Origin of the sequence: Sphingobacterium paludis, from assembly GCF_004364125.1 — a bacterium.
GTDB classification, from domain to species: domain Bacteria; phylum Bacteroidota; class Bacteroidia; order Sphingobacteriales; family Sphingobacteriaceae; genus Sphingobacterium; species Sphingobacterium paludis.
Map to the genome: position 1 here is coordinate 57,672 of NZ_SNZV01000001.1, position 57,671 is coordinate 115,342.

Annotated in this window: 57 protein-coding genes (1 of these 57 only partly in view); 35 read left to right on the plus strand and 22 right to left on the minus strand. The window is 43.7% G+C overall.

Going from position 1 to position 57,671, the window contains the following annotated elements; translation table 11 throughout:
* Positions 1 to 302: 302 nt before the first annotated feature.
* Positions 303 to 1,724, minus strand: coding sequence for a glycoside hydrolase family 125 protein (locus B0I21_RS00235; RefSeq protein WP_133638345.1), 1,422 nt, complete (start codon positions 1,722 to 1,724; stop codon positions 303 to 305).
* A gap of 202 nt (positions 1,725 to 1,926) precedes the next feature.
* Here B0I21_RS00235 and B0I21_RS00240 point away from each other — a divergent pair, with 202 nt between their 5' ends.
* Both B0I21_RS00240 and aroQ read left to right on the plus strand, forming a co-directional pair.
* Positions 1,927 to 3,555 carry a gliding motility protein RemB gene (locus B0I21_RS00240; protein ID WP_133638346.1) on the plus strand — a complete coding sequence of 543 codons (1,629 nt, stop codon included), beginning with the start codon at positions 1,927 to 1,929 and terminating at the stop codon, positions 3,553 to 3,555.
* An 85-nt stretch (positions 3,556 to 3,640) separates the two neighbouring features.
* Positions 3,641 to 4,057 (plus strand): type II 3-dehydroquinate dehydratase, encoded by a 417-nt coding sequence (aroQ, locus tag B0I21_RS00245; RefSeq protein WP_133638347.1) that lies wholly within the window; start codon positions 3,641 to 3,643, stop codon positions 4,055 to 4,057.
* A 38-nt stretch (positions 4,058 to 4,095) separates the two neighbouring features.
* Here the strand turns inward: aroQ and B0I21_RS00250 are convergent, their stop codons facing one another.
* Together B0I21_RS00250 and lgt are read right to left on the minus strand one after the other, a co-directional pair.
* A complete protein-coding gene (locus tag B0I21_RS00250) occupies positions 4,096 to 5,301 on the minus strand; it encodes a multidrug effflux MFS transporter (RefSeq protein ID WP_133638348.1) in 1,206 nt (401 codons plus the stop codon).
* 49 nt (positions 5,302 to 5,350) lie between these two features.
* The gene (gene lgt / locus B0I21_RS00255) at positions 5,351 to 6,175 is read right to left on the minus strand and encodes a prolipoprotein diacylglyceryl transferase (protein ID WP_133638349.1); all 825 of its coding nucleotides are present in this window, start codon (positions 6,173 to 6,175) and stop codon (positions 5,351 to 5,353) included.
* A 141-nt stretch (positions 6,176 to 6,316) separates the two neighbouring features.
* Here lgt and B0I21_RS00260 point away from each other — a divergent pair, with 141 nt between their 5' ends.
* The 4 genes from B0I21_RS00260 (at position 6,317) to B0I21_RS00275 (ending at position 10,039) form a co-directional block, all read left to right on the plus strand.
* The gene (locus B0I21_RS00260; protein ID WP_133638350.1) at positions 6,317 to 7,435 is read left to right on the plus strand and encodes a M42 family metallopeptidase; all 1,119 of its coding nucleotides are present in this window, start codon (positions 6,317 to 6,319) and stop codon (positions 7,433 to 7,435) included.
* Between the two features lie 79 nt (positions 7,436 to 7,514).
* Positions 7,515 to 7,841, plus strand: a complete 327-nt coding sequence (locus B0I21_RS00265; RefSeq protein WP_133638351.1) for a DUF3467 domain-containing protein — start codon at positions 7,515 to 7,517, stop codon at positions 7,839 to 7,841.
* Between the two features lie 166 nt (positions 7,842 to 8,007).
* Positions 8,008 to 9,519 (plus strand): bifunctional GNAT family N-acetyltransferase/carbon-nitrogen hydrolase family protein, encoded by a 1,512-nt coding sequence (locus tag B0I21_RS00270; protein ID WP_133638352.1) that lies wholly within the window; start codon positions 8,008 to 8,010, stop codon positions 9,517 to 9,519.
* Positions 9,520 to 9,529: 10 nt separating this feature from the next.
* Positions 9,530 to 10,039 carry a DUF421 domain-containing protein gene (locus tag B0I21_RS00275; RefSeq protein ID WP_133638353.1) on the plus strand — a complete coding sequence of 170 codons (510 nt, stop codon included), beginning with the start codon at positions 9,530 to 9,532 and terminating at the stop codon, positions 10,037 to 10,039.
* Between the two features lie 54 nt (positions 10,040 to 10,093).
* Here the strand turns inward: B0I21_RS00275 and B0I21_RS00280 are convergent, their stop codons facing one another.
* Together B0I21_RS00280 and B0I21_RS00285 are read right to left on the minus strand one after the other, a co-directional pair.
* Positions 10,094 to 10,540 carry an acyl-CoA thioesterase gene (locus tag B0I21_RS00280; RefSeq protein ID WP_133638354.1) on the minus strand — a complete coding sequence of 149 codons (447 nt, stop codon included), beginning with the start codon at positions 10,538 to 10,540 and terminating at the stop codon, positions 10,094 to 10,096.
* Between the two features lie 28 nt (positions 10,541 to 10,568).
* A complete protein-coding gene (locus B0I21_RS00285) occupies positions 10,569 to 11,834 on the minus strand; it encodes a DUF819 family protein (RefSeq protein WP_133638355.1) in 1,266 nt (421 codons plus the stop codon).
* Positions 11,835 to 11,953: 119 nt separating this feature from the next.
* On the opposite strand from B0I21_RS00285, the gene B0I21_RS00290 reads away from it, so the two are divergent.
* Together B0I21_RS00290 and B0I21_RS00295 are read left to right on the plus strand one after the other, a co-directional pair.
* Positions 11,954 to 13,222: a Gfo/Idh/MocA family protein gene (locus B0I21_RS00290; protein ID WP_133638356.1), complete on the plus strand. Its 1,269-nt coding sequence runs from the start codon at positions 11,954 to 11,956 to the stop codon at positions 13,220 to 13,222.
* A 2-nt stretch (positions 13,223 to 13,224) separates the two neighbouring features.
* Complete coding sequence (locus B0I21_RS00295; RefSeq protein WP_133638357.1) at positions 13,225 to 14,310, plus strand: Gfo/Idh/MocA family protein; 1,086 nt, start codon at positions 13,225 to 13,227, stop codon at positions 14,308 to 14,310.
* 13 nt (positions 14,311 to 14,323) lie between these two features.
* Here B0I21_RS00295 and B0I21_RS00300 read toward each other — a convergent pair whose 3' ends face one another.
* Entirely contained in the window at positions 14,324 to 14,947 is a 624-nt protein-coding gene (locus B0I21_RS00300) for a 7-carboxy-7-deazaguanine synthase QueE (protein WP_133638358.1), read from the minus strand.
* A 640-nt stretch (positions 14,948 to 15,587) separates the two neighbouring features.
* Between B0I21_RS00300 and B0I21_RS00305 the strand changes: the two genes are divergently transcribed.
* The 7 genes from B0I21_RS00305 (at position 15,588) to B0I21_RS00335 (ending at position 20,927) form a co-directional block, all read left to right on the plus strand.
* Positions 15,588 to 16,160 carry a DUF5025 domain-containing protein gene (locus B0I21_RS00305; protein ID WP_133638359.1) on the plus strand — a complete coding sequence of 191 codons (573 nt, stop codon included), beginning with the start codon at positions 15,588 to 15,590 and terminating at the stop codon, positions 16,158 to 16,160.
* A gap of 282 nt (positions 16,161 to 16,442) precedes the next feature.
* Positions 16,443 to 18,368 (plus strand): threonine--tRNA ligase, encoded by a 1,926-nt coding sequence (gene thrS, locus B0I21_RS00310; protein WP_133638360.1) that lies wholly within the window; start codon positions 16,443 to 16,445, stop codon positions 18,366 to 18,368.
* Positions 18,369 to 18,414: 46 nt separating this feature from the next.
* Positions 18,415 to 18,939: a translation initiation factor IF-3 gene (infC, locus tag B0I21_RS00315; protein WP_037494776.1), complete on the plus strand. Its 525-nt coding sequence runs from the start codon at positions 18,415 to 18,417 to the stop codon at positions 18,937 to 18,939.
* A gap of 36 nt (positions 18,940 to 18,975) precedes the next feature.
* Positions 18,976 to 19,176, plus strand: a complete 201-nt coding sequence (rpmI, locus tag B0I21_RS00320) for a 50S ribosomal protein L35 (protein WP_133638361.1) — start codon at positions 18,976 to 18,978, stop codon at positions 19,174 to 19,176.
* 98 nt (positions 19,177 to 19,274) lie between these two features.
* Complete coding sequence (gene rplT / locus B0I21_RS00325) at positions 19,275 to 19,619, plus strand: 50S ribosomal protein L20 (RefSeq protein WP_037494773.1); 345 nt, start codon at positions 19,275 to 19,277, stop codon at positions 19,617 to 19,619.
* Positions 19,620 to 19,975: 356 nt separating this feature from the next.
* Entirely contained in the window at positions 19,976 to 20,281 is a 306-nt protein-coding gene (locus B0I21_RS00330; protein WP_208292231.1) for a DUF3060 domain-containing protein, read from the plus strand.
* A gap of 58 nt (positions 20,282 to 20,339) precedes the next feature.
* A complete protein-coding gene (locus B0I21_RS00335; RefSeq protein WP_133638363.1) occupies positions 20,340 to 20,927 on the plus strand; it encodes a 2'-5' RNA ligase family protein in 588 nt (195 codons plus the stop codon).
* On the opposite strand, the gene B0I21_RS00340 is transcribed toward B0I21_RS00335, so the two are convergent.
* Positions 20,911 to 22,395 (minus strand): aminotransferase-like domain-containing protein, encoded by a 1,485-nt coding sequence (locus B0I21_RS00340; protein WP_133638364.1) that lies wholly within the window; start codon positions 22,393 to 22,395, stop codon positions 20,911 to 20,913. The two genes, B0I21_RS00335 and B0I21_RS00340, sit on opposite strands and share 17 nt — an antisense overlap.
* A gap of 64 nt (positions 22,396 to 22,459) precedes the next feature.
* Here B0I21_RS00340 and B0I21_RS00345 point away from each other — a divergent pair, with 64 nt between their 5' ends.
* From B0I21_RS00345 to bioA, 5 genes are read left to right on the plus strand one after another with little or no spacing between them, the layout of a single operon-like run.
* Positions 22,460 to 23,071 (plus strand): hypothetical protein, encoded by a 612-nt coding sequence (locus B0I21_RS00345; RefSeq protein ID WP_133638365.1) that lies wholly within the window; start codon positions 22,460 to 22,462, stop codon positions 23,069 to 23,071.
* The gene (locus B0I21_RS00350) at positions 23,064 to 24,176 is read left to right on the plus strand and encodes an aminotransferase class I/II-fold pyridoxal phosphate-dependent enzyme (protein WP_133638366.1); all 1,113 of its coding nucleotides are present in this window, start codon (positions 23,064 to 23,066) and stop codon (positions 24,174 to 24,176) included. The genes B0I21_RS00345 and B0I21_RS00350 overlap by 8 nt, the downstream gene beginning before the upstream one ends.
* Positions 24,164 to 24,790 carry a dethiobiotin synthase gene (gene bioD / locus B0I21_RS00355; RefSeq protein ID WP_133638367.1) on the plus strand — a complete coding sequence of 209 codons (627 nt, stop codon included), beginning with the start codon at positions 24,164 to 24,166 and terminating at the stop codon, positions 24,788 to 24,790. The genes B0I21_RS00350 and bioD overlap by 13 nt, the downstream gene beginning before the upstream one ends.
* A gap of 23 nt (positions 24,791 to 24,813) precedes the next feature.
* The gene (bioB, locus tag B0I21_RS00360) at positions 24,814 to 25,791 is read left to right on the plus strand and encodes a biotin synthase BioB (protein ID WP_133638368.1); all 978 of its coding nucleotides are present in this window, start codon (positions 24,814 to 24,816) and stop codon (positions 25,789 to 25,791) included.
* Positions 25,785 to 27,071 carry an adenosylmethionine--8-amino-7-oxononanoate transaminase gene (gene bioA, locus B0I21_RS00365; RefSeq protein WP_133638369.1) on the plus strand — a complete coding sequence of 429 codons (1,287 nt, stop codon included), beginning with the start codon at positions 25,785 to 25,787 and terminating at the stop codon, positions 27,069 to 27,071. The genes bioB and bioA overlap by 7 nt, the downstream gene beginning before the upstream one ends.
* Positions 27,072 to 27,220: 149 nt before the next feature.
* On the opposite strand, the gene B0I21_RS00370 is transcribed toward bioA, so the two are convergent.
* Entirely contained in the window at positions 27,221 to 27,493 is a 273-nt protein-coding gene (locus B0I21_RS00370) for a sensor histidine kinase (RefSeq protein WP_133638370.1), read from the minus strand.
* Positions 27,494 to 27,694: 201 nt separating this feature from the next.
* Between B0I21_RS00370 and B0I21_RS00375 the strand changes: the two genes are divergently transcribed.
* Positions 27,695 to 28,474: a DUF3050 domain-containing protein gene (locus tag B0I21_RS00375; RefSeq protein WP_133638371.1), complete on the plus strand. Its 780-nt coding sequence runs from the start codon at positions 27,695 to 27,697 to the stop codon at positions 28,472 to 28,474.
* A 97-nt stretch (positions 28,475 to 28,571) separates the two neighbouring features.
* On the opposite strand, the gene B0I21_RS00380 is transcribed toward B0I21_RS00375, so the two are convergent.
* The 7 genes from B0I21_RS00380 to B0I21_RS00410 all read right to left on the minus strand — a co-directional run bounded on the left by B0I21_RS00380 (position 28,572) and on the right by B0I21_RS00410 (position 35,733).
* A complete protein-coding gene (locus B0I21_RS00380) occupies positions 28,572 to 29,147 on the minus strand; it encodes an OmpH family outer membrane protein (RefSeq protein ID WP_133638372.1) in 576 nt (191 codons plus the stop codon).
* 105 nt (positions 29,148 to 29,252) lie between these two features.
* Positions 29,253 to 29,786, minus strand: coding sequence for an OmpH family outer membrane protein (locus B0I21_RS00385; protein ID WP_133638373.1), 534 nt, complete (start codon positions 29,784 to 29,786; stop codon positions 29,253 to 29,255).
* Between the two features lie 426 nt (positions 29,787 to 30,212).
* Positions 30,213 to 32,789 carry an outer membrane protein assembly factor BamA gene (gene bamA / locus B0I21_RS00390; RefSeq protein WP_133638374.1) on the minus strand — a complete coding sequence of 859 codons (2,577 nt, stop codon included), beginning with the start codon at positions 32,787 to 32,789 and terminating at the stop codon, positions 30,213 to 30,215.
* A 121-nt stretch (positions 32,790 to 32,910) separates the two neighbouring features.
* Positions 32,911 to 33,648: an isoprenyl transferase gene (locus B0I21_RS00395; protein ID WP_133638375.1), complete on the minus strand. Its 738-nt coding sequence runs from the start codon at positions 33,646 to 33,648 to the stop codon at positions 32,911 to 32,913.
* Between the two features lie 10 nt (positions 33,649 to 33,658).
* The gene (locus B0I21_RS00400) at positions 33,659 to 34,045 is read right to left on the minus strand and encodes a hypothetical protein (protein WP_133638376.1); all 387 of its coding nucleotides are present in this window, start codon (positions 34,043 to 34,045) and stop codon (positions 33,659 to 33,661) included.
* Between the two features lie 78 nt (positions 34,046 to 34,123).
* Positions 34,124 to 35,017 carry an NAD kinase gene (locus tag B0I21_RS00405; RefSeq protein ID WP_133638377.1) on the minus strand — a complete coding sequence of 298 codons (894 nt, stop codon included), beginning with the start codon at positions 35,015 to 35,017 and terminating at the stop codon, positions 34,124 to 34,126.
* Positions 35,018 to 35,070: 53 nt separating this feature from the next.
* Positions 35,071 to 35,733 carry a CBS domain-containing protein gene (locus tag B0I21_RS00410; RefSeq protein WP_133638378.1) on the minus strand — a complete coding sequence of 221 codons (663 nt, stop codon included), beginning with the start codon at positions 35,731 to 35,733 and terminating at the stop codon, positions 35,071 to 35,073.
* A gap of 199 nt (positions 35,734 to 35,932) precedes the next feature.
* Between B0I21_RS00410 and B0I21_RS00415 the strand changes: the two genes are divergently transcribed.
* Positions 35,933 to 36,766 (plus strand): 1-acyl-sn-glycerol-3-phosphate acyltransferase, encoded by an 834-nt coding sequence (locus tag B0I21_RS00415; RefSeq protein WP_166637742.1) that lies wholly within the window; start codon positions 35,933 to 35,935, stop codon positions 36,764 to 36,766.
* 3 nt (positions 36,767 to 36,769) lie between these two features.
* On the plus strand, positions 36,770 to 37,729 hold the full coding sequence (locus tag B0I21_RS00420; protein WP_133638379.1) for a GNAT family N-acetyltransferase: 960 nt from the start codon (positions 36,770 to 36,772) through the stop codon (positions 37,727 to 37,729).
* A 159-nt stretch (positions 37,730 to 37,888) separates the two neighbouring features.
* On the opposite strand, the gene B0I21_RS00425 is transcribed toward B0I21_RS00420, so the two are convergent.
* The 4 genes from B0I21_RS00425 to ubiE form a co-directional block, all read right to left on the minus strand.
* The gene (locus B0I21_RS00425) at positions 37,889 to 38,365 is read right to left on the minus strand and encodes a GNAT family N-acetyltransferase (protein ID WP_133638380.1); all 477 of its coding nucleotides are present in this window, start codon (positions 38,363 to 38,365) and stop codon (positions 37,889 to 37,891) included.
* Positions 38,366 to 38,372: 7 nt separating this feature from the next.
* Positions 38,373 to 38,822, minus strand: a complete 450-nt coding sequence (locus B0I21_RS00430; protein ID WP_133638381.1) for a GatB/YqeY domain-containing protein — start codon at positions 38,820 to 38,822, stop codon at positions 38,373 to 38,375.
* Positions 38,823 to 38,976: 154 nt separating this feature from the next.
* Positions 38,977 to 39,741: an SDR family NAD(P)-dependent oxidoreductase gene (locus B0I21_RS00435; protein ID WP_133638382.1), complete on the minus strand. Its 765-nt coding sequence runs from the start codon at positions 39,739 to 39,741 to the stop codon at positions 38,977 to 38,979.
* A 93-nt stretch (positions 39,742 to 39,834) separates the two neighbouring features.
* Positions 39,835 to 40,575, minus strand: a complete 741-nt coding sequence (gene ubiE / locus B0I21_RS00440; RefSeq protein ID WP_133638383.1) for a bifunctional demethylmenaquinone methyltransferase/2-methoxy-6-polyprenyl-1,4-benzoquinol methylase UbiE — start codon at positions 40,573 to 40,575, stop codon at positions 39,835 to 39,837.
* 418 nt (positions 40,576 to 40,993) lie between these two features.
* Here ubiE and dnaB point away from each other — a divergent pair, with 418 nt between their 5' ends.
* From dnaB to murA, 4 genes are all read left to right on the plus strand, one after another.
* Entirely contained in the window at positions 40,994 to 42,589 is a 1,596-nt protein-coding gene (gene dnaB, locus B0I21_RS00445; RefSeq protein WP_133638384.1) for a replicative DNA helicase, read from the plus strand.
* A gap of 140 nt (positions 42,590 to 42,729) precedes the next feature.
* The gene (locus B0I21_RS00450) at positions 42,730 to 45,003 is read left to right on the plus strand and encodes an ATP-dependent helicase (protein WP_133638385.1); all 2,274 of its coding nucleotides are present in this window, start codon (positions 42,730 to 42,732) and stop codon (positions 45,001 to 45,003) included.
* 68 nt (positions 45,004 to 45,071) lie between these two features.
* A complete protein-coding gene (locus B0I21_RS00455) occupies positions 45,072 to 45,821 on the plus strand; it encodes a DUF4290 domain-containing protein (protein WP_133638386.1) in 750 nt (249 codons plus the stop codon).
* Between the two features lie 101 nt (positions 45,822 to 45,922).
* A complete protein-coding gene (gene murA, locus B0I21_RS00460) occupies positions 45,923 to 47,245 on the plus strand; it encodes a UDP-N-acetylglucosamine 1-carboxyvinyltransferase (protein ID WP_133638387.1) in 1,323 nt (440 codons plus the stop codon).
* Positions 47,246 to 47,336: 91 nt separating this feature from the next.
* Here the strand turns inward: murA and B0I21_RS00465 are convergent, their stop codons facing one another.
* Positions 47,337 to 48,314 carry a 2-hydroxyacid dehydrogenase gene (locus B0I21_RS00465; protein ID WP_133638388.1) on the minus strand — a complete coding sequence of 326 codons (978 nt, stop codon included), beginning with the start codon at positions 48,312 to 48,314 and terminating at the stop codon, positions 47,337 to 47,339.
* A 201-nt stretch (positions 48,315 to 48,515) separates the two neighbouring features.
* Here B0I21_RS00465 and B0I21_RS00470 point away from each other — a divergent pair, with 201 nt between their 5' ends.
* The 7 genes from B0I21_RS00470 to B0I21_RS00500 all read left to right on the plus strand — a co-directional run bounded on the left by B0I21_RS00470 (position 48,516) and on the right by B0I21_RS00500 (position 54,847).
* Positions 48,516 to 49,835: an ammonium transporter gene (locus B0I21_RS00470; RefSeq protein ID WP_133638389.1), complete on the plus strand. Its 1,320-nt coding sequence runs from the start codon at positions 48,516 to 48,518 to the stop codon at positions 49,833 to 49,835.
* Between the two features lie 140 nt (positions 49,836 to 49,975).
* A complete protein-coding gene (gene lepA / locus B0I21_RS00475) occupies positions 49,976 to 51,766 on the plus strand; it encodes a translation elongation factor 4 (protein ID WP_037494709.1) in 1,791 nt (596 codons plus the stop codon).
* Between the two features lie 41 nt (positions 51,767 to 51,807).
* Positions 51,808 to 52,692 (plus strand): bifunctional 5,10-methylenetetrahydrofolate dehydrogenase/5,10-methenyltetrahydrofolate cyclohydrolase, encoded by an 885-nt coding sequence (locus B0I21_RS00480; RefSeq protein ID WP_133638390.1) that lies wholly within the window; start codon positions 51,808 to 51,810, stop codon positions 52,690 to 52,692.
* 81 nt (positions 52,693 to 52,773) lie between these two features.
* Entirely contained in the window at positions 52,774 to 53,280 is a 507-nt protein-coding gene (locus tag B0I21_RS00485; protein WP_133638391.1) for a hypothetical protein, read from the plus strand.
* Positions 53,281 to 53,380: 100 nt separating this feature from the next.
* Entirely contained in the window at positions 53,381 to 53,827 is a 447-nt protein-coding gene (locus tag B0I21_RS00490; RefSeq protein WP_133638392.1) for a hypothetical protein, read from the plus strand.
* A 93-nt stretch (positions 53,828 to 53,920) separates the two neighbouring features.
* Entirely contained in the window at positions 53,921 to 54,412 is a 492-nt protein-coding gene (locus tag B0I21_RS00495) for a BON domain-containing protein (RefSeq protein WP_133638393.1), read from the plus strand.
* A gap of 9 nt (positions 54,413 to 54,421) precedes the next feature.
* Positions 54,422 to 54,847, plus strand: coding sequence for an SH3 domain-containing protein (locus B0I21_RS00500; RefSeq protein WP_133638394.1), 426 nt, complete (start codon positions 54,422 to 54,424; stop codon positions 54,845 to 54,847).
* A 27-nt stretch (positions 54,848 to 54,874) separates the two neighbouring features.
* Here the strand turns inward: B0I21_RS00500 and B0I21_RS00505 are convergent, their stop codons facing one another.
* Positions 54,875 to 55,711, minus strand: a complete 837-nt coding sequence (locus B0I21_RS00505; RefSeq protein WP_133638395.1) for an MBL fold metallo-hydrolase — start codon at positions 55,709 to 55,711, stop codon at positions 54,875 to 54,877.
* A gap of 384 nt (positions 55,712 to 56,095) precedes the next feature.
* On the opposite strand from B0I21_RS00505, the gene B0I21_RS00510 reads away from it, so the two are divergent.
* Positions 56,096 to 56,803, plus strand: coding sequence for a class I SAM-dependent methyltransferase (locus B0I21_RS00510; protein WP_133638396.1), 708 nt, complete (start codon positions 56,096 to 56,098; stop codon positions 56,801 to 56,803).
* A 92-nt stretch (positions 56,804 to 56,895) separates the two neighbouring features.
* Here B0I21_RS00510 and B0I21_RS00515 read toward each other — a convergent pair whose 3' ends face one another.
* Positions 56,896 to 57,671: the end of an efflux RND transporter permease subunit gene (locus tag B0I21_RS00515; protein ID WP_133638397.1), read on the minus strand. The gene runs 2,395 nt beyond the window's last position; 776 of the gene's 3,171 nt are visible here — the last part of the coding sequence; the start codon falls outside the window, past its right edge; it ends in the stop codon at positions 56,896 to 56,898.

Below are 57,671 nucleotides of genomic sequence, written 5' to 3' on the forward strand. Positions count from 1 at the left end.
TCTGGTTTTTTCTGTCGCTGTCATCTCCGTAAAACTTCAGGTTCGAGCATCTGACTGTTAATCAGCGAGTCGCTTGTTGGAGCCCAGCTTCAGGAACCCCTCAAAAAAGCTGTTTTTCGATAGAAAAGCAGCTTTTTGGTTTGTATAAGAAAAATGAAAACCGGTGCTCGATTGTTTGTACATAGTCGGATCGGTTTATAAAAAAAGGGCGTTTTTTCAAAAGCCGCCCAATCATCCATAAGACAATAAAAAATGCGAAGAACCATCTTCGCATTTTTTATCTATCGTGGTTTTACCGCAATTTATACGGCCAAAAGCTGAGGCTTTTCTTTGTATGTCTTCCAAAGCAATTCGCCGAACAACGTGTTGGTCCAAGCAAACCAGTGACGTGTATATTTTTTCGGATCGTCTTTATGGAAGGACTCATGCATAAAACCGGTGTCGCCATGCGTTTTTCGAAGGGTCTCAATACAGTTTCTGATTTCTTGATCATCCGTAGACGTAAACGCACGCATGATAATCGCCATAGGCCAGATCATGTCGCGGCCAATATGCGGTCCGCCGATGCCTTCAGCCGCTGTTCCTTTAAAGAAGAACGGATTTTTTTCGGACAACACAAAGTTACGTGTGCGTTGGTAGACTTCATCGTTGACGTCGACTGCTCCTAGGTATGGCAGCGCTAATAGTGACGGTACGTTTGCATCGTCCATCATCAGGTAGCTACCATAACCATCCACTTCAAAAGCGTATATACGTCCGTGCTCCGGATGATCAACTATTCCGTAGCGGTTGACTGCCGTTTCTACTTCCTGTGCTAATGCCTCCATCTTTCCAGCTAGCTCCGTGTTATTTTTTACTTTGCGCAAGATTTCTGCCGATTGGCGCAAGCTTGTCACCGCAAAAAGATTGGAAGGGATCAGGAACATAAATATCGAGCTATCGTCAGATGGTCTGAACGCTGAGCAGATTAACCCTACTGGATTAACAGGGTATCCCAGCCCATCAACCTGCAAGGTGTCCGACCCCCGCGACGTGGTACGACCAAAGACGTAAGGGCCAGTGCTCTCTTTGCGCTGTTGCTCGACAAACGTTTTGTAAGTATTTTCTTGCGCCTTCACCCATTCTGCGTCAAAAGGCGTAGCATCATTTGTTTCTTTCCAATAGTGGTATGCAAGCCGTATAGGGTAGCATAGGGAATCGATCTCCCATTTGCGCTCATGTATGCCCGGCTTCATATCCGTGTGGTCACTAAACCATTCTCCCTTTTTCGTCGGATCGTTATAAAAAGCATTCGCATAAGGATCGATATTGATACATTGTGCCTGTTTGTTGATCAATCCCAAAATAAGGTCTTGCAGTTTACGGTCTTTCTTCATGAATTGAAGATAAGGCCAAACCTGAGCGCTGCTATCGCGTAGCCACATCGCGTCAATATCACCCGTGATGACGTACGTCAATTTTTTGCTTGCTGTCGATTCGTCGTACACCGTGGTATCTAACGTATTGGGAAAGCAGTTATTAAACAGCCATCCGAGTTCAGGATTTTTCACTTTCTTTTGGAATTCCGTGATCGTGGCTTCTACAATTTTGCTCGAGAAGTGTCTCTTCTCGGCAGCTACGCGCACGGTTGGAAAAGTATTATAGGGAGCTGCAAACGAAAATTTGCTAGCCATCACACCGGCCCCTAAGGCTCCTGCTGTTTTCAGAAAGGTTCTACGTTTCATGTTATAGCGATTCTTTGTTTTTTGGTTATTCTTGCCCAAGATAGCAAATTAAATGGAAAGACGATATAAACTAAACGTTTTAGCAAGCTTGTGCTCCGTTTCAGGTGGCCGGCATTAATCGCAAAATATCGCTACTTTTGCCTGCGGTTAATTTTAGGAATAATAATTGTTATATACAATCCGCAATTTACGTACGACTTATATGAATCAAATTTACGTTTTACTCCTTTCAATCGGGCTAGGTCTTTTTGCTTTCCAACCGTTGAAAGGACAGGTCAAGAACCAGACCTATTCGTATCAACACTATCAAAAATATAACGAATTACTTTACTCGCCCAATACTCGGTTGCATACGGCATCCAAGCCATTACTTTTTAAAGATGAACTGCTACTTAAATTTGATTCCTTGCAGTCGCTTTATCCTGTACAATCGGACAACCCTTTCTTACGTAAAATTTTCAACGAACATCTGGTTGACCTAGATAATGGCGATAGCCAGTTTTTTATGGACGTTTTGCCAGATTTTGTCATTGGGAAAGATTTAATTGCTGAGGATAGGCGTACGACATCCTTAAGCACGCTGGGACTGCAATTAGGCTGGCATCATAAGGACAAACTGACATTGTTTGCTAATATTTTTGCCAATCGTGCAGTATTTCCGAACTATTTATCGGAATACACGGAAGTCAACCAAGTTGTTCCGGGGCAAGGCACGGTACAACACCGAGTGGGCAATCGTAAAGAATGGCTTTACGGAACCGTTAATCTGACCTATGCTTTTAACGATTATTTCGAAGCGACAGTGGCGTACGATAAAAACCATATCGGTGACGGGTATCGTTCGTTGCTTTTATCGGATTTTTCGTCCAACTATGCACAGGTGAGGTTTACTGGTAAGATCGGGAACGTGCAATATACGTCCATATGGGCTTACATGAACGATCCCCGCAACCCACGACTAGATTCGCTGAATGTTGGGAGCGACTTTGGCGATGGAAAAAAGTGGGGTGCATTTCAATACTTAGATTATAATGCGACGAACCGCCTTTCGGTCGGATTTTTCCAAGCCGTGGTGTGGGCAAATAGAAATCAAGCAGGCTATCGCGGTTTCGATTTTAACTACATTAACCCTATTATGTTTATCCGACCTATCGAATCCAATAATAGCTCGTCTCCGGATAAAATGTTTTTGGGCTTGAATGCCAAGTATAAAGTCTTTAATACGCTCACTGCGTATGGCCAGTTTTTACTAGGCGAATTTACGGCAAGGGAATTTTTCGGGGGTAGAGGGTATGCGCACAATAAATGGGGCACCCAGATCGGTATTCGTGGTTTTGATGCCTTCAAAGTAAAAAATTTGAATTACCTCTTGGAGTATAATGTGGTTAGACCCTATACCTACCAACACTTTACGTCTATATCAAACTACAGCAACCACGGCGAACCACTGGCGCATCCGCGAGGTGCGAACTTCAAGGAAATAGTGGGTATCGCAAATTATTCTTGGAATCGGTTCGATTTTTCGTTGCAAGGCGTTTATAGTCGTTTCGGCACTGACCCGGAAAGCGGGATAAATATGGGTGGGGATATTTTTCAGTCTTACAATAATTTACCGAACTTATATGGGAATGCTATCGGGCAAGGTGTGCGCAATAATCTTTATTTCGTCGATGCCAAGGCCGCATACGTACTGAATCCAAAATACAATCTTCGTTTTGAATTGGGCTATACGCAGCGGTACAATTATGTCAAAGATGCCGATACGCAGAAATCTGGGGTGATCAGCGTGGGGCTCCGTTCATCTTTCCGCAATTTTTATGGCGATATATAGCGGATATTGCTAACTTTAAGCATTTAATCCATCTGATCGCTTAAAAAGCCTCGGTACTTATTATTAGCGTATAGAATTCACGAAAATGAAAAGAATCATAATCATAAATGGGCCAAACTTGAATTTGCTTGGCGTGCGGGAAACGAGTATTTATGGTAACCAAGACTTTCTTTCCTATTTCGAGGAGCTCAAAGTGCGCTTCGCCGAGGTTGAACTTTTCTATTACCAAAGTAACCATGAAGGCGACATCATCGATAAACTCCATGAAGTAGGCTTTTCGTATGAAGGTGTGGTTTTAAATGCGGGCGCGTTTACCCATACTTCCGTTGCGATAGGCGACGCCATTGCTGGGATAAAAACGCCAGTTATCGAAGTACATATCTCCAACGTACATCAACGAGAAGCTTTCAGACACCATTCTTATTTAGCTAAAAATTGTCTAGGCATTATCTGCGGCTTTGGTTTAAATAGCTACAAGCTAGCCGTGCAAAGTTTTCTGTAGCAAAAGCGATCGTGCGGACGCTAGACCTGCCACCTATATCAAAATGCCGTGTGATCCGAGGATTTGCCTGAGAAAAAGTGGATAAACAGTGACAGCAGCGCTGCTGCTCCCATCACGATTACCATCGGGTAGATTGTGCCATTGTGAAAAAAGCTTACTAAACCCGACGTTAACGCTCCTATGGCCATTTGCACACAGCCTAACAATGCTGAGGCACTACCTGCAAGAGCTTTGAATGGTGATAAGGCCATTGCTGACGTATTAGGAAAGATAAACCCATGGCCCAACAGATAGCAAAAAATCAACCCTAGTAAAATCGGGAAATTCAAGGTATCGGTCAGTAGTCCTATAAACATCAGTAGCGCGATCAAGGATTGCCAAATATTCGCAATTTTACTGATTTGGGGGCTGCTCCATTTTTTTAAGAGCGCGCGGTTTACCTGGGTGGCAAAAATCATGGCTGAGGCAACGAAGGCAAAAGCCAAGCCATATTCCGTTTGTGATAAGCCATAATGCTGCTGCATCACAAACGACGAACCCGCCAAATAGGCGTACAAACCTGATGATGCGATAGATCCGACCAAGCAGTAAACCAAAAATGTTTTGTTTGTTAAGACTTCCCAAAATTTCCCCACGATTGCCTTTGGACGCAGCGAGAAATCTGCCGAGCCCCGATAGGACTCCGGAAGATAGAAGTATGTTGCCAGGAAGATGATGGCGCCAATCACGAGCAGCGATACAAAGATGTAATGCCAATCCAAGTGGTTTAGCAACAAGGCACCTGCGCTTGGAGCCAAAATAGGCGATATGGCAATGACCAGCATGAGTAGACTAAACACGCGCGCAGCTTCGCGCGGCTCGTAGTAATCCTGGATCATAGCGCGCGAGGCAACCATACCCGCACAGCTCCCTAGTGCCTGTAAAAATCGTAAGGCAATCAGGTGTTCGATATCACGCGTCATAATACAGAGTAATGTCGCGACGATATAAATGAGTAAGCCTACCAGCAGGGGTTTCTTCCTGCCATATTTGTCTAGAAGTGGTCCGTAAATCAGCTGCCCAAAAGCAATCCCGATAAAAAAGCTCGTTAGCGAAAGCTGTACTTGGTCGACCGAAATGTCAAAGTCATTCGCTATCGTTTGGAAAGCGGGAAGATACATATCTATGGAGAACGGGCCCACCGCAGATAGTAAACCTAAAATGAGTAAGATGACCGTTCGGTTGGAGGTTTGTTGACGTGGCATACATTAAAAAAAAGAGCCCATCTTTCTAGATGGGCCATATGAAAAGCTTTTATTGACTGTGGTCTTTGGGTTTTCGGAAGATAAGATAGAGCCCGCCGATCATGAACGGTATACTTAAAAGTTGTCCCATGTTAAACTTCATCCCTTCCTCGAATGCCTCTTGATTTTCTTTGAAGAATTCCAAGAAAAAGCGCGCTCCGAAAAGCAGGACAAGAAAGATCCCAAATAAATAACCGGGTTTCGGCTTCGAATTTTTTTGATACATCGACCACAGTATAATGAAGAGAATGACATATGCTATGGCTTCATACAACTGGGCCGGATGCCGGGGAATAAGATCATTTCGTTCAAAAACCACCGCCCACGGCAAATCAGAAGGCAACCCTACGATTTCCGAGTTGAAGAAATTTCCAATGCGGACAAGGGCGCCAGCAAGCGGTACCACAAGCACTAAACGGTCGGTAACCCATAGGAAGTCTGTTTTTGTTTTTCTGGAAAATAAAATTAACGCCGTCAATATTCCGAGAGCACCTCCATGACTGGCTAAGCCTTGAAAACCGGTGAGTTCAAAATTTCCGTTGTTAAATCGAAATGGGAGGATCATTTCCAGCGGATGCTGCATGTAGTAATCAAATTCGTAAAAAAGACAATGCCCTAATCGTGCGCCAATAAGCGTTCCCAGAAAGATGTAGATGCTTAACTGATCAAGCAATTCCTGCGTTTTGCCCTCGCGTCTGAAAATTTGGAGCATAAGCACGTAAGAAACAAGAAAGGCGGCAAGAAAACATAGCGCATAATAGCGCAGACCAAAGGAGCCTATCTCAAAAATCACCGGATCGATATTCCAATGAATAACATGTAATATTGCGTGCATAAACATAAATTGTTTCGGTAAATATAAGGTTATCCATGATAAAATCCATAGTACAACGAATTTCTTACTAAATGGTGATGGAAATTTTTAAATTTGGCCGAGCGGCAGAATCAAGGATGTTGCAAAATAATAGATAGCATTATGACAGAAAAAAAAGGTAAGGAAGCAGGTTCTCATACAGCGATTGTGAACGAAGCATCATTAAATTTCTTTGAAAAGTATATAAACAATCCATCGCCGACCGGCTTTGAATGGGAAGGACAGCGCATGTGGCTTGACTATCTGAAGCCTTTTGTGGATAAAACATATATTGATAATTACGGTACGGCAATGGGTATAATCAACCCCGATGCCGATTACAAAGTGGTGATAGAAGCACATGCGGATGAGATATCCTGGTTTGTCAACTACATTACGAAAGATGGGCTGATCTATGTCATTCGTAATGGCGGATCTGACCATCAAATTGCTCCTTCCAAGCGAGTAAATATACACACCGATAAAGGTTTGGTAAAAGCGGTATTTGGATGGCCGGCCATACATACACGTTCTGGAGAAAAAGAGGAAACCCCCAATTTAAAAAATATCTTTTTGGATTGCGGTGCCACGTCAAAAGAAGAAGTAGAGGAGATGGGCATCCATGTCGGCTGCGTCGTGACCTACGAAGATGAGTTTATGGTATTAAATGACCGCTACTATGTGGGAAGGGCCTTGGACAATCGGGCAGGTGGTTTTATGATCGCCGAGGTGGCACGCCTACTCAAGGAAAATGCAAAGCAGCTGCCTTTCGGTCTTTATATCGTAAATTCTGTTCAAGAAGAGATTGGTTTGCGTGGGGCCGAGATGATTGCGCATTATATCAAACCCAATGTAGCAATCGTTACGGATGTAACGCATGACACGCAAACACCGATGATCAATAAAATTACACAGGGTGATCTCGCTTGTGGGAAGGGGCCTGTTCTATCCTATGCGCCAGCCGTGCAAATCAACCTAAATCGCTTGTTGATCGATGTGGCAACCGATAAAAATATCCCTTTCCAACGGCAAGCGTCTTCGCGCTGGACCGGTACCGATACGGATGCTTTCGCTTACTCCAACGGAGGCGTGCCGTCCGCATTGATATCGCTGCCCTTGCGGTATATGCACACAACGGTGGAGATGATTCACAAAGAAGATGTCGATAATGTCATCCGTTTGATCTACGAAACTGTTCTCAAAATAGAGGCGGGGCAAGATTTTAGAAGTTTTACAATCTAAAATCGTTCGCAGGTTTAAATTTTAATATATTTAGATGACTAAGAATAATAAATAGACAATTGCAATGGATGTTAATTTTATGGATTTAAAAAATAATACAAAAGAAGAAGCCGATAACAATGAGCTGAGCATTGAGCTGAGTGAGGAGATCGCAGAGGGGATATACAGCAATTTGGCTATCATTACCCATTCCAATTCAGAATTCGTTCTCGATTTTATCCGCATTATGCCGGGCATTCCGAAAGCGAAGGTTAAATCACGTATTGTGCTGACACCTGAACATGCAAAAAGATTGCTAGGCGCTTTGCAAGATAATGTTAACCGTTTTGAAGCGAGCAATGGCACCATCAATACGAACGATGCAACGCTTCCGCTTAATTTTGGTGGGCCAAAAGGAGAAGCGTAGACTTCCCATCTGACATACCCTTCACTAGGGGGATATTCCTAAACGTATTTGGACGCTGCGCTACAGTGCAACGTAGAAAGAGGGCAAAAAACTTGCCCTCTTTTATTGTATCTCGATATTTAAAACCAAATTTCTGCTCAGTTGTTGTTAAATCAAATAAAATTTTATGGATATACAAGTACGAACGCTTACGGAAAGCGATTATAAAGATTTGAAGCGTTCAATGGCCAAGGCATACGGTAGCGATTCAGGCGAGGTATGGACACGCGAGAACATAGAAGATTTGATTAGCTTATTTCCGGAAGGACAAATATGTGTAGAAGTTAACGGGCGGGTGGTCGCGTGTGCCTTATCCTTGATTATCGATTCTAAAAAAACAAATATTTACAAAAAGTATTACGAGATTATAGACGATGGAAAATTTACAACGCACGATTACGAGGGCGACACCCTTTATGGTATAGAGGTTTTTGTTCATCCCGACCATCGGTCGTTAAGGCTAGGCAGACGGCTTTACGATGCGCGGAAAGAGCTTTGCGAACAAATGAACCTGAAAAGTATTGTTGCTGGTGGCCGAATTCCGAATTACCATAACTATTCGGATAAAATGACACCGCGCACCTATATCGAAAAGGTCAAACGCAAAGAAATTTACGATCCTACCTTGACCTTTCAACTATCAAACGATTTTCATGTCAGTAAAATTCTAAAAAACTACTTGCCGGAAGATAAGGAATCGAATGAATTTGCGACACTGCTGGTATGGGATAATATTTACTATGAGCCTGATGCAAAATCAAACTCCGCAACGCGCCAAACTATTCGATTAGGACTCGTACAATGGCAAATGCGCTTATTTAAAGACATAGAGGAATTTTATGATCAAGTCGAGTTCTTTGTGGATACGGTGAGTGATTACGGCACGGATTTCATCATGTTTCCGGAGTTTTTTAATACGCCGCTGATGAGTCCGTACAATGATCTTCCCGAGCGAGCAGCGATGGAAAAGCTAGCCGAGCTGACGGAAGAGATCATAGACAAGATGCAGCAGCTTGCCGTATCGTACAATGTTAATATCATTGCGGGTTCCATGCCGGTCATCGAGTATAAGAAGTTGTACAACGCCTCTTATCTGTGTCATCGAAACGGAAAGCTAGATGTGCATAAAAAAATTCATATTACCCCGAATGAGATGAAGTATTATGGTATGGTGGGCGGTAACGACATTCAGGTGTTTGATACGGATTGTGGTAAGGTTGGGTTGCTGATATGTTATGATGTAGAGTTTCCGGAAGTTAGCCGTATCATGGCAGATCAGGGCATGCAAATGCTGTTTGTGCCGTTTATGACTGATACACAAAACGGGTATATGCGTGTACGGAGTTGCGCGCAAGCCCGCGCAATAGAAAATGAATGTTATGTCGCCATCGCTGGTTGCGTGGGGAACTTACCTCGTGTGAACAATATGGATATCCAGTACTCGCAATCAGCTGTATTTACCCCGTCTGATTTTGCTTTCCCGAATAATGGTATCAAAGCGGAAGCAACACCGAACACAGAAATGGTGTTAATCGCCGACGTCGATCTATACGCCCTACGCGATCTGCACGAATATGGCACCGTAAAAATTCTGAAAGATCGCCGGAAAGATCTGTACCAGGTCAATTTGTTAAAGTAAACGAGGTGTGATGGGCATTCTTGATATTGTATTTCGCTGTTTAGCCGTCTATGTATTTATGATCGTTGCTATACGCTTAACGGGGAAGAAGGAACTTTCGCAACTCAATACCGGCGATGTTGTCTTGATCCTGTTGATTTCAAACGCGGTGCAGAATGCTATGGTTGGTCCGGACACATCCTTGCTGGGCGGACTGGTTGCTGCCGGCGTTCTTTTTTTGCTGAATTTTTTATTGAAGAACTTCTTATTTAAAAACGAGCGCTTTCGGAATCTTATCAATCAGAAGCCAGAGATTTTGATTCATCATGGCAATTTGGATTTCGCGGCGTTAAGCCGGCTTAAAATTACCAACGAAGAGCTTCAAGAGGCTATGCGCGAGCATGGGGTGGAGCGCTATCGCGATGTGCGACTCGCAATGTTGGAGATCGATGGAAATATCAGTATCATTTCCAATGTGGATGGGATGAAACAATCGGTCTACAGGCGAAAACACCCGCATAAACGACTGGACATATCGTAGGCTGTCGCTTCCTTAGCGTGCATATTTGATCTACGACCACGGAGAGATAGCCCTTTAGCCGGCTATTTCTTCGTAATCGTCAGATCGAGGAATGTGCGCGATAATCGGTTCCCATTCTTTTGGTATGCTTGTCAACTTTCGTTCGGTTAGATTAAGCCAAGCGCCATCTACGTTTACTGTCGCCGCTTTCACACCGTTTTCTTTGTAAATTTCATGCCGAAAGGAAAACCGGTAATTTTTTAAATAAAGTTTGTTCATTTCGACCTTTACATAAATTCGTTCATCCAGCCCAATTTCTCTGTGATAGATCAACTCTTCCCTGAATAGTATTGGACCAATGTGGTTTTTGGCAAATTCTTCCAGTGATAGCCCCGCCTTGTTCAGCATATTGCTACGGGCTTGTGCACAAAAATCAGCATATGCTGAGTGTCGAAGATGCCTGTTAGGATCGAGTTGCGCCCATAATACCTGTCCTTCAAAGTAAATGTGTTCGTGCTCCATGGCTTAAATATACGTAAAAACGAACAGATTAAATAGGAGAGACCATTTGCATCAGTATGGCTGTGAACCAACCGGCGTACGTTCCGATGGCATACCCAAAAACGGCTAAAACAACACCCACAGAAATTAATGACGGGTGAAAGGCCGCCGCGGTTACGGTTGCGGAAGCCACACCGCCCACATTCGCCATGCTGCCTACGGCCAAATAGAAGAAGGGGGCTTTGATGATCTTGGCCACTAAAAGGAGTAATAATGCATGGAAGCTAATCCAGATCACGCCCACCACAAATAACCCCGGATTAGATAGTATTGCCGCGATATCCATCTGCATGCCGATAGTTACAATAAGCATGTACAGCAGGGTCGTACCGATTTTAGAAGCACCCGCATGTTCCAATTTACGGGCCGGCGTAAAGGATAAAGCTATACCGATGAATGTGGCAATCAACACAAGCCAAAAGAAACCGTTGGTGAGCGAGAATTTCTCCAATTGCGGGTAGTTTGCCGCCATGTATGTTGCAATGGGCGCCGAAAGCAACGATGCAAGACCTGTTCCGCCTAGTGCTAACGCGAGCATTAAGATAAAGTCTTTGGTCTGTGGATTCCGACTGTTTGTTTGGGCTTCTAGATCCATACGCTTTTTCAACGCTTCTACATCAGAAGCGTCGGCGCGGAAAAATTTGTCTACTATCGTAGTTTTGCTGGCGCCATAGAGCAGCAGCGCCATCCATATATAGGCAACAAAAACATCCACAGCAATAATAGAGGAAAAGAGCTGCGGTGATGGCTCCAAAATTTCGCGTAAGGCAACTTGATTGGCGCTGCCCCCGATCCAGGAGCCGGCCAGAGCACCTAAACCTCGCCATACTTCGTCCGCACCAACGCCCCCAACAACATCGGGCGCAATCAAGGCCGTTAGCCATACGGCGATGGGTCCACCTAAGATGATGCCTACGGTGCCGGCCAGGAACATGAGTCCTGCACGTTTTCGCAAGTTCCATAATTCCCGTAAATCCAGGTTTAATGTAAATAGTATCAGGCATGCCGGCAGAAAGTATCGACTACCAACTCCAGCTAGAGGCGAATTGGCCCCATCGATAATATGTAAAGAGTTTAGAATACCAGGAATAAAATAACACATTAACAACGGAGGGATAACCGCGTAAAACCCCTGTATGTACTTGTTCTTCAGGCTTGCCGTATAGAAAACTAAACCAAGTACCGCCATCAGCAGTCCAAAAACTGCGGCTTGATCAGTAATAATCGGCGTAACTTCTCTGATAGCATTTTGCATATTTTTTAAGATTTACTATTTTGGTGGTGAAATTATAGAATAAATTCGGAACAACAACGGTTTTGTTTATATTCTTGCAAAGAACTGCATTATTTTTTGACAAATATTATTACAAACGCATGCTTAATCGACGAGATTTTATAAAAAATGGGAGTGTATTTGCGGGATCGCTGGCCCTAGTTACAGATGTTGCTGCCCTAGGAGTCGCTAAAACGATAAAAGTTGGCCTTGTCGGCTGCGGAGGGCGCGGCACAGGAGCAATCTTCCAAGCGTTGGATGCAGATCCGGATGTGCAGGTTACTGCATTAGCGGATATTTTTGAAGACAATTTGGCCAATACGCTATCTTCCTTAAAGGAGAAATATGGCAAACGCATAACGGTTTCCGAAAAAACATCGTTTGTAGGGTTTGATAGTTATGAAAAATTAATTAAGTCTGATGTGGATGTTGTGTTATTATGCACGCCACCAAATTTTAGACCCGCGCATCTGACCTTGGCCATTCAGTCAGGGAAACATGTGTTCTGTGAAAAGCCTGTAGCGATTGATATTCCCGGCTTACACCAAGTCGAAGCTGCGGTGAAGCTCGCGAAGGAAAAGCAGCTTTGTCTTGTCAGTGGATTCTGCTTCCGCTACTCGCTACCCAATCGAGAGGTTATTTCGCGCATCCATGCCGGCGATATCGGCGATATCAAATCTATCTCTACATTTCGGCACGGCGGCGAGCTGAGCTATAAAGAAAGGCAACCTGACTGGAGCGATTTTGTCTATCAGCTTCGGAACTGGTATTATTATCAGCGCTATTCCGGGGATATGATCGTGGAACAAACGATTCACAGTCTCGACTATATGTCTTGGATTATGCAGGATAAGCTGCCCAACAAGGTGACAGCCACCGGCGGTAGACAAAGCAGACCTTGGAATAAATTTGGCAATGTATATGATCATTTTACCGTCGAGTACGAATATGAGAATGGCTTGAGAGGGTTCCATTTTGGTCGTCAACAAAATGGAACCACGCCGCGTAATACGGTCGATGCAATGGGCACCAAGGGCTTTGCAAGTGTCGCACTAAACAGTAATTATGAAATCGTCGGCGAGAAAGCTTGGAAAAATAAAGAGCGACTAAACAATATGTACCAGACGCAGCACGACGAGCTATTTAAAGCGATTCGTGCAAAACAAGTTATCAATGATGGTGACTTTATGGTGAAATCTACACTTCTCGCTATCTGGGGCCGCTTGTCAGCTTACTCGGGCAAGTCCATTTCCTATGAAGAGGTCATCCAATCACAAGAGCGCTTGGGGCCTGCAATAGCAGACTATAATTGGGATATGAAGGCAGATGAATTAACCATTGCCAGACCGGGAGCTTACAAATTTGTATAGGAATGAGAAAGATAAGGGTATTGGTGGTCGGTTGTGGCAATATGGGAACTTCTCATGCTATTGCTTACCACCATATGGCACAGTTCGAGATTGTCGGGTTAGTTTCGCGCGGAAGCAGTAAAGATGAACTGAATAAAAGCCTAAATGCGTGTTATCCGACATTTGACGATTATGATGTGGCGCTACAGACTACCTCGCCCGATGCTGTTTGTATCTCTACCTATCCGGACACGCACGAGACGTACAGCTTAAAGGCTTTCGAAGCTGGCGCTGATGTGTTTGTTGAGAAACCAGTTGCGGATAGCTTAGCAGGTGCGGAACGGGTGGTGGCCGCGGCAAAGCAGTATGGAAAGCAGTTGGTCGTGGGGTATATACTTAGACATCATCCTTCTTGGATAAAATTTATTGCCGAAGGAAGAAAATTAGGGACGCCTCTCGTTTTCCGAATGAACTTAAACCAGCAAAGTCAGGGCCACATGTGGGATGTCCATCGAAATTTAATGAAGAGCCTGAGTCCCATTGTCGATTGCGGTGTTCACTATATCGATGTAATGTGTCAAATGACCGATGCGAAACCTATTCAGGTATCTGCTATTGGAGCACGACTAACAGCTGATATTCCAGCGGACAATTACAACTACGGCCAATTACAGATTCGTTTTGATGACGGCTCGGTAGGTTGGTATGAAGCAGGTTGGGGACCAATGATGAGTGAAACAGCCTTCTTTGTAAAAGATGTGATTGGGCCAAAAGGTTCGGTATCTATCGTGGCGGATAAAGCAGCTTCTACAGGCAAATCTGATTCAGTAGCTGCACATACGCAAACAGAATCGTTGCGCATCCATCATGCGACCATCGACGAGCAAAATCGCTTCACCCGTTCCGATGAATGGGTCAATCTAGACGATGAGCCCGACCACCAAGAGCTTTGCAATCGTGAACAGCAATTCTTCTATCGCGCCATAGTCGAGCGGTTGGATCTTTCCAAATCGATGGAAGATGCGTTGAACAGTTTGCGGATCGCTTTCGCTTGTGATGCCTCCGTGCGCTCGGGAGCTGTCGTCAACCTAGAAACCTTCGGTAAATAGTGGTTATCCAGATTTAAGGAATGTTTAAATATTTATGGGTCTGCAGTGATATTTCCCACTGCGGATTCTCTTTTACATAGTCAATGATCAATGGCGTCATTTCAGCCGCTTTAGACCATTCGGGCTGCAAGTAGAGCTTGCAATTTTTACCAACAAACTTGGCGTGTTCCTCAGCCCATTGGAAATCACTTTTATTGAACACGATTACCTTGAGTTCTCCCGCTGCGTTTAGCACGTCTGGGCGCGGACCCTTAAATTTTTTCGGCGATAAACAAATCCAATCCCAAAATCCTGACAGCGGATAGGCTCCCGATGTTTCGATAAACGTTTGGATGCCTGCTGCTTTCAACGCCCGTGTCAAATAATCTAAATTGTAAATCAACGGTTCGCCGCCAGTGATAACTACTGTCTTTGCAGGATGTTTCTTCGCATTTTCCACAATCTGATCTGCTGCGGTCAACGGATGCAGATTGGCATCCCAGCTTTCTTTCACATCACACCAATGGCAGCCTACGTCACAACCGCCCAAGCGAATGAAATAGGCGGCTTTGCCCGTATGATATCCTTCGCCTTGTATGGTGTAAAACTCTTCCATCAAGGGAAGCAACGTACCGTCTTCTGGGACTTGATTCGACATGTCTTAATTTTTAAGAGTACAAAGGTATAAAAAATGTGTGTACAAATTGTTGGTCTTCATCATGCTAGTGTTAGGATTTGTAATGGGGGTAAGCCAATAGCTGCCCATTTTTGATTGTTATCGGTGTTATTGCCGTACTTAACGCCTAACCTCCATGTTTGCAAATATGGCTTTCATACAATCAAAATGCTCTCGCTAAAGCTAAACTGACGGCTCAGCGATTTGCGAACAAAGCCATTCGGTGATCAGCTTAGCGCTTTTCGGATATGTAGCAAAGCGCGTCGTAAACCTATTTCTACACGCGGTTGGTAACATTTACTGCGATAAGTATTACGGATATATTTTAGTATTAAAAAGTCTGCGTAATCGGTCTTAGTTCTTGCAGGGCTTCTTTTAATAGAAATAAAGTGATTATTATTTCAAAAGTACAGGTTATTTGTTGTCTGATTATTGCTACATTTTCTTTAAAAGAATTTAAGTTTTTTTACAAAATATATATCTTGTTCAAATATTAACTTTTTGTATACCAATTTCCGTCGTGTTATTTCTGTCTAAATGGATGTAAACATTTAGCGTATTACAAATAGTTGTGCATGCCATTCGTATCCTAAAAAGAGAAATAGAATCAAACATCAGATATATGAAAGCTATATACATACTTTTATGCACTGTTAGCCTCTGCATATTATGGAGCTGTCGCAAGAACAATGTCGAGATTCAGCCTATAGAATTTGGAAAAATAGATGCACAATTCGGGCGAGATTCGTATTGGTTGCTAAATGATCGCTTTAGAAAGGTCATCCATACAAACCCATATGATGGTAAGGATTATGGATTTTATATCGAGCTAAACAATTTCGGGAATAATGGATTTACAGGCTATCGTGTGTTCCACAGGCTGGATGTGAATTTGGCAGATATTGCAGAAGGCAAGGTTTACCGGTTTGATGCAGTAAGCCCCTCTACCGAGCGGCAGCCGAAAGACAAGATCTCCTATGAGTATATAGAAACAATTGGGGATAAATCAATTCATAAATTTTATCGTCCAGCAATCGGCAAAACTAACGTGTCGCTTACGCTTGAAAGGATAAAGGGAAGTGATTACAGAACGCCCGCGATTGAAGGGCATCTTGAAGGCTATCTTTATAACATCGCGAATGCACGAGATAGTGTATTGATTACCCTGCGATTTCTTACAGAAGCTTCAAGGTAGGTTCAGCGAATTGGTGTATACAAATCGAATGAACGAATCCTGTCCTTCAATGATCGTATTTCAATGAAATGATTAACCCTTTTCAGCGGCTGGATATGGAATGAAACAATGTTTTAATTTACCTATCTAAAAAGGTATCTTTGGAAAATTGTCAATGTGTTATTACAGTTGTTTTTGCAGATAAGGTAGTTTATGCCCCGCAAAAACTTAACAGTGCGCTTGTTTGTACTGGTGTAATTATCACAGTTTTAATCACTTAATTTATATAAATCATATTCGTTCATGATTAACATTACATTACCTGACGGATCTATTCGTCAGTATGAAAAGGGAACCACTGCCATGCAGGTGGCTTTGTCTATTTCTGAAGGTCTAGCTAGAAATGTATTGGCCGCAGAGGTAAACGGAGAAGTTTGGGATGCTTCCCGTGCTATTGAAGCCGATGCACATGTGAAGCTGCTAACATGGAATGACGATAAAGGTAAATCTACCTTTTGGCATTCATCTGCCCATTTGTTGGCAGAAGCGCTTGAAGCGCTCTATCCAGGCGTTAAATTTGGTATTGGTCCATCTATTGAAACAGGATTTTACTACGATGTAGATTTCGGTGATCGGGAATTCTCCTCGGATGAATTTAAGCAGATCGAAGATAAGATGTTGGCTTTGGCCAAGCAAAAAGAAGTATTTGAACGTAAGGCTGTTTCTAAAGCGGATGCATTAGCTTATTTCACAGAAAAAGGGGATGAGTACAAATTGGATCTGATCAAAGATCTGGAAGATGGGAAGATTACCTTCTATTCACAAGGCAACTTCACGGACTTATGCCGTGGGCCACATATACCGCATACCGGTGTAATCAAAGCGATTAAATTAACGAATGTCGCAGGCGCGTATTGGCGTGGTGATGAGAGTCGGAAGCAGCTGACACGTATTTATGGTGTAACGTTTCCAAAGGCATCCGAGCTGGCCGATTATATCAAGCTTATCGAAGAGGCGAAGAAGAGAGATCACCGCAAACTTGGAAAAGAGCTCGAGCTTTTTGCGTTTTCGGAAAAGGTAGGTGCAGGTTTGCCTTTATGGCTACCCAAAGGTGCTGCCTTAAGGCAAAAGTTACAAGATTTTATGCAGCGTGCGCAGCTTAAGGCGGGCTATGAACCCGTCGTAACGCCGCATATCGGGCATAAGCAGCTGTATGTCACATCGGGTCACTATGAAAAATATGGCGCTGATGCATTTCAGCCCATTCATACACCTGTCGAAGGCGAAGAGTTTTTCTTGAAGCCGATGAACTGCCCTCATCATTGCGAGATATACAAAACGAAACCGCGCTCCTACAAAGAGTTGCCTGTGCGTTTTGCAGAATTTGGTACAGTTTACCGGTATGAGCAGTCTGGCGAGTTGCATGGATTAACTCGCGTGCGTGGGTTTACGCAAGATGATGCCCATTTATTCTGCCGCCCAGACCAGGTCAAAGAAGAATTTAAAAAGGTCATTGATTTAGTGCTGTATGTTTTTGGGGCATTAGGTTTTGATAATTATACCGCGCAAGTATCTTTACGTGATCCAGAGAACAGGACGAAATACATTGGCTCTGATGAAAATTGGGCACTGGCAGAAGCAGCTATTGTGGAGGCAGCGGCGGAGAAAAATTTGGCTACTGTTGTGGAATATGGCGAAGCGGCGTTCTATGGCCCCAAGCTAGACTTTATGGTCAAAGATGCGCTTGGCCGCAAATGGCAATTGGGAACGATTCAGGTTGATTACAACTTGCCGGAACGTTTTGAGTTGGAATATACCGGAAGCGATAATCAAAAACATCGCCCCGTTATGATTCACCGCGCGCCATTCGGATCGTTAGAGCGCTTTATCGCGGTACTTATAGAGCACTGCGCGGGTCAGTTTCCGTTATGGCTTGCTCCAGAGCAGTTTATCGTCTTGCCAGTGTCAGAAAAATACGAGGAATATGCAAAAAATCTTTTAGAATCGCTAAATAATTCCGATATTCGCGGACTGATTGACCTTCGTGATGAGAAAGTCGGTCGGAAGATACGTGACGCGGAAGTGAAAAAAATCCCATATATGTTGATTGTAGGGGAAAAAGAGATCGAAAGTGGCACAATTTCTGTTCGTAAACACGGGTCTGTGGATATCGGTTCAATGGATTCGCAAACATTTAAGGAATTATTAATTAAAGAAATAACCGTTTAATTTTAAACATTTGGCATTAACTAGAGGTGGTGGTTCTAGACCACCAATGAGAAAGAAAGAACCAGAACACCGCATTAACGAATTCATCAGGGTGCCAGAGGTACGTCTGGTTGGCGATAATGTAGAACAGGGGATTATTCCCACGCGTAAAGCATTGGAACTTGCTGACGAACTGGAACTTGATTTAGTGGAAATTTCGCCAAATGCTGTTCCCCCCGTTTGTAGAATAATAGACTACAGTAAGTTTATTTACGAACAGAAAAAGAAGCAAAAAGAAATCAAAGCAAATGCGAAGCAAACCGTTATCAAGGAAATTCGTTTCGGTCCAAATACCAGCGATCATGACTTTGATTTCAAGTTGAAGCATGCTATGAAGTTTTTGGAAAGTGGTGAAAAAGTACGTGCATACGTACACTTTAAAGGACGTGCTATTGTTTTCAAGGAGCAAGGTGAAATCCTCCTTCTTCGTTTTGCGCAGGCATTGGAAGACTACGGAAAGGTAGAGCTTTTCCCGAAGCTTGAAGGAAAACGCATGTTTTTGACACTTGCACCGAAAGCTGCAAAAAAATAATGTATTCTAACAGATTGATATAAAATTTTTAAGATTATGCCAAAAGTAAAAACCAATTCCAGCGCTAAGAAACGCTTTAAGTTGACTGGAACAGGTAAAATCGCAAGAAAGAACGCTTACAAAAGCCACATCTTGACCAAAAAAACAACAAAGCAAAAACGTAACTTAACTACAACTAGTTATGTTCACGAAGCTGACATGGGTAACGTAAAACGTATGCTTGCTATCGGTAAGTAAGGTTATCCTTTTTTTAATAAATAATTTTTTGACCGGGTATTAGGTTGTAAGCTTGCTGAGATACGCAACACCTCATACCAAATTTAAATTTACACAATATGCCACGTTCGGTTAACGCAGTAGCTTCGAGAAGAAGAAGAAAAAGAATCTTGAAATTAGCGAAAGGCTATTTCGGATCAAGAAGCAAAGTTTATACTATTGCTAAAAATACAGTAGAAAAAGGTTTACAGTACGCTTACCGCGACCGTAAAACCAAAAAACGTGAGTTCAGAGCTTTATGGATTCAGCGTATTAACGCAGGTGCCCGTCAGCACGGAGTTTCTTACTCACAGTTGATCGGTAAATTAAATGCTAAAAACATCGGTTTGAACCGTAAGGTATTGGCTGATCTAGCTTTAAATAACCCTGATGCTTTTAAAGCAGTTGTTGACGCAGTAAAATAGAGTTTAAACCACAGTCAATTTGTTAGATATTTTGAAAAGGGAGTCGTTATCGACTCCTTTTTTTATTGGCCTTATCCGTCGTTAAGGTGTGCTTGCCCTCATCATCCATTACTCCAAGCATGCGATTGCATAATGAGCGTAACGTGCTGTACAAGCTTTGTTAAATACTGTTAATTATAGGGGTTTTTTCTGTCAAAAGCCCAAAAATTTTTAAATTTGGGTTGCTAATCGGATATATAAGTTGCTACATTATGAGAATCTCCGTTGTTTTTCTTTATATTCTTTTTTGTTTTGCTGTTCTTAATAGTAAAGCAGCCTCGTATCAAGACAATACGTTGAATTCCCCTAAAAATGATTTGATCATAATTTTTAAGGAAGGTAAAATCGTGAAAGTGGAGGGGACGAAAATAGAGAAAAGTATTGCAGTGAGCGGTACAGAAACGCTGCAAATTGAAGGCTCAAATAACATCATATACGCAAAAGGAGGTTTAAGAGCGGTTGTTATCAACGGAGCCAATAATGAAGTCTATGTAGACAAAATTAATAGTGTCAAAATAGATGGCGGCAACAATCTTGTTCAATACCAATTGTCTGCCAATAAGGCCGGCAAGCCCTTGGTTATTTTGAAAGGTACAAATAACGATATATCGAAAGCAAGATAGCCATTTCATATTCGCATCGTATTGCGTATCTTGTAGCAAGGCCTTTTAATACTTTTCTATGCGAGCTATGGTTATTTCTGTTGTTTTTCAGCCCTGTGAAAAGGGTGTCCGCTTTGTTGCCTCCTTGAAGCAGCGCGTTCGCAATTTTTTGGGACGTTGGTATCCCAGTTGTAACTCTATCGCTCATATCTCCGTTTGTCGAATGGAAGTTAGCCAGCCGCAAATCGATCAAATTATTGACCTCTTGCGTAACTCTATGCGGTACGAACATGCACAACATGTTTATTTCGAGCACTTCGCTACATACCCCAGTTCCGGAACTCTTTTTATTGATCCTACTGTACAGTCGAAGCTGTTTTTAAAAAAGAAGATGAATCGTATAGTAGAGGAGATAGAAAAAGTGATCAAAGTTGATAAGATCAGTACGCCACATTTAACCATTAGCCGTGGTTTGGAAAAAGAGCATTTAACCCAGATGCAGACCAATGCCGCATTTAAATCTGTAGACTTCGATTTTCGCTGTGGTTCCGTGTTATTACGCGTATTCGATGCAGAGAAAAAACAATATTTCCCGCTTTTGGAAATCCCTTTTGGTGGTGAAACACCGCCGGATCTGGGAGCCGGGCAACTTAGCTTTGGGTTTTGAGCTGCCTTTCTATCAACATTTTTAATATATCTAAGCTATTTTCCATTTCTACACCGCTCAAGTGCCCAAAGCCAAGTCGTATTGCTGTAAGCTGCTTGTGTTGATATAGGATATTTCTGGGAATGAATAGTTGCTCCTTACCCGCATCTCTGCTCAGTTGCATCAAATTTATCGGTGTTTTAAACGCTAACCAACAAGCTAAGCCACCCTGGGGTTTCGCCATGTTGATGTGTTCTCCAAATTGATGCTGCACGATACGCGTCATTTGATCTCGTCTTTCTCGGTATATTGTTAACGACTTTTTAAGATGCCGATGGATGACTCCTTCTTCAATCATTTCACCCAAGGCTTGCTCGATAAGGACATCTCCCTGCCTATCGATAATTCCCAATAGTTTTCGCATTTCCAACATGATATTTTCGGGTGCTACAATAAATCCGGTACGGAAGCCTGGAACGAGGGATTTGCCGAATGATCCAACGTAAATAACCAAGCCGTGCGTGTCTAATGTCGCTAAAGGTAGCATAGGCTGCCTTTCGTAATGAAAATCATAATCATGGTCGTCTTCCACAATCGCAAAACGCTGTTGTTGCGCGAGCTGTAGCAGCAGCATGCGGCGCTGCGCGCTTAAGGTGACGGTCGTCGGATAATGCTGCTGTGGCGTGATGTATACCATCCTTACCGTATGTCGTTGGCATACTTCCGCTAAAGCACACACATCTATCCCTTCATCATCCACAGGAATAGGGAGTATCCTGGCTCCGTTTTTTTGGAAAATCATGTTTGCAGAGAAGTAGGAGGGGGTGCCCACCACAACGATATCGCCGGGTTGCAGTAAAATCTCTGCAATAATGAACAAGCTCATTTCGACACTACGCGTGATCAACATATTGCTGGCAGAGATTTGCAGACCGCGGGATAATCTCAGGTATCCTTGCAGTTGCTCCTTGAAATATTCGCTACCGTCTTGATGGTAGTAGTCCATTTTGCGTCGATTACTTTTCCTTTTTAACGTAGCGCTGTAGATGCGTGCCAGATCATCAATCTGCGTGAGGCGAACATCTGGAATGCCATCGTTAAAAATATAGTCATAGTGCCCTCTTTCATACGGGCTGTCTAACAGTGATGACTTTCGGAAAGTAAATCCCGTTTCCTTAGGATAGCTGATGTCGAGTAAAGGGCCATCGGTTGTTTGGGGTATCGTTGCCGATATAAAAGCACCCTGGTTTGGTTTGATGACAATCCAGCCTTGCGAGGCGAGCTCATCATAAACTGATACCATCGTATTTCGGTGCGTACCCAATAGCGCAGCCAGTGCTCGTGTTCCTAATAGTTTGGTGTTAGCGGGAAGAATGTTCCGCCGGATGGCACTGATGAAGGCATTGCTTATCTGTAGATATACCGAAGTGTTCGAATGTCGATCAAAGGAAATAAAACTTCGATAAGGAATCTCAACCGGACTAGGCATAATATTAAAACTGGCACTGTTAAACCTGCCGGCAAGATACTACATTTGCCCGAAATCGAAAAACATGCAGACAATCTTAAAACATATCGTAGGAAATAATGTGCTACACGCACAATGGCTAAACAGCTTGTCTTTTATGGAAAATATGGGCGCTCGTAAAATATCCGCATGCGAACATCCGACGATGGTTAATATCATCCAGTTGAAACACGCTGCAGAAGAGCACCGACATGCCTACTATTTAAAAAAGCAATTGGCGAAGTTGAGCGACGGCGTCTGCATGCACTACGAAGATAGGGATCTATTGGCTCCTGTCGCTACCCGGCAGTATCTGCATCGGTTAGACATGTCTTGTAGTCGTTATGTTAAACGGAATTTTGATATGTCCGGGCCGGATCTTCGTTATGCTTGTTATTTATTCGTTACGCATGCCATCGAAGTAAGAGCCGACGCCTTGTACCCGGAATATCAACTGGTGCTGACTGCAGAAAATTCTCGTGTAAACGTTAAATCAATTATTTTGGAAGAGGAGGGACATCTGGAAGAGATGGTTGATCAACTCCAACGGTTTGACAGTAACTGGCAGCTGCATGCTGAAGCAGTAGCCAAGATAGAGCATCGATTATTTCAGGACTGGATGGGCGCGATAGAAAGAGAGCTTAGCCGGTATGCGTAAAATTAGCGAACGCTGGCGCATTCGTTTAGCACAACGAACAGCAGCAGGTACGTTTAGGCAGCAACGGCAAACGGAGGACGGCGTTGATTTTTATTCCAATGATTATTTAGGACTAGCCAAGTCTACAGCATTTCAGGAGAAGCTGCTGCAGGTAGCGCGACAGACACCGTCTGTGTTGACTGGAACTTCTGCCTCACGTGTGCTGTACGGACATGATCAGGCCGTCGCTACGGTAGAAAAATTTATTGCGGCTCACCATGGCGTAGCGCGTAGTTTATTGCTGGATTCCGGATACCATGCCAATCTGGCCTTGCTTTCTGCTATTGCTCAGCGTGGCGATACCATTTTAATTGATGAGCTGGTGCACCGATCCGTGCACGACGCTTGCAGGTTGAGTTTTGCTATTACATGGAAATTCAGACATCAGGATCTCGATCATTTGGAAAGACTGCTTTCTAAAGCTTCGGGAAATACCATTGTGGCTATAGAAAGCTTGTATTCTATGGACGGGGATTTCGCAGCAATTCCGAAGATATGGGCGCTATGCCAACGCTATGGCGCAGAACTCGTCGTTGATGAGGCACACGCTGTCGGTCTTTTTCCGCGTGGACTGGTGCACGAATATGGTCTGGAAGAAAAAGTATTGGCCACAATAGTGACCTATGGCAAAGCTTTCGGACTCAACGGGGCGGCTATTTTAGGAAGCACGCTGCTATGCGACTATCTGGTCAACTATTCATCTCCTCTGTTATATACTACCGGTATCAGTCCGTTCAAAGCCTTGAGCATCCACGAAGCCTATTTGTATATGGAGGAACATCCGGAGTTGCGGGAGAGACTGCGTGATAATATAGCTTATTATGTAAGCCTGCTACCGATGGACTGTGCTGTACCGCAGAGCCCTATACAGCCTGTTTACTTTCCAAAAATGCATCGGCTGCAGGCGGCCGTTGATGGGATGCAGCGCTGTGGTTTAACTGTGTATCCTATTTTTTCACCGACCGTAGCAAAAGGGAAAGAGCGTTTGCGGATATGCATACACGCATTTAATACGCGAAAAGAAATAGAAAAACTTTGTCAAGAAATCAACACATGGAAATACTAAAAAAATGGTTTGTCACAGGGATCGGTACGGGGATAGGAAAGACCGTTGTTAGTGCCGTCCTGACCGAATACCTAAAGGCAGACTACTGGAAACCCGTGCAATCTGGGGATCTAAAACAATCCGACAGTATGACCGTAAAAAATCTTGTCAGCTTTCCCGTTCACATCCATCCAGAACGCTATGGATTACATACGGCTGTTTCGCCACACCAGTCAGCCGAGATGGACAACATAAGCATGCGCGTACGTGATTTCGAGCTGCCAGATACAGAAAACCACCTTATTGTGGAGGGAGCAGGCGGCTTGTTCGTACCCCTCAATACATCAGAATTTATGATTGATCTGATGGAAAAATTAGATCTCGCCCTCGTTGTTGTTGTGCAAGATTATCTAGGCTGTATCAATCATACCATGCTGACCTTACAGGCAGTGTTGCAGCGGAAACTACATGTCGCGCTCATTGTTTTCAACGGAGACTTTAACCCCTGGACCTATACATTGCTACGGTCGAAAATACCAAGCAATACGCAGGTTGTGCACCTTCCCACCATAGCACAAATAAATAAAAAACACATAAAAGCATGTGCTGGTAACATCGCTTTAACCCATGTTTAATCGCTAACCTACAATTAGAAAAAATGAAAGATAACCTGAAGAGTATACGTCACGACTGGACGAAAGACGAATTGTTGGGCATTTACAATAAGCCGCTGCTCACCTTGGTATTTGAAGCGGCTGCAGTACACCGCCAATGGCATCCTGCCGAGGAGGTTCAATTGTCGACATTGCTATCCGTCAAAACAGGTGGTTGTCCGGAGGACTGTTCGTATTGCGGCCAAGCTGCGCGCTACCATACGGACATCGAAGTACAGGCGCTACTGCCAACAGCGACCGTTGTTGCCCACGCAAAACGCGCAAAGGATAGCGGATCAACGCGCTTTTGTATGGCTGCAGCATGGCGCGAAGTGCGCGATAACCGCGATTTTGATCGCATTATTGAGATGGTCAAAGAGGTAAATGCCTTGGGGCTAGAAGTGTGTTGTACATTGGGCATGTTAACGGAATCGCAAGCGCGGCGTTTACAAGAAGCAGGCTTGTATGCCTATAACCACAACTTGGATACTTCCGAAGAATACTACGATGAAATCATATCGACGCGGACATTTGATAACCGTGTAAAAACAATTACGAACGTTAGAAATGCGGGCATCACGGTATGTTCTGGTGGCATTATCGGTCTCGGCGAATCGAAAACAGATCGCATCGCTATGTTGTGCACATTGGCTTCCATGGAAAAACATCCGGAGTCTGTACCCATCAATGCCTTGGCGCGCGTCAAGGGTACGCCCCTTGAAAATAATCCGAAAGTAGACATCTGGGATATGGTGCGCATGATCGCGACTGCCCGGATCGCTATGCCGGCATCGATGGTTAGGCTTAGTGCTGGACGCTTAGAAATGGATGAGGTGGAACAAGCTTGGTGTTTTATGGCTGGCGCAAATTCTATTTTCACTGGTGAACGGGAGCGGCTATTGGTCACGCCTAATCCGTCCATTTCTGATGATTTGGATATGCTAGCAAGGTTAGGGCTAAAACCGATGGGAAAGGGATGGTAGATGCTCAACAAGACTGGATAGCGCGCGATCACGCGGTGAACTGGCACCCTTATACCCAGATGAAAACAGCAACGGTGATTCCTATCGTTAAGGGAGAAGGTGCTTACGTATACGATGCCGATGGTAAGCGGTATATTGATGCGGTTTCCTCTTGGTGGGTAACACTGCACGGTCATGCTCATCCCTACATCGCAGAGCGCGTTAGCAAGCAGCTTTACCAGTTGGAACAGGTCATTTTTGCAGGTTTTACGCATCCACCAGCTATTGCACTCTCCGAGCGCTTGCTTCAACTTTTGCCCTCCCGGCAGGCCAAAGCATTCTACTCGGACAACGGATCCACAGCTGTTGAGGTCGCTTTAAAGATGGCGGTGCAATATGCTTACAACCTAGGACAGCCCAAAAATAAGATCTTGGCTTTTCGAAACGGTTACCATGGCGATACCTTTGGCGCGATGTCTGTTAGTGCGCGCGGGCGATGGACCGCACCGTTCCATGATCTGTTATTTGAAACCATTTTTATCGATGTGCCCAACCAAGATAATATCGAAGCGCTTAAACATATCGTGGATCAACACCAACAGCAGTTAGCGTGTTTCCTCTATGAGCCATTGGTTCAAGGTGCAGGCGGCATGCTCATGCACGAGGCATCCTACCTTTCATCATTGATGGCGCATTGTCGTGCCTGCAACGTCTTGTTAATTCAAGACGAGGTCTTTGTAGGGTTTGGCCGTACGGGCACCCTGTTCGCTGCGAACCAACTCGCGGAACAGCCGGATATGATGTGCTTCTCCAAAGGATTGACTGGCGGTACCATGCCTTTAGGTCTCACAACCTGTACACAGAAGATTTACGACGTCTTCTACCATGACGAAAAATCACGCGCCCTGTTTCACGGACATTCATTTACAGCCAACCCTCTTGCATGTACGGCTGCTTTGGCTAGCTTAGATCTATTACTACTGGAGAGTACCCAGCAGAACATTCAAAAAATCAGTCAGCTGCACCATGAGTTTGTAGCGACGGTACGGGAACATCGGCAGGTGAGGCAGGTACGATCTTGCGGGACGATCTTGGCCATAGAATGGGAAATTGGTCAGGAGTCATCATACTTTAGTGATTTACAACAGCGTCTTTACGTCTTTTTTTTGGAGCATGGCATACTGTTGCGTCCGTTAGGGAATACGGTATATCTTGTTCCGCCCTACAGCATTTCCGAAGAAGATTTAAGGTATATATATGCCTGCATCATCGAAGCACTGAAGGAGTTTCAATCTACTTAGCAATATACCTGTTTTCAGGGATAGGAGGGCGCTGTGCTATCTGTTATTTTTGTTTCGCCTATTTTTTACAAGCGGAAAACTTAGTAGAGAGACGGCTATAGTAGTTCGTGCCAAACCCTAAACGCTAGCCTTAGTGTTTAGGGTTTATCTTAAACAATCGGCAACTCAATTTCGACTGTGGTTCCAAGCCCCAGCGACGATTGCAGGTCCATGCGACCTTTGAGAAAATCGACCCGCGATTGGATGTTCAGTAAACCAGCCGACTTTTTTGATTGTGCTTGCTTTTTGTCGAAGCCACGACCATTGTCTTCTACAGTCAGTGTCAGGGTATGCTGTTCTTGCGCAAGTTGTATCAAAATTTGATCCGCCTGTGCATGCTTTATGGCATTATTCACAAGCTCTTGGATGATTCTATAAACGATTAACTGCTGCTATTGCGGATACGGAGGGATAGTATCTTTGCCGCGATTGCCTTAGGGTGCCCTGTATGTTATCTGTATTACCCAACCACATACGAGCGTTGATTCTCTACGGAAGCCCCTGTCAGCTATCTTTATATCGTCATTTTTTTACTATTTCTTAAAGAAGCTTTTTTTTAGATGCTTTCGTCAGTATTTTTGGTCATGGAAAGAATAGAAGCTGTCAACGAATTTATCGCTGAGGAGCGTAATGCACTTTTGCAACATCCCTTGTACCGAAAAATCAACAATATCCGTGATTTGCAAAAATTTACGGAAGGGCATGTGTATGCCGTATGGGATTTTATGTCGCTTTTAAAAGCGCTACAGATCAAACTAACATGTGTAGAGGTTCCTTGGTTTGCTAGTGCGCTGCCTTCCACGCGGTACCTGATCAATGAGATTGTGCTAGCGGAAGAATCCGATGAATACATTGACGGCAGGCGTCTAAGCCATTTTGAGATGTATTTAGATGCCATGTCTGGATTAGGGGCGAAGACCGATTTGATGCTGCAGCTCGAAGAAGATCTTCGAAATCATAAGCCCTTGATGAGCGCGATTGCTGATTTGTCTATCGATGAGCGAATCAAAGATTTTTTGCGCTTTACCTTTATGACTATTGAAGGCGGAGAAGCGCATCGCATCGCTTCGGCATTTACATTCGGGCGTGAGGACTTAATACCTGACATGTTTACCTCCCTCCTAAAAGGTATCCAAGAGGGATCACCCGATGCCGATCTAAGTAAACTGATCTATTACTTCCAGAGACATATCGAGCTGGATGGCGATGAACATGGCCCGCTCGCGATGCAGATGATTGCGGAGCTAGGCGGCAACGACGCGCAGAAGTGGGCAGAGATGCAGGAAACAGCAAAAGAAGCGCTGCGGAAGCGAATAGCATTATGGGATGCTATAGAAGAAGGATTGACGAAAAACGAAGAGTAGGGGCTTACGGTCAGTTATTAAGATTGCCCGCATCTTTGTCAAACAAAAAAGGCCACCTCTATCGAAGGTGGCCTTTTTTATTGTTGATAAATTTTTATTATCTAGCTGGCGGTACTGCTGGTGTAGCAGGCGTTGCATTTGCCGCAATACCCAGTTTAGAGCGCACGTCAGCTGAAATGTCTTCGCCACCTTGGAAGTACAACACGTTCCCGTTTGATGTATCCAAAACGTATGCGTAGCCTTTTTCTTTCGCTACGGTATTGATAGCGTTCATTACTTTAGTCTGTATAGGAGTAAGTAACTCTTGTTGTTTTTTACCTAAGTCCTCTTGGGCAACGCGCTGAACTTCTTGGATGCGCTGTTCCATGTTTTGAAGATCTTGACCGATCGTTTGCAATTCAGCATCAACAGCTGCTTTGTTTGCTTCGCTACGGTTTCTCAACTTTTCGTTAGCATCCGTTTGTTTTTTCTGAAACTCCTCATACATCCCTTGCAGCTCCTTTGTCTTGGTATCGTTTAAGGTTCTTAACTGTTCGTTCGCCGTTTTAAACTCAGCCGTCATTTGGAATATCTCATCCGCATTCACATGACCAATTTTTTGCTGCGCGCTAACATATTGCGTGCCTAAGGAAATCACCGCCACTAAAGCTACACTTCTAAATAAATTTTTCATTCTTTCCATTTTAATCTGTTGTGCCACGTTTGCATGACACGGCATTTGTTTTTTATCTGTCGTTAATAATCTATTTTAAATTTTATCCAAGTATAAACAAAAAAATTAATTTACCAAGCTTGGATCAGCCTTAAAGCCTAATTTTGTAATGATATCGTTGCTCTTGTCCAATTTTGGATTCGCATAGATAAATGTTACTTCGCTTCCTTTGTCTAAAATAAGGTCGAGCCCCTGTGCGTTCGCTACATCTTGTATAGCTTTTGCAACTTTATCCTGAACAGGTTTTACAAGTCGCATACGCTCTTTGTAAAGGTCGCCCTCAAACCCAAATTTCTGACGTTGAAACTCTTTTACCTGCTTTTCCTTGTTCACGATTTCATCCTCGCGGCGTCGACGCATATCTTCGTTAAGAAGTACTTGGTCATTTTGGTAGGCTTTATAAAGTTTCTCGATCTCTCCATACTGCTTGTCAACCTCTGTTTGCCAGTTCGTCGATAAATCATCCAGCTGCTTTTGTGCAGATACGTACTCAGGGATATGTCGTAAAATATATTCAGAATCCACATAAGCCACGCGTTGAGCAACCGCTGCGCCAAATGATAACGCGATGAAGGCAAGGGTAAAGACTATTTTTTTCATATATGTTTTGTTTTCGTAAGTTTAACGCTTCTATCTGCTTTGTAATTTCGTACGCTCCCCGCTAGGTGGTTACATCGGCATGCCAGGAATAAACGTAATATCATTTCCAAATGCTACTTTTCTGCTTTTAAATCTTATGACAATTATGGTTCCAAAAGGTTTAAACACTTGAAATATTTTGCTAACAAATTGAAGCTCTTTCTCTTGACAAAAATAATAAAAAAGGAGCAATTATAAGCCATATTTGAACCTTTAACAAAATTTAACGCGACCCAATCTCGCCGTGTAATATGCCTAATTAAGTCCGATCGCAGCCCAATTTTAATACATGGGATGATGAACCTCGAGCACTATTCATAAAAAAATCCCGCAGCAAGTAGCGCGGGATTCCGATCTGTCTAGCAGACCTTTACATTCGTTTGTCCTTTAGAAACCGCCCATGTTTTGCAGAATGCTGAAGGTAAAGTTTTGTCTCCAACGATTAGATTGTATACCTGGAATCGGGTCGAAGGCATGACCATAATCGATACCCAGCATACCGAAGATCGGTAAAAAGATACGGGCACCGACACCGGCAGAACGGCGCAGTTTGAAAGGATTGACCTCGCTGAACTTGTTCCACGTGTTACCCCCCTCGGCGAAAGCCAGCACGAATACCGTGGCTTGCTCGTTAAGCATAACCGGATGGCGTAATTCAAGCTGGTATTTGGTATAGATCGGGCTACCAGACTGTACGGCAATGTTCTGTCCTAAGTTACCGGTAGATTCCGGAATGATGGTACCGTTGGCATAACCGCGCATGGCGATGATCTCAGAACCCTGTAGAAAGTCAAAACCTTGCATACCGTCACCACCCAGTTTAAATCGTTCGAAAGTAGAAGTGGGCGTGCGGTCAGTATAGTTACCCAAATAACCAAACTGTGCCTGCATTTTCAGTACCAGCTTACCGGCAATCTTCGTATACCATTGGCTATCAAATTTCCATTTATGGTATTCCGTCCATTTGAAACGCTCATTATCTGGCGCCGTTTGGTAGTTAATATTGTTCCAACTCGAATACGGCGGCGTTAACTGCACCGAGAACCGGAAATGTGAACCCGAGGTCGGATAGATCGGCGCATCTACCGAGTTACGGCTGATTTCCTGCGTCAAGTTGATGTTGTACGCTGTACCATTATCAAATAGGAAATAACCTGCATAATTTTGCAGCTTATAACGTTGGAAGGAAAGCGATGTATTGATTTGGAAATAGTTGTCTGGCCATTGCAAACGTTTACCTAAGGTCGCCGTAACACCCGTCATCCAAATGCGGTTAAGCTCAGCATCACTGACCATTTGCCGCCCTGTAAGGTAGTTAAAACCACCAAATGAAGAGCTCGACGTATAAGCGTTCAATCCAAAATAGATGGGTTTTTTACCACCTAGCCAAGGCTCCGAAAAGGAGAAACTATAGGATTGGTAACGTTTCCCGGAGGTTTGACCCCGCACACTGAATTTTTGTCCGTCTCCGCGAGGAAGGGGTTTCCAAGCATCTTTCTTGAAGAAGTTACTTGTCGAAAAGTTGTTGAAGGTCAAACCCAATGTACCAATGACCTGTCCGGCACCATATCCCCCTGAAAGTTCCACCTGGTCAGATGGTTTTTCCGCTACTGTATATTCTAAATCGGTGGTTCCCTCTTCGTAATTCAAATTCGTAGGAACCGGATTTATCTTCTGTTCGTCAAACATGCCCAATTGCGATATCTCACGCACACTGCGCATCAACATCTCGCGAGAGAATTTCTGACCCGGCTTGGTATAAATAGAACGTAGAACAACTTTATCATTCGTCACGTCATTTCCTTTCACAATAACGTTGTTGATCGTAAACTGCTTACCCTCGCTTAACACCACTTCCACATCCACTGTATCATTATAGATTCTTTTGATGATAGGCTGAACGCTGAATGTTAAATAACCGTCATTCTGATACAATGCACTGATATCATCACTATTACGCGTTGGCCCCATAAGTTTTGAGGTCAATTTTTCTTCACTATATACATCCCCCTTTTGAATGCCAAGGATCAAATTCAGAACCGAATCCTTGTATTTGGAGTTACCAGACCATTCAATGTTACCCATGTAATAGCGCGGACCTTCATGTAAGTTTACATAAATATCAACTTCATTATTGTCATAGCGGACTACACTGTCGGATAGAATTTGCGCATCGCGGTAACCTTTATCCTGCATTTTAGCAACTAGATTTTCCTTCGCTTCTTTGTATTTATCATCTTTGAATTTACCCGGGCCAAAAATTCGATACCAACGACGCGGTTTAACACCTTTTAAGTATTTGCGCAACTGTTTATCCGAAAAAGCCTCCGATCCTTCGAAATGAACGCGATGTACTTTGATCTTTTTGTTTTTTTCAACGTCCACAACAACGATTTCATTATTCGCCTGCGCTGTGTCTTTCTCGGTACGGATTTTTATTTCGGGATACAAATACGATTTTTCACGCAAAAACTTTTGGATCGTAGCACGCGTTGTTTTGATGAGGTTTTCGTTTACTATTTTCCCGGAATTGGTGTTCAGACGTTTGCGCACTTCGTCCGTTTCGCCCTTTTTTAATCCGTTTATGTCGATGCGCGTCAGTCGCGGTCGCTCGCGAACGCGGATTTCTAAGAAAATGTTTTCGCCCTCTACACGCTCCGCGTATAATTGCACATCATCAAACAGATTCTGTGCCATCAATGTTTTCACAACATTGGCCGTAGCTTCACTTGGAACCTCAATGTATTGGCCGACAACTAATTTTGAAATGGTTACCAATACGTCGCCATCCAGGTACTCCGTACCCGAAACACGAATACCACCAATAACATAGTTTTTGGGATCCAGGTAGGTTATTTCATTGGGATCATTCAGATTGACTGGGTTGTTACCCCGGATCTGAGCGAATACTTGTTGGCCTCCGATAAGTAAGGTGAGTGTTATTAAGTGTATTAAGCGCTTCATTTATTCAATTTTCTCGGTGCTAAAGTACACCAATCTGTTGTTAATTTTTGTTAAAAGAAAATAATTAATAGCCAAGCTATTAATTAGCTAGTTTGTAGGTTCCGCAAAGGTAAACTAAATATTACAATTGTTCGCTTGTTTTCCCGAACCTTCGCTCACGATGCTGATAATGATAGATCGCTTCGTAGAGATCTTCCCGCGTAAATTCAGGCCACATCTTGTCCAAAAAACAAAACTCAGTGTAAGCCATTTGATACAAAAGATAGTTGCTGATACGCTGTTCGCCACTTGTACGTATCATCAGATCCGGATCAGGCATATCCGCCGTGAAAAGATGCTCGCTGATGGTTTTTTCAGAAATATCGTCAATGCGCAGTTCACCAGCAGCCACACGTTGTACAATAGCTTTGGTGGCCTCCACGATTTCCGCACGAGATCCATAGCTCAACGCTAAGGTAAGCACACAGGCCGAATTATTTTTTGTCAGTTCAATCGTATCGATCAGTCTAGCCTGACAATTTTTTGGGAGATCCTGTATATTTCCGATGACGTTCAGCCGAACGCCGTTTTGCATAAACGTCTTTGTTTCCTTGGCAAGGGTGTTTACTAAAAGCTCCATCAAAGCTTTCACCTCTAATTTCGGTCTGTTCCAGTTTTCCGAAGAAAATGCATACAGCGTCAAGTATTGAACGCCAACATCCACGCAACCTTCCATTGCTTCGCGCACGGCGGATACACCATTTTGATGCCCGAAAATGCGAAGCTTGCCTATGCCTTTTGCCCATCGGCCGTTACCATCCATAATGATGGCAACGTGTTTGGGAAGTTTTTCTTTATTTATCTTTTCTTTAAAACTCATTTCTTACTTGCTAAAAAATAAGACTCCGTTTCACCGCGAGCATGTACATTTGTTTTCCACCAAGACCAGTCAAAGGCATTGTATTGCGCGGCATACGCCGCACCATTTTTTGATCTTTTGGAGTCATGCTTTTTCCATATGACTTGCCATTGTCGTTACTTAACGACCAACTGCCTAGCGAATCAGCGATTAAATACCGTTTCTCCGTAAGGTTTGGCTTTTCCAAACCAAATACAATAGCTGCTGCAAACTTACGAATTTCAGGTTGATCCTGTAGAAAAAGCTCTTCGATATAATCGTACGCATAATCAGAATTACTTCTCGGGCTATCCGCTGAGGAAAAAAGGATCCATGCGCAAATGGCTAAGACTAGCAGGGTATGGAATAGCTGTTTCAAAGTAGAGTTTTGCAAGTAACGATAGCTGGTATTAAAATTCGTGTAACTTTTATGCGCTGGCGGTATACATCCTCGCTGTTAGTAGTTTCTTACATCCAGTCCCCAGAGAAGTTTTTCGCGCAATGTGCTGAAGAAACTATCGGAGGCCAGTCGGATAAGGTGTATACGAAATGGTGCCCGTCGAATATAAAGCTTTGTCTTTGTCTCCAATGTGTCGCTTTTAGAATCACAACTTAATATATACTTATCTGTCCGACTTTCTATCTCCAGTTCCAATTCGCTCTCCGCGGAAATAATGATCGGTCGTACATTTAAGTTATGGGGTGAAATAGGTGTGATCACGAAGTTTCCACTTCCTGGCATGATGATAGGGCCGCCGCAGCTTAATGAATAAGCGGTAGATCCCGTGGGGGTAGCAATGATGATACCATCTGCCCAATACGAGTTAAGCAACTCGCCGTTAAGGGTAGCATTAATGGTGATCATGGATGATGTATCGTGTCTGAAGACGGTAATATCATTCAGCGCAAAGTTCTCCTCTCCAAAAATACGGTCGTCGCCGCCGTTGACCTCGATCAGGTCGCGTGCCTGCAACGAATAGTTTCCTGAGAAGATAGCATCTAATGCCTGAATAATTTCGCTTTTGTGGATGGATGCTAAGAAACCCAGCCGTCCAAAATTTATTCCGGCGATCGGAATTCCCGAGTCGCGTACCTGCGATACGGCAGAAAGCATGGAGCCATCACCTCCCAAACTCAATAAAAATAGAATATCTTTTGGAAGATCCTGGTGACCATAATAGAGCAAGAAATTGTCCGGACAATCGAATTGATCTTTCAAAAAGTCGTAAAAATCGGAGTAGATATATATTAGAATATCCCGCTCTTTAAGATAGGAAAATAATTGCTCGACATACGGGACAACGGACGAATTGAAAGCCCTTCCGTATATCGCGATGGATTTTCTTTGCATGCGAAGTGTTTTTTAACAAAACTTATGCAAAGATGCTAAAAAATAGGGTATTCTTATAAATTTAAATAATTCATTAAAATATCGTAGCGTTCCTGAATGTCAGAGTCTGGACTACCATCGTTGAAGGTTGATTTAATAATGTAGTCAAATCGCCACAACGATGCAACCAAGGAGGAAATATTCTGTTTATCGACTTTGATAGTCATTTCAACTTTGGTGGTATCAGGTATTTCGCGAATGGCTGTGCTGAGGATGCGGACGTTTTCCGACTCAAAAATATGGGCGATATGTGAAAACGACACATCATGTTTGCCCAATTCGAGCACGATAACCGTTCCGGGCTCGGTATTCCCAAATGTTTCATTAAGTGCAGCGAGCAGATCAGCGGATGTAATTATGCCCAAATAATGGTTTTCCTTATCCAACACAGGAAGTATCGCTAATCGATGTGCAGCCATGTACTGAAGGGCGTCATAGATATGTTGATATTCGTAGAGGTATAGGAAGCGCATGGAGACTGCTAGACTCCGTAAACTTTGGGTGTCGTCGTGTGCTGCCAAAAGGGAGTCTTCTGTCACTAACCCAAGGAAATCGCCGTCTTTAACTACCGGCAAATCTGGACTATGAAATTCATTCATCCTGTCAATTGCCAACCCAATACTGTCCTCGGGTTTGATGTCGACATAATTTTCTGATAAAATTTCGCCTATATACATGATGAGTCCGTTTATACTATTAAACAGGAAAAAATTGAAAACGTTTAATCAACGCCTGTATGAATACGGGCTAATTTATAAATTATCTGGAGATAGTCGCACATCTTGGCGCATGTAAGTAACTTTTTACATCATTAATGTATATTTTCCTTAATTTTACGACTTCGAAAAACAGATTACTACAGCGAGTTAAGAAACAATGATTGAAGAAGAAGAAAACGTAAAGTTTATTCAAGTACGTGAGGTTATTCATAAAAAGAGTCCAAAACTTGCAAAATGGATTCCCAAGCTTTTGATCAGTTATTTGGAACGCGTCATTCACGAGGAAGAGATCAATTATATCATGACAAAGTTTAGGGACCAGTTCGGCCTTGATTTTGTTGATGATCTGATTGAAGAGCTAGGCGTCAATGTCGTGTTGGAAGGGATGGAGAATATACCGACGGATGATCATGTCATCTTTGCTTCAAACCATCCTTTGGGAGGGCTAGATGGTATCGCCATCATGCATGCTATCGGTCGTTACCGCCGCGATGTTAAATTTTTGGTGAACGATATTTTGATGAATATCCGCAACTTGGAACCACTATTTATTCCGGTTAATAAGGTGGGCAACCAAGCTAAAAGTGGCATCATGGCCATTGACCAAGCATACGCCTCGGAGAATGCATTGCTGATCTTTCCGGCGGGCTTGGTGTCGCGTAAAATTGATGGCAGGATCGCAGACCTGGAATGGAAAAAAAGCTTTATTTCCAAATCAAAAAAATATAAGAGAGATGTCATTCCCGTTTACATTGATGGGAGAAATTCCAATTTTTTCTATAATTTAGCTAGACTGAGGCAGAAATTTGGCATTAAAGCAAACTTAGAGATGCTTTATTTGCCGGATGAAATGTTTTCTCAACGAAATCAACAAGTAATAATCCGTTTTGGAGAACGTATTCCGTACAGCCATTTCGACTCATCCAAAAGTGAGCGCGATTGGGCAAATGAAGTACGGAATATAGTTTATGGAATGGCGGACAAAAAATAACATATGCAGGAAATTATCGCGCCGGTAGATCGAGCGTTAATAAAAAATGAATTGACCAAAGAAGCTTTTGTTCGCTATACGAACAATGGCAACAATGAGGTTTACCTCGTAAACTATCATTCTGCCCCATATATTATGCGGGAGATAGGTCGATTACGGGAGCTTACTTTTCGTGGCGCAGGTGGGGGGACAGGTTTGGCTCTAGACATTGATGAGAATGATACCTGTGAACATAACTACGATCAACTGATAGCCTGGAATCCTGATGAGGAAGAGATAATAGCGGGCTACCGCGTTATAAAATGTGATGATGCAATAGACCCGGAGGGACATGTTCATCTCTCGACTGCGCACTATTTTTCTTTTTCCGAGACCTTTAAAAGAGAATACCTTCCCTACACACTGGAACTTGGACGCTCTTGGGTGCAACCAAAATACCAACCCGCGATAGACAACCGAAAGGGATTATTTTCCTTGGATAATCTTTGGGATGGACTGGGGGCCTTGGTGATGATTAACCCAGATATTAAATATCTTTTCGGAAAGGTCACCATGTACCCGCAATACAACGCCGTTGCCCGAGATTTATTGATGTATTTCATGGAGCATTATTTCTCAGACCAGGATAAGCTGGTTGTGCCCTTTGAAAAGATTAACATCGGTTATAAAACGGATATCTCGGCTTATAAAGGAATCTTCGATGGCTTACCGTATCGTGAGGGCTATAAGGTTTTGAATACCAAGATTCGGGAGCTCGGCGAAAATATTCCACCGCTCATCAATACATATATGAACCTGTCACCAACCATGCGTACATTTGGCACGGCACTGAATGATGAATTTGGCGAAGTGGAGGAGACTGGGATCATGATTACACTGGCGGACATTTACGATGCGAAAAAGGAACGTCACATGGTCACTTTTGAACGTGACAAGCACTTCGGCCATAAGCCACAGAAATAGGGGTAGGGCTTTCAAAGAAGGTGCCCAATGAATTGGGGGCGCATAAAAAAATATCATTGCGAGTAAGTAGGACGAACGCTGCTGCAGCCTGTAAGGGGAGCAATCTGCATATTTGCAGATAAAGATTGCCGCGTTATCGCCTTTTGCTCGCAATGAGTTTTAAGCTTTGTCTCCAGACAGGCTTTTTTCGTTTTGTAGCAGCATTTCGATATGCGGAATATCATCTTCCAAATACATGTCGCTGACCTGCTCGAAGCCTAGTTCTTCGTAAAATCGCTGCAAGTAGAGCTGCCCGCTTATTCGAATACGCTGTTTCGGTGCCATCGTATCCCAATACTGAATCGCTTGATGCATCAACACTTTACCCAATCCGAACTTCCTGTAATCTTTATGGACAACGACCCTTCCAATGGATAAATCATCGTAGGAAATGCCTGCTGGCAACAGTCGAGCGTAGGCAACGACTGCTCCCTCATAGGTTCCAAACAGGTGTTTCGACTGATAATCTTTATTGTCGCATTCCGGATATAGGCAGTTTTGCTCGAGCATAAAGACATTAATTCTGAGTTGTAGAATTTGATAAAGCTCTGCGGATGTAAGCTCCGCAAATGATTTTACCGTCCATACGCAGTCCATACGCTCGCTACGCTAATAGTCTTTTAACCACTTCGGAAATAGTGCGCCCATCCGCCTGCCCGGCAAGCTTTTGATTTGCTGCGCCCATTACCTTGCCCATATCTTTCACAGACGATGCACCGACTTCTTCAATAACTTGTTTAATAACCGATTCCACTGCCTGCAAATCCAACTGTTTTGGCAGATATTCTTCAATCACTTGTTGTTCTTCAAATTCTATGGCATACAAGTCTTCACGTTGTTGCTGTTTAAAAATTTCGCCAGATTCTTTTCGCTGTTTAACAAGCTTTTGCAAGACTTTGATCTCGGCATCTTCGCTAAGTTCTTCTGTATGGCCTTTTTCAGTCTTTGCCAATAATATCGCTGCCTTTACCGCTCTTAAACCACGTAGTCGTGCGTTGTCTTTGGCAATCATGGCTGCCTTAATATCTTGATTTATTTTTAGTTCGAGTGACATTTTGGAAATTAAAAAGTAAAAATTAAAAAGTAAAAAGTCAAAATTGAAAAGTTAAAATTGAAAAGTCAAAATTGAAAAGTCAAAATTGAAAAATATAAAATTAAATATTGAAATTCCAATCCTCAGAATTCCTTATGTGCTGTTGCAAATTTATTTAATCATCGCGCTTGACGATTGTTGCCGTTGCCTGCGCAGTCGGCATCACTAACAGGTCATTGATATTAACGTGCGCGGGTCTAGATAGCATAAACGCAATTATTTCTGCGATATCTGTTCCTGAAAGCGGCGTTAATCCTTTATAAACGTTTTTTGCAAGTTCTTTATCGCCTTTAAAACGTACCTCGGAAAACTCAGTCTCCACCATACCCGGATCGATAGAAGACACGCGGATACCTTTTTCCAGCAAGTCGATGCGCATGGCTTGTGTCAAGGCGTCTACTGCATGTTTGGTAGCGCAATATACATTTCCATTAGGATATACCTCCTTGCCGGCGATAGAACCAATGTTGATAATATGTGCGTTTTCACTGTTCCGCATCAGCGGTTCGGTGTATTTGGTGACGTACAATAGGCCTTTCACATTGGTATCGATCATCCTGTCCCAATCGCCCGTGTCGCCATCCTGAATAGCATTCAATCCTTGGCTTAGTCCGGCATTGTTGATGAGCACATCAATAGCTTTCCATTCTTCCGGTAAGCTAGCGAGTGTTTGCTCAACGGCCGCCCGGTCCCGAACGTCTAACTCAAAGCAAAAAATATCGCAAGATGGATATTGACGCAGCAATGTTTCTTTAAGCTCTTCCAAACGTTGCAACCGTCGGGCACAGAGTAGTAATCTATAGCTCGATTCCCCGGCAAGCACGGTGGCGCAGGCCTGACCAATGCCGGAGCTCGCTCCTGTTATTAATACTGTTCTCATGTATTGAAAAAATTAAAGTAAACGGAATAGGGGCATAGCCCGTTTTTTATCCAGCTCCTATCGATCATTAGCTGTAAAATAGCGCCATACACTCTACTTTGTACACTCATAGATCGTACAGAAGCCGAAGGTTTGCGGTCGAACTTTGGTTTGCTTAAAACCTACCTTTTCGGTGATGGCCGCAAACTTGTCGCCGTCAGGGAAATTGGCAACGGATTCCGGAAGGTAGGAATATGCGCTCATATCTTTCGAGATCAGTTTACCCATAGCCGGGATGAACCGGTGGAAATAGAAATGGTAAAGCTGCTTGATAGGAAAAGCTTTTGGGTTTGACAATTCCAATATAACGGCTCTTCCGCCAGGGCGTAATACCCGGTAGATATCAGCTAATCCTTGCGGCAGGTTTTCAAAATTCCGCACACCAAAGGCTACAGTGACTGCATCAAACGTGTTGTCGTTAAACTGAAGCTTTTCCGAGTCGCCTAAGCGCACTTCAAATCGATCTTGCAATCCTTTTTTTGTAATTTTCTCTTGGGCAACGGCTAGCATCCCCGACGAGATATCCACGCCAATGATCTTTTTCGGCTTCAAAATGCGTAACGATTCAATAGCAAAGTCGCCCGTTCCGGTAGCCACATCTAACATCAATTGCGGCTGAATGCCGCGAAGCGATCGAATGGCCTTTTTTCGCCAGATGGTATCAATACCCATCGTCATCATCCTGTTGAGCACATCATAGGTTTTTGATATGTTGTTAAACATATCCGCTACTTGCTCCTTCTTTCCGCCGTCCTTCGTTTTATACGGTTTTATAGTCGATGTCTCATTTGCCATTCAACAAATATACGATATTGAAAAATATCTAAAACATCGACCGGGGAATAAATTCGTTATGCGCTATTATAACTGTTTGGTACTAAGAGCTTAGGTTGTGATTACGCAGATATTTCCTTTAATGGGGATCTTATTTTTTAAGTTATTAACACAGTCTCGAGTTGTTAACATTAGAGTAAGTGGTTGGCACATAGCGTACTTTTTTGGAAATTAACACGTTTTCAACAGAGGATGTGTATAAACGTTCTGCTGCATTTGTTTGTTTGAAAGCCCTATTCGCATCATTGTTTAGGCAACCGAAGTGGAGTGTGTACAAATAGATGAAACGATAGTCTATATTTTTTATATTTTTGTTTCCCCGTTACGAGCACGGTTCAGGAGACACACATACATTGTAAACAGAAACACCTTTTTTGGAATGGCGACAGAAAACGAATTTTCGAATAATATGGCGGGCAAAACTAATTTTGTCAAGAAGAGAGCGAGCCTTAATAACTTAATTGGTGGACTGGGAAAACTTCCTCCGCAAGCCTTGGATCTCGAGGAGGCAGTTCTTGGAGCTCTTATGCTCGAAAAGAATGCCTTGAGTGAAATCATTGATATCTTAAAGCCCGATTCGTTCTACAAAGAATCGCACCAAAAGATCTATGAAGCGATTTTTAGTTTGTTTCAGCAGACATCGCCGATCGACCTGTTAACAGTGACTACTGAGCTTCGTAAAATGGGGGCTTTAGAAATGGTCGGCGGCGCTTACTACATTACCCAGTTGACGGATAGGGTTGTATCGGCTGCTAACATTGAATACCATGCCCGCATCATATCACAAAAATATATTCAACGCGAACTGATTAAAGTTTCTACCGAAATTATTAACAGCTCTTACGATGAAACAGCGGATATTTTTGATCTATTGGATCATGCAGAGAAGTCGCTGTTCGATATAGCACAAAATAATTTGCGGCGTGATTCGCGTAAGATGGACGATATCATGCGCGAGGCCATCTCTAATCTGGAACTATTGCGCGATCGTACCGATGGCTTGACGGGTATACCGTCGGGCTTAACCGCGTTGGATCGAATGACCTCGGGATGGCAGCCATCCGATTTGGTCATTATCGCTGCACGTCCCGCCATGGGTAAGACCGCCTTCGTGCTTTCTGTGGCGCGTAACGCGGCCGTAGATCACCAACGTGCGGTTGCGGTGTTCTCGCTGGAGATGTCATCGGTGCAGTTGGTGAATCGTCTTATTGCAGGTGAAACAGAAATTGAACAGGAAAAGCTTAAAAAAGGGAACTTGGCGGATCATGAGTGGCAGCAATTGCACTCCCGCATTGGCAGATTAACGGAAGCTCCGCTCATTATTGACGATACGCCGGCATTGAACGTTTTCGAATTTCGGGCAAAGTGTCGCCGTTTGAAAGCGCAACATGATATTCAAATGGTCATTGTCGATTACCTGCAGTTAATGCACGGCAAGTCCGAAGGCAAAGGCGGTGGAAACCGCGAGCAGGAGATTGGTTCGATCTCCCGCGCGCTGAAGTCGGTCGCCAAGGAATTAAATATCCCGGTGTTGGCGCTTTCTCAGCTTAGTCGCGCGGTGGAGTCTCGCCCTGGTAACAGTAAGCGTCCGATGCTATCCGATTTGCGTGAATCGGGATCTATCGAACAGGATGCCGATATGGTACTGTTCTTATACCGCCCAGAATATTATGGTTTAACCGAAGACGAAGAAGGTCGTCCTACGGCCGGTGTTGGAGAAGTTATCATCGCCAAGCACCGGAATGGCGAGACGGGTATTGTGCCGTTGAAATTCGTTGGAAAGTATGTTAAGTTCGTGGATTTGGAAGAAGATTTCGGAGGTCCGGCCGGAGACTCCTTTGGTGCTGGTCAAGATAGCTTCAGCTCCGCAATTAACCCTTCCGATGCATTTGGCAATTTTGGAGGGGGCTTCGATGGTGGAGGAATAACCATGCCTTCACGAATGAACGATATGCCTGACGACGCACCATTTTAAGAAATTCTTCGCTGACCAGACTTACGATACAGGCAAGCCCAAGATAATGGCTTGCTTTTTTATTCGGCAATGCGGAGTCGATTATTTTTATTAATTTTACCATACTTTTTGTTGCAACTTTCATAAAATTTAGGAGAGATTTGGATTATTTAGCAGGATTAAATCCTTCACAGCGTTCTGCCGTAGAACAAATTAAAGGGCCAGTGATGATTGTGGCTGGCGCAGGGTCCGGGAAAACGCGCGTTATCACATACCGGGTAGCACACTTGATTCGACAAGGTGTAGATCCATTCAACATCTTGGTGTTAACCTTTACCAACAAAGCGGCGAAGGAAATGCGCGAGCGTATCATGAATGTGGTTGGCTCGGAAGCAAAAAACATTTGGATGGGAACCTTTCACTCCGTTTTTTCGCGGATTCTACGTGTGGAAGCCGAACTCATCGGCTACCCGAAAAATTTCACGATATATGATACCGACGACACAAAAAGCTTGATTCGTGCCATTATCAAGGAAATGAATCTGGATGATAAGCTATACAATGCCAACCACGTGTATGGTCGTATCTCATCCGCCAAAAACAATTTAATTTCTCCACAGGAGTATAACAAAAACGAAGCGATCATGGCCGAAGATATTGCCAATGGCCGTGGACAACTTGGGCAGATTTACATGACCTATGCACAACGCTGCTACCGCGCTGGGGCGATGGATTTCGACGATCTACTCTTCAAAACGAACGTATTATTAAACAAACACCCCGAAGTGCTTCATAAATACCAGCACCAATTCAAATATTTGATGGTGGATGAGTATCAGGACACCAACTTTTCGCAGTATCTTATCGTGAAAAGATTGGCAGCGGTCAATGAAAACATATGCGTCGTGGGCGATGATGCGCAAAGTATCTATGCTTTTCGTGGTGCAAACATCCAAAACATATTAAATTTTCAGAAAGATTATCCGGAGGTTCAGGTCTTCAAATTGGAGCAAAACTATCGTTCCACGAAGATGATTGTGAACGCGGCCAATAGTGTCATCGAAAAAAATCAAAACCAGCTCGAAAAGAACGTGTTTTCGGAGAATGAAGACGGCGAGAAGATCAAGGTGACGCGAGCATTTTCGGATAATGAAGAAGGAAAAATTGTGGCGGAGGCTATCACGCAGGAGCGCTCGTTAAAAGGTTTGAAATACAAAGATTTCGCCATTCTGTACCGAACAAATGCACAGTCACGTGCAATGGAGGAAGCCTTGCGCAAGCTGAATGTGCCTTACAAGTTGTATGGCGGCACATCTTTCTATCAACGGAAAGAGATTAAAGATCTTATTGCTTACTTCAGGTTAACCTTCAACCCGAATGATGAGGAAGCGCTTAAGCGGGTTATTAACTACCCGCGGCGCGGAATTGGCGACACTTCTTTAGAGAAAATATTGGTTGCTGCCGACAAGCAGCAATATCGCTTATGGGACGTCGTCGCCAATGCGCAGATGTTTCTTGACGGGCGTAGTGCCACTGCTGTCGGTAATTTCGGGTTGATGATACAAAGTTTTCAGGCCGTCGCGAAAACTGGCTCAGCATTTGATACAGCGATGCATATTGCTCAACACTCAGGAATTCTCAAGGATCTTTACGAAGATAAATCGGTCGAAGGTCTTAGTCGCTATGAAAATATACAGGAGCTACTGAATGGTATCAAAGAGTTTTCTGAGCGTGAGGATATCGAGGAGAAAGGGTTGGATGTCTTTATGCAAGACATTGCATTGCTTACAAATGATGATAAGGATAAAGACCCAAATGCAGACACGGTTTCCTTAATGACGATACACTCGTCGAAAGGCTTGGAGTTTCCTGTTGTCTTTATTGTGGGGCTGGAGGAAAATCTTTTCCCATCGCAGCTGTCGCTTAATTCACGATCGGAATTGGAAGAGGAGCGCCGATTGTTTTACGTGGCTGTTACCCGAGCGGAGAAAAAGCTGCATCTGTCTTACGCCACCTCCCGGTATCGGTGGGGCACATTGAATAATTGCGAACCAAGCCGTTTTCTGGATGAATTGAATCCGGCCTGTTTGGAGCTTGACTTTCAACCCCGCAATGTATCGACGGGAATGGATGGAGGCTTTCAATCCGAGCGAGTAGCGTGGAAGCAAAAAGATACGGATTCCTATTCCAAACCTAAGCCGAAGGTGGTTAAAACAACTTCGATCTTGCCAAAGGCACACGTTCCGAGTGAAGGTTTCGCGCCTTCCGATACGGCGGGCCTCCAGGTGGGCATGCAAGTGGAGCACGAACGATTCGGTTTTGGCAAGGTCGTCAACCTCGAAGGCAATAAACCCGATATAAAAGCCACAATTTTTTTCAAAGAGTTGGGACAGAAACAATTGTTGCTTAAATTTGCAAAGCTTAGAATAGTCTAAGGAATATTAGTAGACATAAAATAATAACTGCGCTGTTCGAACGTTGAATTAGCGTGAAACTTAACGATATGGATTTCGATTACAATAGCACCCGGCCGAAACTGATTTTGGCAGAATACGGACGGAATGTACAGAATATGGTTGACTATATTTGTACCCTTCCTACGCAAGAAGAACGCAACCGCTATGCACAGGTCGTGATAGACATGATGGGCGTATTAAACCCGCATCTGCGCGACGTTTCGGACTTCAAACACAAACTATGGGATCACCTGCACATCATTTCAGATTTTAAAATTGAAGTGGAGTCGCCTTATCCAGTTCCCGAGCGTGATGCCATCCATAAAAAGCCAGAACTTCTCAATTATCCGCAGCACGCCATCCGTTTCAAACATTACGGATATACGGTAGAGCGTATGATCGAGAAAGCATTGGCGATGCCAACGCCAGAATACCGTGATCGTATGGCCATTTCGGTAGCGAATTTTATGAAGATGGCCTATACGACGTGGAACAAAGACTCTGTGCAGGACGAACACATTATTCAAGATCTATTTGAACTGTCTAAAGGGCAGCTTCGCCTGCCTGCAGATACGGTATTGACGAAGCTTGATTTCAAAACGCCGCCTCCGGGAAATAGAACAAAAACTGCGACTACCTCGAACGGTGCTAATAGCAACAATAATAATAACCAAAAAAGTGGTGGTTCTGGCCATAGTCATGGTCACCGAGACAACAATAGGAAATTTAGCGGCGGCGGCGGTGGCGCCGGTGGGAAGAAAAATTTTGTTCCCAGAAAAGGTGGCTTTAAAAGATAAGCCTTTTTGCTAACTACATGCTAGGAGAGCAATTGCGTGGCGACGGATCGTTAACCAATTGCTCTCTTTTTTAATTATACTAATATCGTATCCAAAACTGTATGAATGCATTTGAAATAATTGGAGGAAAAAAGTTAAAAGGAGAAATTGTTCCACAGGGTGCCAAGAATGAGGCCTTGCAGATCTTGTCTGCTGTACTGCTGACGGAAGAAAAAATGACGATCAGCAATATTCCTGATATTAAGGATGTAAATAAGCTGATTGATTTGCTAGCCGCTTTGGGCGTAACGGTTAATCGACTAAATAAGGATACGTACGAATTTGAGGCTAAAAACATAAACATCGACTATTTTCAGTCTGAGGAATTTAAACACAAGGGTGGTGGTTTGCGGGGATCCATTATGATTGTAGGCCCTTTGCTAGCTCGTTTCGGAAAGGCTGCTATTCCTAAACCAGGTGGCGATAAAATTGGACGCCGTCGGTTAGATACCCACTTTTTAGGTTTCGAAAAATTGGGCGCAAAGTTTGTTTACGACGCTGAAAACAATTTTTTTAATGTGGATGCCACCGCACTTCAGGGTACCTACATTTTATTGGACGAGGCATCAGTTACGGGTACCGCTAACGTGGTTATGGCTGCCGTGCTTGCCAAAGGCGTAACCACCATTTACAATGCAGCCTGTGAACCTTATTTGCAACAACTTTGCAAAATGCTCAATCGGATGGGTGCGAAAATAAGTGGTATTGGTTCAAACCTGCTCACTATCGAGGGGGTGGAACGGCTAGGCGGGACCGAGCACCGCATGCTGCCCGATATGATTGAAATTGGATCATTCATTGGGCTTGCCGCCATGACCGGATCGGAAATTACCATTAAAGATGTGTGCTATAAAGAGTTGGGTATCATCCCCACTATATTTGCCAAATTAGGAATTAAGTTTGAGCTTCGAGGCGACGACATCCATATACCCGCGCAAGATTCGTATGTGATAGATACCTTTATAGATGGCTCCATTCTGACGGTTTCCGATGCGCCTTGGCCGGGCTTTACACCAGATTTATTGAGCATCGTCTTGGTTACTGCGATTCAAGCAAAAGGCAATGTGCTGATTCATCAAAAAATGTTCGAAAGCCGCTTGTTTTTTGTGGATAAATTAATCGATATGGGTGCACAGATCATCCTTTGCGATCCGCATCGTGCAACGGTGATCGGATTAAATAAGCAAACTAAGCTACGCGGCATCGAGATGACATCGCCAGATATTCGTGCAGGTGTATCGTTGCTTATTGCAGCTTTGTCTGCACAAGGACGATCCGTTATCTATAATATCGAACAGATTGAGCGCGGTTATCAGGATATCGAAGAACGACTGAAAGCATTGGGTGCTGACATTCGACGTATCGACGGAAGTCCGGCCCACTAAAGAAATGTAGGGATGTCATCCTACAAAAAAGGGTTGTTCGAAACATCGAACAACCCTTTTTCGTTTCTATAGAGCCAATAAGCTTGATAATCTATTTTCTATAAACATCATCATTTATGACTTGCGGCATCTTCTTGCCATTACGAACCGCAATCAAGTTGTTCGACGCAAGGAGGGCCATCTGCGTGCGGGTTTCGATGGTTGCCGATCCGATATGTGGGAACACGCAAACACTTGACATTTTCAAAAGGGGGTTATCAGCTTGCATCGGCTCTGGGTCGGTGACATCAAGCCCGGCACCCCAGATTTCTCCCTGCTCCAACGCTGCTATTAAATCCAGCTCATGGTGTATCTTGCCTCGTGCCGTGTTGATAAAAATTGCGGACTCTTTCATCCGACGAAATGCTTCCGCATTGAAGCGGTGCTGCGTCTCGGGTGTGAGGTTTGTATGGAGGGATAGGACATCGCTTTCTCTCAACAGGGTGTCAAAATTGACGTAAGTGGCTTCGACACGTTTTTCCGCTTCGGTATTTCTGTTTCTATTGTGATAAATAATGTTCATGCCGTAGGCCGCTTGTGCTTTGCGGGCTAATGAAAGGCCTATTCTTCCCAAACCGAAAATGCCCAAAGTTTTGCCGTATAATTCAATACCCAGGTCTTTGGTAAATTCAAAATCTGCCCAGGCGCCGCTGCTAACCTGATTTGCTCTAAACAAAGCCTTTCGCGAAACCGCGAGCATTAACAGGAAGGCGATATCGGCCGTTGCATCACTAAGCACGTCTGGCGTATTGCTTACCGGGATGCCAGCTTCAGTGGCGGCTGCTAGGTCTACGTGATCGTACCCCACACTGGTCAGTGCAATGCCTTTCAAGTGAGCGCAAGATTTAAAGAAAGTTTCATCCAGCTTTCCTTGACCCACGTTGAGAAGCACATCAACATCTTGACAGGCTTGTATAAGCTCTTCTTGAGATAATCTATCGCTTTGTTCATGTATACTGACATCGAAACCCGCTTTCAGAAGATTTTCTATACCAGCTTGAGGGATTTTTTTTGTTACAAATACTTTCATCGCTTTTTTTATTCCAATGTAGTGTTTTATTGATGTTTTTTTAAAGTCTGTAGGAATTCTTTTATAACGTTTTTTTGCTGTTTTATTTGTTTGAATTTTGAGTTTCGAACAAAAATTAGGGATTTTAGTTTTGATTTTTTCAAAAAAATAATTGAATTCTTGTGTTTTTTCTATATTATTGCATCATAAAATATTAAATACATGTCTACAGCACAAAAAAAATCATTATTTCCTTTTATTCTTATGGTCATATTGGTAGTCGTGGCCTTTTTTAATCCATCCTTACCTGAAAATGGTAATGAATATGAGTATAATGCCGCGGATGTCGCCTGGATGCTTACTTCCACGGCGCTAGTTTTGATCATGACACCCGGTTTAGCTTATTTTTATGGTGGTATGGTGAAAAAGAAAAACGTTATCTCCACGATGTTGCAGAGTTTCATATGTATGGCTGTTGTTGCCGTGATTTGGATTGCCTTTGGATTTAGCTTGGTTTTTGGCGAGTCCATAGGTGGCGTAATCGGCAACCCCATGAGTTTCTTCATGTTTAACGGCGTGCTTGATCACGAGCCTTGGGGCGGTGCGCCCACCATACCATTTACGCTGTTTGCTATGTATCAGCTTAAGTTTGCCATCATAACACCTGCTCTTATCACGGGTGCTTTTGCAGAGCGTATTCGCTTTACTTCATATATCCTTTTTATATGTCTGTTTTTTATCTTTATCTATGCTCCATTGGCGCATGCTACCTGGCACCCCGACGGTGTTTTATTTAAAATGGGCGTTTTGGATTTCGCAGGTGGTACCGTGGTTCATATGTCGGCAGGGCTAACGGCCCTCGCTTCGGCCATCTATTTAAAGCAGGGGAATGAATGCAAAGAACACACGCCGGCAAGGATCACCTATGTGTTGTTGGGAACGGGTTTATTATGGTTCGGATGGTTTGGCTTTAATGCAGGATCTGCATTTGGTGCTACTGCACTTGCAGCAACTGCGATGGCGACCACGACAGCAGCCTCTGGCGCAGCGGCTCTTATGTATATTCTATTTGACGCTGCACGCGGTACCAAGCCATCCGCGATGGGAACTTGTATTGGCGTTGTTGTTGGCTTAGTAGCTATTACGCCAGCAGCTGGTTTCGTCACGGTACCACATTCCATCGTTATCGGTGCCGTTGCAGCCATCATCAGTCGTTTGCTTATCGACTGGCGCACAAAATCAAATATTGATGACACCCTCGATGTTTTTCCAAGCCATGGTGTAGGCGGTATGGTCGGGATGATATTGACTGGGGTTTTCGCCCATTCGGCAATCAATGGGGCCGTAGAAACAAACGGGTTATATTACGGCGAGACCGGCTTGTTTACAGCACATATCATCGGTCTTATCGGTGCAACAGTTTTTATTCTCGTGGTGGCGTTTATCCTTTTAAAAGTTACAGATCTTATCACACCGTTACGCGTTAATGCACAGGAAGAGCTGGAAGGGCTCGATCTTTCGCAGCACGGCGAAAAGCTTTAAAATATCTTACTACTAACTAAATCCAATTGTGAATGTGCCGTGTTCGTCAACGAACACGGTTTTTTATTGCCAATTAAACCGTAATTATCTGCCCTAAAAAATCTATATTTGCCATTTAGAATTATTGGATAAAAACCTGTATGAAGCATATACGTAATTTTTGTATTATCGCACATATTGACCACGGCAAAAGTACCTTGGCGGATAGGCTGTTGGAGTTTACGAACACCATCTCGCAACGTGAGGCTCAAGCGCAACTTCTGGATAATATGGATTTGGAACGCGAGCGGGGTATCACGATTAAATCCCACGCTATCCAAATGGAGTATACCCAGGATGGTCAGCAATATATACTTAACCTTATCGACACACCGGGACACGTAGATTTCTCTTACGAGGTATCGCGTTCTATCGCGGCATGTGAAGGTGCCCTGCTTATCGTAGATGCTTCCCAAGGCATTCAAGCGCAAACCATTTCCAACTTATACTTGGCGTTAGAGCACGATTTAGAAATTATTCCTATCCTCAATAAGATGGATCTTCCGGGTGCAATGCCCGAAGAGGTTAAAGATCAAATCATTGACCTCATTGGAGGAAAGCGCGAAGAAATTATTCCCGCTTCCGGTAAGACGGGAATGGGTGTTCCCGATATCCTTCGGGCAATTGTAGAGCGTATCCCAGCACCAGTAGGTGATCCGCAGGCACCCCTGCAAGCCTTGATCTTTGATTCGGTATTTAATTCGTTCCGCGGAATCATGGCTTATTTCAAAGTGGAAAACGGTGAAATACGAAAAGGGGATAAAGTGAAGTTTGTCGCGACAGGAAAGGAATACTTCGCTGATGAAATCGGTACGTTAAAACTGAATCAGGTTGCCAAAGATGTCGTTAAAACGGGCGATGTCGGTTATATCATATCTGGAATAAAAGAGGCGCGGGAAGTAAAAGTAGGCGATACGATTACCCATCGCGAGCGTCCTTGTGCTGAAGCGATACAAGGATTTGAAGAAGTTAAGCCGATGGTATTTGCCGGGATTTATCCAGTCGATACCGAAGATTACGAAGAGCTGCGTGAATCGATGCATCGTTTGCAGTTAAATGATGCTTCGTTGGTGTTTGAGCCAGAATCTTCTGCGGCTTTAGGTTTCGGATTCCGTTGTGGTTTCTTGGGCATGCTACACATGGAGATCATCCAAGAACGTTTGGAACGCGAGTTTGACATGACGGTTATTACAACCGTGCCCAACGTTTCCTACAAAGCGTTCATGACGAAAGAACAGGAAGAGGTTACCGTGCATAACCCTTCGGATCTTCCTGATCCCAGCAAGTTAGACTTTATTGAAGAGCCTTATATCAAAGCTAATATTATTACAAAGTCTGACTTCGTCGGACCGGTGATGTCGCTCTGTATTCAAAAACGCGGAACGATCATCAATCAATCGTATTTAACATCCGATCGTGTCGAGCTGGTATTTGAAATGCCTATGGGTGAAATCGTATTCGATTTTTATGATAAGTTAAAGACGATATCGAAAGGCTATGCCTCTTTTGACTACCATCAGATCGGTTACCGAAAATCCGATTTGGTGAAGTTGGATATCCGCTTGAATGACGAGCCTGTAGATGCGCTATCTTCATTAATTCACCGCAGTAATGCGTACGATTTCGGAAAGAAAATCTGTGAAAAATTGAAAGAATTATTGCCGCGCCAGCAATTTGAGATTCGTATCCAGGCATCTATTGGCGCGAAGATTATCGCACGTGAAACCATCTCCGCACTTCGGAAAGATGTAACGGCCAAGTGTTACGGGGGCGACATATCCCGTAAACGCAAGTTGTTGGAAAAACAGAAAAAAGGTAAAAAGCGTATGCGCCAGGTAGGGAATGTCGAGATTCCGCAGTCTGCCTTTATGGCCGTGCTGAAATTAGATTAATAACGAGTAATCCACCACACCTATTACGTACACGAGTAAACATGAATTTATTAGATGGAAAGCTGGTATCAGCAAAAATAAAAGAAGACATCAAAATAGAAGCGGCGCAATTTACGGCGCAGGCGGGGCGTAAGCCGCATTTGGTTGCTATTTTAGTGGGTAACGATGGCGGGAGCGAAACGTACGTGGCCAGCAAAATGCGTAACTGCGAGTTGGTAGGTTTCGAGTCTACCAATATTCGTTACGGTGTTGACATTACAGAGGCTGCGCTTATCGAAAAGATCAATGAAATTAATCAAGATCCAACGATAGATGGTTTGATCGTACAATTGCCGCTACCCAAGCATATTGACCCAGATAAAATCACCGAAGCAATAGACTACCGCAAAGATGTGGACGGCTTTCACCCCATTAATTTAGGGCGGATGCAGCGTAACCTTCCTTGCTTTATCCCGGCGACACCGTATGGTATCATGCTGATGCTGGGATATTATGGTATAGAAACAGCCGGCAAAAAAGCAGTCGTGGTGGGACGCAGTAATATCGTAGGCTCACCGATGAGTATTCTATTGGCACGGAATAGCCAACCGGGCAATTGTACCGTTACGCTTACGCATAGCCGCACAGCAAATTTGAAAGAGGAGATTCTTGCTGGAGATATTGTAGTTGCCGCTATAGGCCGTAAGAACTTCGTTACGGCAGAAATGGTGAAAGAAGGCGCGGTCGTGATCGATGTGGGTATAAACCGCGAAGACTCTACAGAAACAAAATCTGGATTTAAGCTCTACGGCGATGTGCATTTTGAAGAAGTTGCCAAAAAAGCTTCATGGATTACACCCGTTCCGGGTGGGGTAGGGCTGATGACGATTGTAGGCTTGTTAAAAAATACCTTGGAAGCCGCAAAAGGCACCATATATGCTAAGTAATATCCTTCGATGCTTTTGGTACAAATATTGTTGGTGATAAACGGTTAGCCATCAGTGTATTTTAAACAAAAGTTAGGGAATATGAAAAAGTTAGCTTTATTAGCCGTTGTTGCTGGAGCAATTAGTTTTACAGCATGCAATAGTACTCCATCAAAAGACAAGAATGCAGACGGCGAAGTTTCTGCCGGCGAACACTTAGACCATACGGTGGAAGAAGTAGAAGACCACAGCGAGCACGCGCATGCCGAAATGGATAAAGACATCGCGGAAGCGAAAGCGCGTGTGAAAAAGGCAGAGGCCGATTTAGAAGCGGCTGTTCAAAAGAAAGATAAGGAAGCTGAAAGAGCTGCCCAAGAGTCTTTGAACGAGGCAAATTCGGCTTGGGATAGGGTAAAGGCAACGGCGAAGAAAGCCGGTCATGCTGTGGAAGAAGGTACTGAAAAGGCCGTTGATGCCACAGGTAGAGCAGCAGCGTCCACAGGTCGAGCAATAGACCGCGCTATTGATAAAACCGCCGACAAAGCAAATCAAGTAGCGGAAGATGCCGAACGCAAAGCAAAAAACGTAAAAGAGGCTTTAAAAGATTAGCGATACATCATGCTATTGCAAGACGCCAAACATCGTGTTTGGCGTTTTTTTTATGCAATACTTGCTCGTCTCTCGTGGTCACATATTAAAGAAAATAAGGATGGAATTAAAAAAACAATTGCTGGAATATTGTCTTCAAAAAAATGAAGAGCGTCTGAACGAAATTGTTTACGCGATACAGCAGGCGCAAGAAGCTATAGAAAGCGATACCAAAAGTAGCGCCGGTGACAAATATGAAACCTCTCGGGAAATGGTTCAGCAAGATCTGAACCGCTACCAAAATCAACTGATACAGGCCAAAAAGGACGCCGTCATTTTACAGCATATCGCTCTGGAAGAAAGGGAAACTGTCGGAGTGGGCTCGCTCGTCGAGACAGATCATGGGTTTTACCTGATAGCAATAAGTCTGGGTAAATATAGTCTTCATAATCATGACTTTATGATTATATCGGGCTCGTCGCCTATTGGCCGACTGTTAACCGGAAACAAAGTGGGCGCTACCATTCAGTTTAACGGGAAGGTTCAAACGATACGAGCCATTACCTAAATCAGCACATGATCACGCAATAAAAACGAAACAATTACTACCGCGCATTGTTCACTAGTGTATAAAGCAAGTTTTAACAAAATAGGACTGTTTATGAAGTCAATGATAAAAAGCTGGGTAGTCATATTGCTTATTGTACTTATCTTTTCCGTTCTTCATCGTTGCAAACCACAGGTTTCCGATGTCGACGTGAAAGCCAAAGTGGAATCTGCATTGGGTAGTAATCCTAATGTCATCGTTGGTGTGAAGAGAGGGAAGGTTACGCTTTCTGGCATTGTGGCAACGGAAGAAGAAAAGAGAAATCTTACGGCGGCGGCAAAAGAGGCTGATCCGCAAAACGTAAAAGACGTTATTGACGACCTCACGGTTGCTGAGCTTCCGCAGGATAGTGTCACGAACGATATTGAATTGACCGATCAGTTGCAAGAAGTTATCAAATCACACCCCTCGTTGAATGGGCAGGTTAAGGATGGTGTAATAACGATGTCTGGCAGTATGAAGCAGCAAGATGTACAAGAGCTGAAAGTTCGTTTAGAGGAACTGCGTGCGAAACAACTCGATATGTCATCCGTGAAAGTAAACTAAATTAATGATATGGCATTAGTCGATAAATACAAAGGTTTATTAGAAACGGCCAAAAATTCTGATATAGAAGATTTGGCGTTTTACGAGCAGGATGATCAACTTTACGTAGTCGGTACAACAGCTAACGCAGATATCAAAAATAAACTTTGGGATGTATATAGCCAACTCGATCCCAATTACATCGGCGGTGATGTGGTCTTGAATATAGAGGTGATGGATTCGGTGCAGGGCATACAAGCACGTATTGTCAGCCAAGATCCTTTTCTTAATCTACGCAAAGGTCCAGGGACAAATCTCCCGGTTCTCGCTGAAGTGGGAAAAGACGAGCTTATCACACTAATCAGCCGTGCAAACGACCAATGGTGGCTTGTACGCACGAAAGCCGGTATTGAAGGGTATTGTTACGCGCAATATGTTGAGCCGGTCGAAAAGTGATGGTTTAGCACAACTTCCACGTCAACGCTAGCCAATATCTTCCAATCTAAATGTTTCGTTGAGCCGTATTCCCTTCTCGGTGCGCTGCAAAGTGCAGCAGGGATGCACAGGATCGTGCTCTAAAAATAGAATATATTCATTATCAACGATCTCTTCCCAGTAGTGTTGGCGCTCTTCCATTGTTGTTAGGGGGCGAACGTCATAACTCATCACATAGGGCAACGGAATATGGCCTACCGAGGGCAGGAGGTCGGCCATGTATAAGATGGTTTTACCTTTGTATGTAATTTGGGGTAGCATCATAGCCTCGGTATGGCCGTAAGCGTAGCGTAGGGCTATATGTTCGGAAAAACCATCGCCATCCGCGACGAAATGTAATTGACCGCTTTCTTGTATCGGCATTATATTTTCCTTTAAAAACGAAGCCTTTTCTCGAGGATTCGGATTCAAGGCCCAATGCCAGTGCTTTTCATTACTCCAAAAACGCGCATTTTTAAATGCAGGACTAAGCCGCTCCCCTTCGCGTACTACCGCGCCGCCGCAATGATCAAAATGAAGGTGTGTCAGGATAACATCGGTTACATCATCTCGATGAAAGCCGTATTTCGCCAGCGAACTATCGATAGTTGCATCGCCATGCCGAAAATAGTGTCCGAAAAATTTATCATCTTGCTTGTCGCCAAGCGCGGTATCAATCAAGATCAGGTTTTTACCATCTTCAATAAGGAGCAGGCGCGTAGCCCATGTACAGAGGTTTCGCTCATCTGCAGGATTTGTTTTTTGCCAGATTGATTGCGGTACAACGCCAAACATCGCGCCGCCATCTAATTTAAAGAATCCAGTATCTATCGTGTAAAGGTTCATCGTACGTAATTAATTTTATGACATGCTCAACTTTCCAATTTTGATCATAAGAAGCAGCGTTCTGCCAACGTGCTTTTCATGCGTACGGACAACGGCTGTCGAAGGTAAACATTGTATTGATCAAGTGGCTAAGCATGCAACATGTTGACTTTTCGCATGAGCCATTGCTGAAGCTTTTTTATAGCCCGCTCTTCCAAATTTAAAAAATTAAAGTGAAGAATGGTGGTATGGCGCAGGATGAGAATCTGAAAGCATGCTTATCAAGCCAATAATACGCGCAAATAGGATAGCTGTGTCGGTTGCATACACATTCGATAGTATAACCGTGATAAAAATAGTATTTTTAAAATATAGATGATAAGCTTAGCTTTAAATGGATACCGTATGAAATCAACTCTACAAGAAATTGAATCACGATTTGACAAGGAGGTCGAGCGCTTTTCTAGCTTAGAAACTGGTCAACAGACTACATTGGATGCTCCTTTTAATATGGAGCTTATTACAGCGGCTATAGCGAAACGTTATCCTACACTGACGTCGGTGTTAGACATCGGCTGCGGGGCCGGTAATTATGCGGTCAAGTTATTGGAAAAGGTTCAATGCGTGGATGTCACGCTGGTCGATCTTAGTCAGCCCATGCTCGATAAAGCGCGCATGCGTGTGCAGGCCGCCACCTCAGGAACCGTAACCACGAAGAAGGGCGATTTCCGAACCGTAACGTTAGTAAAAGAAGGCTATGACGTTATTATCGCCACGGCAGTGCTGCACCATCTTCGAGAAGATCACGACTGGGAAGCGAGCTTTCGCAAACTGCACGCATTGTTAAAAGACGGCGGAAGTTTGTGGATCTTCGATTTGGTACAGCAGCAAGACGAGCAGCTACAGAAGTTGATTTATACCGACTATTATGGCGATTACCTGACGGGGCTAAAGGACGAAGCCTATCGTGATCATGTGTTTGCTTATATTGAAAAGGAGGATACGCCGAAAGATCTGATGTACCAGTTGGATCTCCTTCGACGAGTTGGTTTTAAACAGGTGGATATCCTGCACAAGAATCTGTGTTTCGCATCGTTTGTCGGTATCAAGTAGTGCCGACTTTTGCTGATCCAGCTATGGTATGCTATAAAAAAAGAGGGCATCGTTTCCATGCCCTCTTGTACGGTGTTACCTATAATGTGCTATTAATGAGCACTTAAGTTTTTAGCTTTTTCCTCATCAAAAGAAGCTTCCAACTCAGCAAGCTTTTTCTTTCCATAAGCCATTTTTGTAATGACATAAAACAGTACCGGTACGATAAAGATGGCAATAAGCGTTGCAGCCATCATTCCCCCGAATACCGTCCAGCCAATAGTCTGACGGGAAAATGCCCCGGCACCAGTCGATAGCATCAACGGGATAATCCCGAGAATGAAGGCAAACGATGTCATGATGATAGGGCGAAGCCTTAACTTCACGGCATCGATGATTGCATCCATTAACGGCATGCCGATATCCACCCGCTCCTTCGCGAATTCGACAATCAAAATCGCATTTTTCGCCGCCAGTCCGATAATGGTTACCAATCCGATTTGTGCGTAGATGTTGTTATCGAGCGTCGGGATAAGTGTTAAGGTAAGGATGGCACCAAAGATACCGATCGGTACGGACAATAAAATGGAGAATGGTACGGACCAACTTTCGTAAAGCGAAGCCAGTAGCAAGAACACAAAGATGATACATAGCGCAAAGATCATGATCGTCGTATTTCCAGACTGGCTTTCTTGTAAGGAGAGCCCTGAAAAATCATAGCTGTAACCATTTGGAAGCGTTTCGGCTGCCACCTCGGAAAGTGCGCGCAATGCATCTCCGGAACTGTAGCCTGGCGCTGCGGATCCACTAATTTCGATACTCCTGAAAATGTTATAGTGGTTGATGATTGATGGATTTTGTACCATCTGCCATGTGACGAGTGTGCTTA

Coding starts and splice junctions, on each gene's coding strand:
- B0I21_RS00235 (WP_133638345.1), bottom strand. CDS start 1,724: ATGAAACGTAGAACCTTTCTGAAAACAGCAGGAGCCTTAGGGGCCGGT.
- B0I21_RS00240 (WP_133638346.1), top strand. CDS start 1,927: ATGAATCAAATTTACGTTTTACTCCTTTCAATCGGGCTAGGTCTTTTT.
- aroQ (WP_133638347.1), top strand. CDS start 3,641: ATGAAAAGAATCATAATCATAAATGGGCCAAACTTGAATTTGCTTGGC.
- B0I21_RS00250 (WP_133638348.1), bottom strand. CDS start 5,301: ATGCCACGTCAACAAACCTCCAACCGAACGGTCATCTTACTCATTTTA.
- lgt (WP_133638349.1), bottom strand. CDS start 6,175: ATGCACGCAATATTACATGTTATTCATTGGAATATCGATCCGGTGATT.
- B0I21_RS00260 (WP_133638350.1), top strand. CDS start 6,317: ATGACAGAAAAAAAAGGTAAGGAAGCAGGTTCTCATACAGCGATTGTG.
- B0I21_RS00265 (WP_133638351.1), top strand. CDS start 7,515: ATGGATTTAAAAAATAATACAAAAGAAGAAGCCGATAACAATGAGCTG.
- B0I21_RS00270 (WP_133638352.1), top strand. CDS start 8,008: ATGGATATACAAGTACGAACGCTTACGGAAAGCGATTATAAAGATTTG.
- B0I21_RS00275 (WP_133638353.1), top strand. CDS start 9,530: ATGGGCATTCTTGATATTGTATTTCGCTGTTTAGCCGTCTATGTATTT.
- B0I21_RS00280 (WP_133638354.1), bottom strand. CDS start 10,540: ATGGAGCACGAACACATTTACTTTGAAGGACAGGTATTATGGGCGCAA.
- B0I21_RS00285 (WP_133638355.1), bottom strand. CDS start 11,834: ATGCAAAATGCTATCAGAGAAGTTACGCCGATTATTACTGATCAAGCC.
- B0I21_RS00290 (WP_133638356.1), top strand. CDS start 11,954: ATGCTTAATCGACGAGATTTTATAAAAAATGGGAGTGTATTTGCGGGA.
- B0I21_RS00295 (WP_133638357.1), top strand. CDS start 13,225: ATGAGAAAGATAAGGGTATTGGTGGTCGGTTGTGGCAATATGGGAACT.
- B0I21_RS00300 (WP_133638358.1), bottom strand. CDS start 14,947: ATGTCGAATCAAGTCCCAGAAGACGGTACGTTGCTTCCCTTGATGGAA.
- B0I21_RS00305 (WP_133638359.1), top strand. CDS start 15,588: ATGAAAGCTATATACATACTTTTATGCACTGTTAGCCTCTGCATATTA.
- thrS (WP_133638360.1), top strand. CDS start 16,443: ATGATTAACATTACATTACCTGACGGATCTATTCGTCAGTATGAAAAG.
- infC (WP_037494776.1), top strand. CDS start 18,415: ATGAGAAAGAAAGAACCAGAACACCGCATTAACGAATTCATCAGGGTG.
- rpmI (WP_133638361.1), top strand. CDS start 18,976: ATGCCAAAAGTAAAAACCAATTCCAGCGCTAAGAAACGCTTTAAGTTG.
- rplT (WP_037494773.1), top strand. CDS start 19,275: ATGCCACGTTCGGTTAACGCAGTAGCTTCGAGAAGAAGAAGAAAAAGA.
- B0I21_RS00335 (WP_133638363.1), top strand. CDS start 20,340: ATGCGAGCTATGGTTATTTCTGTTGTTTTTCAGCCCTGTGAAAAGGGT.
- B0I21_RS00340 (WP_133638364.1), bottom strand. CDS start 22,395: ATGCCTAGTCCGGTTGAGATTCCTTATCGAAGTTTTATTTCCTTTGAT.
- B0I21_RS00345 (WP_133638365.1), top strand. CDS start 22,460: ATGCAGACAATCTTAAAACATATCGTAGGAAATAATGTGCTACACGCA.
- B0I21_RS00350 (WP_133638366.1), top strand. CDS start 23,064: ATGCGTAAAATTAGCGAACGCTGGCGCATTCGTTTAGCACAACGAACA.
- bioD (WP_133638367.1), top strand. CDS start 24,164: ATGGAAATACTAAAAAAATGGTTTGTCACAGGGATCGGTACGGGGATA.
- bioB (WP_133638368.1), top strand. CDS start 24,814: ATGAAAGATAACCTGAAGAGTATACGTCACGACTGGACGAAAGACGAA.
- bioA (WP_133638369.1), top strand. CDS start 25,785: ATGGTAGATGCTCAACAAGACTGGATAGCGCGCGATCACGCGGTGAAC.
- B0I21_RS00375 (WP_133638371.1), top strand. CDS start 27,695: ATGGAAAGAATAGAAGCTGTCAACGAATTTATCGCTGAGGAGCGTAAT.
- B0I21_RS00380 (WP_133638372.1), bottom strand. CDS start 29,147: ATGAAAAATTTATTTAGAAGTGTAGCTTTAGTGGCGGTGATTTCCTTA.
- B0I21_RS00385 (WP_133638373.1), bottom strand. CDS start 29,786: ATGAAAAAAATAGTCTTTACCCTTGCCTTCATCGCGTTATCATTTGGC.
- bamA (WP_133638374.1), bottom strand. CDS start 32,789: ATGAAGCGCTTAATACACTTAATAACACTCACCTTACTTATCGGAGGC.
- B0I21_RS00395 (WP_133638375.1), bottom strand. CDS start 33,648: ATGAGTTTTAAAGAAAAGATAAATAAAGAAAAACTTCCCAAACACGTT.
- B0I21_RS00405 (WP_133638377.1), bottom strand. CDS start 35,017: ATGCAAAGAAAATCCATCGCGATATACGGAAGGGCTTTCAATTCGTCC.
- B0I21_RS00410 (WP_133638378.1), bottom strand. CDS start 35,733: ATGTATATAGGCGAAATTTTATCAGAAAATTATGTCGACATCAAACCC.
- B0I21_RS00415 (WP_166637742.1), top strand. CDS start 35,933: ATGATTGAAGAAGAAGAAAACGTAAAGTTTATTCAAGTACGTGAGGTT.
- B0I21_RS00420 (WP_133638379.1), top strand. CDS start 36,770: ATGCAGGAAATTATCGCGCCGGTAGATCGAGCGTTAATAAAAAATGAA.
- B0I21_RS00425 (WP_133638380.1), bottom strand. CDS start 38,365: ATGGACTGCGTATGGACGGTAAAATCATTTGCGGAGCTTACATCCGCA.
- B0I21_RS00430 (WP_133638381.1), bottom strand. CDS start 38,822: ATGTCACTCGAACTAAAAATAAATCAAGATATTAAGGCAGCCATGATT.
- B0I21_RS00435 (WP_133638382.1), bottom strand. CDS start 39,741: ATGAGAACAGTATTAATAACAGGAGCGAGCTCCGGCATTGGTCAGGCC.
- ubiE (WP_133638383.1), bottom strand. CDS start 40,575: ATGGCAAATGAGACATCGACTATAAAACCGTATAAAACGAAGGACGGC.
- dnaB (WP_133638384.1), top strand. CDS start 40,994: ATGGCGACAGAAAACGAATTTTCGAATAATATGGCGGGCAAAACTAAT.
- B0I21_RS00455 (WP_133638386.1), top strand. CDS start 45,072: ATGGATTTCGATTACAATAGCACCCGGCCGAAACTGATTTTGGCAGAA.
- murA (WP_133638387.1), top strand. CDS start 45,923: ATGAATGCATTTGAAATAATTGGAGGAAAAAAGTTAAAAGGAGAAATT.
- B0I21_RS00465 (WP_133638388.1), bottom strand. CDS start 48,314: ATGAAAGTATTTGTAACAAAAAAAATCCCTCAAGCTGGTATAGAAAAT.
- B0I21_RS00470 (WP_133638389.1), top strand. CDS start 48,516: ATGTCTACAGCACAAAAAAAATCATTATTTCCTTTTATTCTTATGGTC.
- lepA (WP_037494709.1), top strand. CDS start 49,976: ATGAAGCATATACGTAATTTTTGTATTATCGCACATATTGACCACGGC.
- B0I21_RS00480 (WP_133638390.1), top strand. CDS start 51,808: ATGAATTTATTAGATGGAAAGCTGGTATCAGCAAAAATAAAAGAAGAC.
- B0I21_RS00485 (WP_133638391.1), top strand. CDS start 52,774: ATGAAAAAGTTAGCTTTATTAGCCGTTGTTGCTGGAGCAATTAGTTTT.
- B0I21_RS00490 (WP_133638392.1), top strand. CDS start 53,381: ATGGAATTAAAAAAACAATTGCTGGAATATTGTCTTCAAAAAAATGAA.
- B0I21_RS00495 (WP_133638393.1), top strand. CDS start 53,921: ATGAAGTCAATGATAAAAAGCTGGGTAGTCATATTGCTTATTGTACTT.
- B0I21_RS00500 (WP_133638394.1), top strand. CDS start 54,422: ATGGCATTAGTCGATAAATACAAAGGTTTATTAGAAACGGCCAAAAAT.
- B0I21_RS00505 (WP_133638395.1), bottom strand. CDS start 55,711: ATGAACCTTTACACGATAGATACTGGATTCTTTAAATTAGATGGCGGC.
- B0I21_RS00510 (WP_133638396.1), top strand. CDS start 56,096: ATGAAATCAACTCTACAAGAAATTGAATCACGATTTGACAAGGAGGTC.